The 56397-nt window shown below is 73.3% G+C and carries 50 protein-coding genes and 1 pseudogene (1 of these 51 only partly in view); 27 read left to right on the top strand and 24 right to left on the bottom strand.

Annotated elements, in window-relative coordinates:
- On the bottom strand, positions 1-58 hold the 5' portion of the coding sequence (locus QFZ71_RS01275) for a dipeptidase (protein WP_307666384.1). The gene continues 1307 nt to the left of window position 1, outside the view; 58 of the gene's 1365 nt are visible here — the first part of the coding sequence; its start codon is at positions 56-58; its stop codon lies off the left edge, out of view.
- Between the two features lie 195 nt (positions 59-253).
- On the opposite strand from QFZ71_RS01275, the gene QFZ71_RS01270 reads away from it, so the two are divergent.
- Positions 254-1468 carry a geranylgeranyl reductase family protein gene (locus QFZ71_RS01270; RefSeq protein WP_307666383.1) on the top strand — a complete coding sequence of 405 codons (1215 nt, stop codon included), beginning with the start codon at positions 254-256 and terminating at the stop codon, positions 1466-1468.
- 53 nt (positions 1469-1521) lie between these two features.
- Here the strand turns inward: QFZ71_RS01270 and QFZ71_RS01265 are convergent, their stop codons facing one another.
- Positions 1522-1977 (bottom strand): nitroreductase/quinone reductase family protein, encoded by a 456-nt coding sequence (locus QFZ71_RS01265; RefSeq protein WP_307666382.1) that lies wholly within the window; start codon positions 1975-1977, stop codon positions 1522-1524.
- Between the two features lie 169 nt (positions 1978-2146).
- On the opposite strand from QFZ71_RS01265, the gene QFZ71_RS01260 reads away from it, so the two are divergent.
- Complete coding sequence (locus tag QFZ71_RS01260) at positions 2147-2848, top strand: TetR/AcrR family transcriptional regulator (RefSeq protein ID WP_307666381.1); 702 nt, start codon at positions 2147-2149, stop codon at positions 2846-2848.
- 244 nt (positions 2849-3092) lie between these two features.
- Here the strand turns inward: QFZ71_RS01260 and QFZ71_RS01255 are convergent, their stop codons facing one another.
- Positions 3093-4223: an MFS transporter gene (locus QFZ71_RS01255; protein ID WP_307666380.1), complete on the bottom strand. Its 1131-nt coding sequence runs from the start codon at positions 4221-4223 to the stop codon at positions 3093-3095.
- A gap of 317 nt (positions 4224-4540) precedes the next feature.
- Here QFZ71_RS01255 and QFZ71_RS01250 point away from each other — a divergent pair, with 317 nt between their 5' ends.
- A complete protein-coding gene (locus tag QFZ71_RS01250; protein WP_307666379.1) occupies positions 4541-5755 on the top strand; it encodes an ROK family protein in 1215 nt (404 codons plus the stop codon).
- 85 nt (positions 5756-5840) lie between these two features.
- On the opposite strand, the gene QFZ71_RS01245 is transcribed toward QFZ71_RS01250, so the two are convergent.
- Together QFZ71_RS01245 and QFZ71_RS01240 are read right to left on the bottom strand one after the other, a co-directional pair.
- Positions 5841-6359, bottom strand: coding sequence for an ATP-binding protein (locus QFZ71_RS01245; protein WP_307666378.1), 519 nt, complete (start codon positions 6357-6359; stop codon positions 5841-5843).
- Between the two features lie 252 nt (positions 6360-6611).
- Positions 6612-6929: a hypothetical protein gene (locus QFZ71_RS01240; protein WP_307671309.1), complete on the bottom strand. Its 318-nt coding sequence runs from the start codon at positions 6927-6929 to the stop codon at positions 6612-6614.
- A gap of 266 nt (positions 6930-7195) precedes the next feature.
- On the opposite strand from QFZ71_RS01240, the gene QFZ71_RS01235 reads away from it, so the two are divergent.
- Positions 7196-8329, top strand: a complete 1134-nt coding sequence (locus QFZ71_RS01235) for a PLP-dependent cysteine synthase family protein (protein WP_307666377.1) — start codon at positions 7196-7198, stop codon at positions 8327-8329.
- Between the two features lie 146 nt (positions 8330-8475).
- On the opposite strand, the gene QFZ71_RS01230 is transcribed toward QFZ71_RS01235, so the two are convergent.
- From QFZ71_RS01230 to QFZ71_RS01220, 3 genes are all read right to left on the bottom strand, one after another.
- The gene (locus QFZ71_RS01230) at positions 8476-10068 is read right to left on the bottom strand and encodes an SDR family oxidoreductase (RefSeq protein ID WP_307666376.1); all 1593 of its coding nucleotides are present in this window, start codon (positions 10066-10068) and stop codon (positions 8476-8478) included.
- A gap of 187 nt (positions 10069-10255) precedes the next feature.
- Entirely contained in the window at positions 10256-10708 is a 453-nt protein-coding gene (locus tag QFZ71_RS01225) for an SRPBCC family protein (RefSeq protein WP_307666375.1), read from the bottom strand.
- Positions 10709-10780: 72 nt separating this feature from the next.
- A complete protein-coding gene (locus QFZ71_RS01220; protein WP_307666374.1) occupies positions 10781-11641 on the bottom strand; it encodes a DeoR/GlpR family DNA-binding transcription regulator in 861 nt (286 codons plus the stop codon).
- 254 nt (positions 11642-11895) lie between these two features.
- Here QFZ71_RS01220 and QFZ71_RS01215 point away from each other — a divergent pair, with 254 nt between their 5' ends.
- Positions 11896-14343 carry a hypothetical protein gene (locus QFZ71_RS01215; RefSeq protein ID WP_307666373.1) on the top strand — a complete coding sequence of 816 codons (2448 nt, stop codon included), beginning with the start codon at positions 11896-11898 and terminating at the stop codon, positions 14341-14343.
- Here QFZ71_RS01215 and QFZ71_RS01210 read toward each other — a convergent pair.
- From QFZ71_RS01210 to QFZ71_RS01200, 3 genes are all read right to left on the bottom strand, one after another.
- Positions 14310-16739, bottom strand: a complete 2430-nt coding sequence (locus tag QFZ71_RS01210) for a right-handed parallel beta-helix repeat-containing protein (RefSeq protein ID WP_307666372.1) — start codon at positions 16737-16739, stop codon at positions 14310-14312. The two genes, QFZ71_RS01215 and QFZ71_RS01210, sit on opposite strands and share 34 nt — an antisense overlap.
- A 154-nt stretch (positions 16740-16893) precedes the next feature.
- Positions 16894-17484, bottom strand: coding sequence for a hypothetical protein (locus QFZ71_RS01205; RefSeq protein ID WP_307671308.1), 591 nt, complete (start codon positions 17482-17484; stop codon positions 16894-16896).
- A 161-nt stretch (positions 17485-17645) separates the two neighbouring features.
- Entirely contained in the window at positions 17646-18131 is a 486-nt protein-coding gene (locus QFZ71_RS01200; protein WP_307666371.1) for a DUF6643 family protein, read from the bottom strand.
- Positions 18132-18435: 304 nt separating this feature from the next.
- On the opposite strand from QFZ71_RS01200, the gene QFZ71_RS01195 reads away from it, so the two are divergent.
- The 3 genes from QFZ71_RS01195 (at position 18436) to QFZ71_RS01185 (ending at position 22910) form a co-directional block, all read left to right on the top strand.
- The gene (locus QFZ71_RS01195; RefSeq protein WP_307666370.1) at positions 18436-19584 is read left to right on the top strand and encodes an SGNH/GDSL hydrolase family protein; all 1149 of its coding nucleotides are present in this window, start codon (positions 18436-18438) and stop codon (positions 19582-19584) included.
- Between the two features lie 244 nt (positions 19585-19828).
- A complete protein-coding gene (locus QFZ71_RS01190) occupies positions 19829-21466 on the top strand; it encodes a phosphodiester glycosidase family protein (RefSeq protein WP_307671307.1) in 1638 nt (545 codons plus the stop codon).
- Positions 21467-21632: 166 nt separating this feature from the next.
- Positions 21633-22910: a TerD family protein gene (locus tag QFZ71_RS01185; RefSeq protein WP_307666369.1), complete on the top strand. Its 1278-nt coding sequence runs from the start codon at positions 21633-21635 to the stop codon at positions 22908-22910.
- 39 nt (positions 22911-22949) lie between these two features.
- Here QFZ71_RS01185 and QFZ71_RS01180 read toward each other — a convergent pair whose 3' ends face one another.
- Complete coding sequence (locus QFZ71_RS01180; RefSeq protein ID WP_307666368.1) at positions 22950-24131, bottom strand: glycosyltransferase; 1182 nt, start codon at positions 24129-24131, stop codon at positions 22950-22952.
- A 58-nt stretch (positions 24132-24189) separates the two neighbouring features.
- On the opposite strand from QFZ71_RS01180, the gene QFZ71_RS01175 reads away from it, so the two are divergent.
- From QFZ71_RS01175 to QFZ71_RS01160, 4 genes are all read left to right on the top strand, one after another.
- Complete coding sequence (locus tag QFZ71_RS01175) at positions 24190-24975, top strand: glutamate racemase (protein ID WP_307666367.1); 786 nt, start codon at positions 24190-24192, stop codon at positions 24973-24975.
- Positions 24976-25057: 82 nt separating this feature from the next.
- Positions 25058-25621: a hypothetical protein gene (locus tag QFZ71_RS01170; protein ID WP_307666366.1), complete on the top strand. Its 564-nt coding sequence runs from the start codon at positions 25058-25060 to the stop codon at positions 25619-25621.
- A 126-nt stretch (positions 25622-25747) separates the two neighbouring features.
- On the top strand, positions 25748-27340 hold the full coding sequence (lnt, locus tag QFZ71_RS01165) for an apolipoprotein N-acyltransferase (RefSeq protein WP_307671306.1): 1593 nt from the start codon (positions 25748-25750) through the stop codon (positions 27338-27340).
- 29 nt (positions 27341-27369) lie between these two features.
- The gene (locus QFZ71_RS01160) at positions 27370-27852 is read left to right on the top strand and encodes an NUDIX domain-containing protein (protein ID WP_307666365.1); all 483 of its coding nucleotides are present in this window, start codon (positions 27370-27372) and stop codon (positions 27850-27852) included.
- 12 nt (positions 27853-27864) lie between these two features.
- Here the strand turns inward: QFZ71_RS01160 and QFZ71_RS01155 are convergent, their stop codons facing one another.
- The gene (locus QFZ71_RS01155) at positions 27865-28248 is read right to left on the bottom strand and encodes an ATP-binding protein (RefSeq protein WP_307666364.1); all 384 of its coding nucleotides are present in this window, start codon (positions 28246-28248) and stop codon (positions 27865-27867) included.
- Positions 28249-28425: 177 nt separating this feature from the next.
- A complete protein-coding gene (locus QFZ71_RS01150) occupies positions 28426-28815 on the bottom strand; it encodes an STAS domain-containing protein (protein ID WP_307666363.1) in 390 nt (129 codons plus the stop codon).
- 306 nt (positions 28816-29121) lie between these two features.
- On the opposite strand from QFZ71_RS01150, the gene QFZ71_RS01145 reads away from it, so the two are divergent.
- The 5 genes from QFZ71_RS01145 (at position 29122) to QFZ71_RS01125 (ending at position 35652) form a co-directional block, all read left to right on the top strand.
- Positions 29122-33345, top strand: a complete 4224-nt coding sequence (locus QFZ71_RS01145; RefSeq protein ID WP_307666362.1) for a SpoIIE family protein phosphatase — start codon at positions 29122-29124, stop codon at positions 33343-33345.
- The gene (locus QFZ71_RS01140) at positions 33342-33491 is read left to right on the top strand and encodes a hypothetical protein (RefSeq protein WP_307666361.1); all 150 of its coding nucleotides are present in this window, start codon (positions 33342-33344) and stop codon (positions 33489-33491) included. The genes QFZ71_RS01145 and QFZ71_RS01140 overlap by 4 nt, the downstream gene beginning before the upstream one ends.
- 435 nt (positions 33492-33926) lie before the next feature.
- On the top strand, positions 33927-34220 hold the full coding sequence (locus tag QFZ71_RS01135; protein WP_307666360.1) for an STAS domain-containing protein: 294 nt from the start codon (positions 33927-33929) through the stop codon (positions 34218-34220).
- Positions 34221-34547: 327 nt separating this feature from the next.
- The gene (locus QFZ71_RS01130; RefSeq protein ID WP_307671632.1) at positions 34548-34718 is read left to right on the top strand and encodes a hypothetical protein; all 171 of its coding nucleotides are present in this window, start codon (positions 34548-34550) and stop codon (positions 34716-34718) included.
- A gap of 53 nt (positions 34719-34771) precedes the next feature.
- Positions 34772-35652 (top strand): IS5 family transposase gene (locus QFZ71_RS01125; RefSeq protein WP_307666359.1). Its coding sequence is split into 2 segments (ribosomal slippage): positions 34772-35132 and positions 35132-35652, totalling 882 coding nucleotides; the frame shifts between segments, so codons are not numbered across the junction.
- A 271-nt stretch (positions 35653-35923) separates the two neighbouring features.
- Here the strand turns inward: QFZ71_RS01125 and QFZ71_RS01120 are convergent.
- The 4 genes and pseudogenes from QFZ71_RS01120 to QFZ71_RS01105 all read right to left on the bottom strand — a co-directional run bounded on the left by QFZ71_RS01120 (position 35924) and on the right by QFZ71_RS01105 (position 42042).
- Positions 35924-36361, bottom strand: coding sequence for an ATP-binding protein (locus QFZ71_RS01120; protein WP_307666358.1), 438 nt, complete (start codon positions 36359-36361; stop codon positions 35924-35926).
- Between the two features lie 145 nt (positions 36362-36506).
- Positions 36507-38567 carry a neutral/alkaline ceramidase gene (locus tag QFZ71_RS01115; RefSeq protein ID WP_307666357.1) on the bottom strand — a complete coding sequence of 687 codons (2061 nt, stop codon included), beginning with the start codon at positions 38565-38567 and terminating at the stop codon, positions 36507-36509.
- A 291-nt stretch (positions 38568-38858) separates the two neighbouring features.
- Positions 38859-40370, bottom strand: a pseudogene (gene proP / locus QFZ71_RS01110) (glycine betaine/L-proline transporter ProP).
- A 196-nt stretch (positions 40371-40566) separates the two neighbouring features.
- The gene (locus QFZ71_RS01105; protein WP_307666356.1) at positions 40567-42042 is read right to left on the bottom strand and encodes a dienelactone hydrolase family protein; all 1476 of its coding nucleotides are present in this window, start codon (positions 42040-42042) and stop codon (positions 40567-40569) included.
- A 195-nt stretch (positions 42043-42237) separates the two neighbouring features.
- Between QFZ71_RS01105 and QFZ71_RS01100 the strand changes: the two genes are divergently transcribed.
- Both QFZ71_RS01100 and QFZ71_RS01095 read left to right on the top strand, forming a co-directional pair.
- Positions 42238-42393 (top strand): hypothetical protein, encoded by a 156-nt coding sequence (locus QFZ71_RS01100; RefSeq protein ID WP_307666355.1) that lies wholly within the window; start codon positions 42238-42240, stop codon positions 42391-42393.
- A 127-nt stretch (positions 42394-42520) separates the two neighbouring features.
- Positions 42521-43306: an SAM-dependent methyltransferase gene (locus tag QFZ71_RS01095; protein ID WP_307666354.1), complete on the top strand. Its 786-nt coding sequence runs from the start codon at positions 42521-42523 to the stop codon at positions 43304-43306.
- Positions 43307-43384: 78 nt separating this feature from the next.
- On the opposite strand, the gene QFZ71_RS01090 is transcribed toward QFZ71_RS01095, so the two are convergent.
- Positions 43385-44068, bottom strand: coding sequence for an HSP18 transcriptional regulator (locus QFZ71_RS01090; RefSeq protein WP_307666353.1), 684 nt, complete (start codon positions 44066-44068; stop codon positions 43385-43387).
- 138 nt (positions 44069-44206) lie between these two features.
- On the opposite strand from QFZ71_RS01090, the gene QFZ71_RS01085 reads away from it, so the two are divergent.
- A complete protein-coding gene (locus QFZ71_RS01085) occupies positions 44207-44638 on the top strand; it encodes an Hsp20/alpha crystallin family protein (protein WP_307666352.1) in 432 nt (143 codons plus the stop codon).
- 179 nt (positions 44639-44817) lie between these two features.
- Positions 44818-45255 carry a DUF2267 domain-containing protein gene (locus QFZ71_RS01080; protein ID WP_307666351.1) on the top strand — a complete coding sequence of 146 codons (438 nt, stop codon included), beginning with the start codon at positions 44818-44820 and terminating at the stop codon, positions 45253-45255.
- Between the two features lie 277 nt (positions 45256-45532).
- Here the strand turns inward: QFZ71_RS01080 and QFZ71_RS01075 are convergent, their stop codons facing one another.
- The 3 genes from QFZ71_RS01075 to QFZ71_RS01065 form a co-directional block, all read right to left on the bottom strand.
- The gene (locus tag QFZ71_RS01075) at positions 45533-47014 is read right to left on the bottom strand and encodes a SulP family inorganic anion transporter (RefSeq protein WP_307666349.1); all 1482 of its coding nucleotides are present in this window, start codon (positions 47012-47014) and stop codon (positions 45533-45535) included.
- Positions 47015-47086: 72 nt separating this feature from the next.
- Positions 47087-47677: a carbonic anhydrase gene (locus QFZ71_RS01070; RefSeq protein ID WP_307666348.1), complete on the bottom strand. Its 591-nt coding sequence runs from the start codon at positions 47675-47677 to the stop codon at positions 47087-47089.
- Positions 47678-48090: 413 nt separating this feature from the next.
- The gene (locus QFZ71_RS01065) at positions 48091-48780 is read right to left on the bottom strand and encodes a bifunctional 2-polyprenyl-6-hydroxyphenol methylase/3-demethylubiquinol 3-O-methyltransferase UbiG (protein ID WP_307666347.1); all 690 of its coding nucleotides are present in this window, start codon (positions 48778-48780) and stop codon (positions 48091-48093) included.
- 153 nt (positions 48781-48933) lie between these two features.
- Between QFZ71_RS01065 and QFZ71_RS01060 the strand changes: the two genes are divergently transcribed.
- Positions 48934-49203, top strand: a complete 270-nt coding sequence (locus QFZ71_RS01060) for a hypothetical protein (protein ID WP_307666346.1) — start codon at positions 48934-48936, stop codon at positions 49201-49203.
- A gap of 48 nt (positions 49204-49251) precedes the next feature.
- Here QFZ71_RS01060 and QFZ71_RS01055 read toward each other — a convergent pair whose 3' ends face one another.
- On the bottom strand, positions 49252-51150 hold the full coding sequence (locus QFZ71_RS01055; RefSeq protein ID WP_307666345.1) for an ABC transporter ATP-binding protein: 1899 nt from the start codon (positions 51148-51150) through the stop codon (positions 49252-49254).
- Between the two features lie 328 nt (positions 51151-51478).
- Between QFZ71_RS01055 and QFZ71_RS01050 the strand changes: the two genes are divergently transcribed.
- A complete protein-coding gene (locus tag QFZ71_RS01050; protein WP_307666344.1) occupies positions 51479-52183 on the top strand; it encodes a ribonuclease H in 705 nt (234 codons plus the stop codon).
- An 82-nt stretch (positions 52184-52265) separates the two neighbouring features.
- Here the strand turns inward: QFZ71_RS01050 and QFZ71_RS01045 are convergent, their stop codons facing one another.
- Positions 52266-52676, bottom strand: coding sequence for an ATP-binding protein (locus QFZ71_RS01045; protein WP_307671305.1), 411 nt, complete (start codon positions 52674-52676; stop codon positions 52266-52268).
- A gap of 177 nt (positions 52677-52853) precedes the next feature.
- On the opposite strand from QFZ71_RS01045, the gene QFZ71_RS01040 reads away from it, so the two are divergent.
- The 4 genes from QFZ71_RS01040 (at position 52854) to QFZ71_RS01025 (ending at position 56231) form a co-directional block, all read left to right on the top strand.
- Entirely contained in the window at positions 52854-53687 is an 834-nt protein-coding gene (locus QFZ71_RS01040) for a Scr1 family TA system antitoxin-like transcriptional regulator (RefSeq protein WP_307666343.1), read from the top strand.
- A 92-nt stretch (positions 53688-53779) separates the two neighbouring features.
- Positions 53780-54877, top strand: a complete 1098-nt coding sequence (locus QFZ71_RS01035) for a PP2C family protein-serine/threonine phosphatase (protein WP_307666342.1) — start codon at positions 53780-53782, stop codon at positions 54875-54877.
- Between the two features lie 608 nt (positions 54878-55485).
- Positions 55486-55752: a WhiB family transcriptional regulator gene (locus QFZ71_RS01030; protein ID WP_307666341.1), complete on the top strand. Its 267-nt coding sequence runs from the start codon at positions 55486-55488 to the stop codon at positions 55750-55752.
- 137 nt (positions 55753-55889) lie between these two features.
- A complete protein-coding gene (locus tag QFZ71_RS01025) occupies positions 55890-56231 on the top strand; it encodes a YkvA family protein (protein WP_307666340.1) in 342 nt (113 codons plus the stop codon).
- Positions 56232-56397: the final 166 nt, after the last annotated feature.

Below are 56397 nucleotides of genomic sequence, written 5' to 3'. Positions count from 1 at the left end.
CCTCCCGGGCGCGGGGCATCAGCGAGGCGACGGTCTCGTGGATCGGACGGGCGGTCATGGGCACGCTCCTCGTGGGTGCGACGTTAGGAGTAGGGCGCGGTGAGTACGCGTCCGGGTGCGGCGCCGTCCTGGCGGCGACGCGTGTACGACGAAATCATGGCCGATCCTCCCACAGGAGGGCCGGGCCGGAACGCGCCGTAGGATGCCGTGAGCAGCTTGGGGCCACTGGTCGGATCAGGAGCAGAAGCACATCGTGAGCAGCGAGAACGCAGACGCCGGACGTGAGCCGGAAGAGTCGACCGTGTGGGATGTCGTCGTCGTCGGCGCCGGACCGGCCGGCGCATCGGCGGCGTACGCGGCAGCCGTGGCGGGCCGAAGGGTTCTGCTGCTGGAGAAGGCGGAACTGCCGCGCTACAAGACCTGCGGCGGGGGGATCATCGGATTCTCGCGGGATTCCCTGCCGCCGGGGTTCGAACTGCCCCTGAAGGACCGCATCCACGCGGTCACCTTCTCGCTCAACGGCAGGCTGGCGCGCACCCGCCGCTCCCGGCGCATGCTCTTCGGCCTCATCAACCGTCCGGAGTTCGACGCCGGTCTGGTCGAGGAGGCGCAGAAGGCCGGGGCCGAACTGCGCACCGGGGCGTCGGTGGTACGTGTCGAGCAGCACGGCCCCGCCGTCCCCGACCGGCGAACGGTCGCCGTGGTGCTGGCCGGTGGCGAGACCGTGCTCGCGCGGGCGGTCGTCGGCGCGGACGGCAGCGCGGGCCGGATAGGAGCGCATGTCGGGGTGAAGCTCGACCAGGTCGACCTCGGCCTGGAGGCCGAGATCCCGGTGCCCGCCACCGTCGCGGAGGACTGGGCGGGCCGGGTGCTCATCGACTGGGGTCCGATGCCGGGGAGTTACGGCTGGGTCTTCCCCAAGGGGGACACCCTCACCGTCGGCGTCATCTCGGCGCGCGGCGACGGCGCGGGCACCAAGCGGTATCTGGAGGACTTCATCGCCCGCCTCGGCCTCGCCGGGTTCGAGCCCGCCGTCTCCTCCGGCCACCTCACCCGCTGCCGCAGCGACGACTCCCCGCTCTCCCGCGGCCGGGTCGTGGTCTGCGGGGACGCCGCCGGACTGCTGGAGCCGTGGACCCGCGAGGGCATCTCCTTCGCGCTGCGCTCCGGCCGGCTCGCGGGCGAATGGGCGGTCAGGATCGCGGAGTCGCACGACGCGGTGGACGCCCGCCGCCAGGCGCTCAACTACGCCTTCGCCATCAAGGCCGGTCTCGGCGTGGAGATGGGCGTGGGCCGCCGCATGCTCAAGCTGTTCGAGCGCCGCCCCGGTGTGCTGCACGCGGTGCTGACCGGCTTCCGCCCGGCCTGGAAGGCGTTCGCCGGGGTCACGCGGGGGACGACGTCGCTGGCGGAGCTGGTCCGTACGCACCCGCTGGCGCAGCGAGCACTGCACGCGATGGACCGCTAGGCCCTCTCGTCACGATCGCGCCCCCTCGCCTGTTCACGGGCACGGGGGCGCGATCAGGCGGTTTCGGTGATGCGGAAGACCGGGTGGTCCGGGCAGGCGGCCAGCAGCTCGGCGTCCGTGGACTTCGCCGTGACCCCCTGGAAGTACTGGTCGACCTCCCAGCCCCACCGCTCCAGATAGGCCCGGACTATCCGGGCCTTCGCCGCGTCGTCGGCGATCTCCACAGCCGTGAAGCGGCTGACCTTGCGCCCCAGCCGCAGTTCTCCGCCGCCCGCGACGCGCATGTTGCGCACCCACTGGGAATGGCCCCGTGCGGAGACGAGGTACCGCTCGCCCTCGAAGGCGTGAGTGTTGACCGGGACGCGCTGCAGTTGCCCGCTCCTGCGTCCGCGCACCGACAGCTCGGCGGACCCCATCAGGCTGAGCCCGTGCCGGGCCAGCCGGCCGACGATCTTGTTCAGCCACCGGGCGGAGGAGCTTGCCCGGAGGTAGTACGCCTGCTGCGTCATGGTGACTCCCGCGTGTGAGCGCTGCTGTCGAGTGAAGAAGATCGAGAGCGGTGCTCTCGCTTGAGATCAGTGTGTACGGAAGGCGACCCCAAAGCAAGAGCACTGATCTCGCTGATGACTGGTGTTCTCGTTCCTGGTCGGTGCTCCGTGCGCATGGCAGACTGATCGCATGAGCACCATCCGAGGAGCCAGGGAACGCGCCCGCGTCGAAGTGACGGCCGCCATCAAGGACGAGGCCAGGAAGCAGCTCGTCGAGGAGGGTGCGGCCAAGCTCTCGCTCCGGGCCGTGGCCCGCGAGCTCGGCATGGTCTCCTCCGCCCTCTACCGCTACTTCCCCAGCCGCGACGACCTGCTCACCGCCTTGATCGTCGACGCGTACGACGCGATCGGGGCAGCCGCGGAGGAGGCGGCCGAGCGGGCGGAAGCCGTACCGCCCACCGGACGCTGGATCGCCGTGGCCTGCGCCGTACGCGGATGGGCGCTCGCCCACCCCCATGAGTACGCCCTGATCTTCGGCTCGCCCGTTCCCGGCTACACCGCCCCGATGGACACCGTGGGGCCCGCCTCCCGCGTGGGCCTGGTCTTCATCGACATCGTCCGCGCCGCGTGCCGCGCGGACGATGTCGCCGTGCCCTTGCTCGCGCCGGAGCTGCGTTCCGACGCGGAGAGGATGGCCGCGGAATTCGCCCCGGACGTACCCCCGGCCGCCGTAGCGGCTCTGGTCGCGGCCTGGGCCCAGATCTTCGGCCTGATCTCCTTCGAACTGTTCGGCCAGTTCAACCGGGTCGTGGAAGCGCGCGAGCCGTTGTTCCGCCAGGCCGTCGGCGAACTGGCCCGCTCGGTCGGCCTGCCCGCCGTCGAGACGGGCTGACGGCGAGCCCGCACCGGCCCCCGGCGGTCGCTCCGCAGTGGTGCGGGAACGGCGGGAGCCCGCCGGACGTGCGTCGCGGCGGGCCCTCGCCGGTGTCCGGGTGTCGGACGCCCCGGACGGTCGTTCCATGACGTGCTTCCTCGGTCGGCCGGGCTCCTGTCGGGTGCTCGGGGCGCGGGCTTCCACCCGGGTGCGGCTACTCGATGGGCCGGGCGTACGGGTGCCCGGCCGGGCGTGCTGGTGGTCAGGTGCGCGCGTCCGACGTGGCGTTGCGGGCCCCGTAGCCCAGGGCCGCCGCTGCGGCCGCCAGCAGGGCGACCGTCGTCAGGGCCGTCGGCAGGGAGAACCGGTCGGCGAGGAACCCGATCGCGGGCGGACCGAGCAGCATGCCGCCGTAGCCGAGGGTGGACGCCGCCGCGACGCCGTTCGGGCCGGCCAGTTCGCCCGCACGTCCCACCGCGACGGGGAAGATGTTGGCGAGGCCGAGTCCGGTGACCGCGAAACCGGCCAGCGCCGCCCAGGTGGTCGGAGCCAGTGAGCCCAGGAGCATCCCGGCCGCGGCCGTCGCCCCGCCGAGGACCAGGGTGCGGGTCTGGCCGAGCCGTTCCAGGAGCAGTGTCCCGGTCAGTCGGCCCGCCGTCATCGTCAGGGCGAACACCGCGTACCCGGCGGCGGCGACCCCCGGGTGCGCGCCCAGGTCCTGTTCCAGGTGCAGCGCCCCCCAGTCGGCCAACGCCCCTTCTCCGTACGCCGTGCAGAGCGCGATCACGCCGAAGAGCGCGACGATCCTGCGGGCACGGGGCGACAGGCGCTGCCGGGGTGCCCGCGCGCCGACGGCCTCGCGGGTGGCGGGGGCCGGTCGGTTGCGCAGCAGCGAGGGGCCGGTGAAGACCGTGACGAGCAGGCCGATCCCGGCCAGCGCGAAGAGATGGGCGGAGGCGGACAGGCTGCCCGCGACCAGGCCGCCGAGCCCGGCGCCGACCATGCCGCCCAGGCTGAATGCCGCGTGGAAACTGGGCATCACCGGCCGGCGCAGGGCGGCGACCAGGTCGACGGCGGCGCTGTTCATCGCCACGTTCATCCCGCCGTACGCCGCACCGAACACGAGCAGGACGAGACCGAGGGAGAGTGCCGAGTGGGTCTGGGCGGGCAGTGCGATGCTCAGCGGGAGCAGGACGCCGCAGGCCACGGTGACGGCGTGACTGCCGAAGCGGCGGCAGAGCCGGCCGGTGAGCATCATGGTGATGACCGCTCCGGCGGACACACCGAGCAGCGCGAGGCCGAGGGTGGCGGCGGAGGCGCCGGTCTGCTGCTTGATGGCCGGGATGCGTACCACCCAGCCGGCGAAGAGGAACCCGTCGAGGGCGAAGAACACGGTCAGCGCGGTACGGAGGCGGGCCGACGAGGGTGGGGCGGTGTCTCCGCCAGGTCCCCCCGGTAGGGCCGTCCGCAGTTTGTTTAGTTGCGGCACAAACTCAGCATAGGGGTGCTCCGAGCGCGGACGCAACACCGCCGCACCCCTGCGGACCCCGGCCGAGGCCCGCAGGGCGGGGGCCGTTCGAGCGGGGGCGCAGGCCGCCCGGCAGGCGGTGCCGCGACGGCGGGCCGGAGCGTACGGCCGTGGCCGGAAGCGGCTCCCCGCACCGGGTCCGGGCGTCCGGGGGGTGTCCGGATCATGGGAGACTCACCCCCATGAACGGCAAGGCGACGACCACCCGGACGAAGTTGGAGAGGGGCCGCAGCGCGCTCGGGCCCGCGCTGGAACTGGTCCACACCGGCCGCGCCCCCACCCGTGCCGTCCTCACCTCCGAACTCGGCGTCACCCGGGCCACCGCCGGGGCGGTCGCCGCGGAGCTGGAGGCGCTCGGCCTGATCCGGGTCGACTCCAGCCCCGGTTCGGCGGCCGGCTCCCAGGGCCGCCCCTCGCACCGGCTTTCCGTCCTGGAGACCGGACCCGTCGTCCTCGCCGCCCAGGTGCACGCCGACGGCTTCCGGGCCGCGCTCGTCGGCCTCGGCGGCCGGATCGTCGCCACCACGCCGGGGTGCGTCGCGGTGATGGCCGACCCCGCCCAGGTGCTCGGCGAAGTCGTGGGCGCGGGAGCGGCCCTCCTGCGCGAGAGCGGTCTGCGCTGCGTCGGGGCCGGGCTCGCGGTGCCGTCCGCGGTCGCCGAACCGGAGGGGACCGCGCTCAACCCCCTCCACATCGCCTGGCCCGCCGGCTCTCCGGTCCGGGACATCTTCGCCGCCTGCGTACGCGAAGCGGGCATCACCGGTCCCGCGTTCACGGGCAACGACGTCAACCTCACCGCGCTGGCCGAGCACCGCCACGGCGCGGGCCGGGGCGCCCAGCACCTCCTGTGCGTGGCCACCGGCCACCGGGGCGTCGGCGGGGCGCTCGTGCTCGACGGCCGCCTGCACAGCGGGAGTTCCGGACTGGCGCTGGAGGTGGGCCACCTCACGGTGAACCCCGAGGGCGGGCCCTGCCACTGCGGCGGGCGCGGCTGCCTCGACGTGGAGACCGACCCGCTGGCCTTCCTCACCACCGCCCGCCGCGAACCTGGCCCCGCGGAGTCCCTCCTCAAACAGGCCGGGAACCTGCTCCGCACGGAGTACGACGACCCCGCCGTGCGCCGGGCGGCCGAAGAACTGATCGACCGCCTCGGCCTGGGCCTCGCCGGGCTGGTCAACATCCTCAACCCGGACCGGATCATCCTCGGGGGACTCCACCGCGACCTGCTGGAGGCGGATCCGGAGCGGCTGCGCGCCGTCGTCGCCGACCGCAGCCTGTGGGGGCGCAGCGGCAGCGTACCGATCCTGTCGTGCACGCTGGCGCACAACAGTCTGGTGGGCGCGGCCGAACTGGCCTGGCAGCCGGTGCTCGACGACCCGCTCGGCGCCCTGGCCTGAGCGGCTGTCCCCCGAGCACCGTACGGGGAGGAGCGCGCCCCGCCGACCGCTCGGCCCGCCGCCGCGCCGTTCCCGTCCGCCCCGGTCAGCCGACGACGGCCGACCGGGCGGGCAGGGACGAGAGGTCGTCGGGAGCGATGGGGACGGACCCGAACGGCCCGTCGGTCATCGACCCGTAGACCGCGAGCGGCGGCAGCGTCGAGGCGCCGGTGGTCGCCGACAGGGTGAACCAGACGGCCTTCCCCGCCGTACCGACCGGCCGCACGCCCCAGCTCTCGCTGACGGCGGCGATCAGAGCCAGACCCCGGCCCGACGTGGCGAACGAATCCGCCTCGTTCACCGTGGGCAGTCGCGGATCGTGGTCGTGGACGGAGACCGTCAGCCGGTCGAGCAGCAGCTCGATGTCGACGGTGCATGACTTGTCCGGCTGTGCGTGCCGGTGGACATTGGTGAGAAGCTCGGTGACGCCCAGGGCCGCCTGGTCGATCAGAGGATCGAGATGCCAGTAGCGCAGTTGCGCCGAGATGATCCTGCGGACCTGACCGATCCGCGACGGCATGGCCTGGAGCGCCACCGTGCAGTGCCTGCTTGGCTCGCTGATCACGGCTGCGACTCCCCGAATTAGGTCCGGAAGAAGAGAGACGAACGGCGACGGCGGACGACCGACTGCCGAATCCGCTCTGCTCCTGTCGTATCTGCTCGTGTCGCGCGACCCGGTCCGCGGAGCGGATCGCCCTGTCACCGAGAGTGCACCTTCAGTGACATGGGACCAGCGTGGCCCAGGGGTTGCGGCTCCGCAACTCGCGGTGGAGCCCGGCGACCCGGCAACCGGCCCGCCGTCTCCGTACCGGCCGATTCAGTCCCGGCGGCCGCGCGCGCTGCGCAGTGCCTCCAGGAAGCGCCGCAGCGGAGCCGCGCCGTCCCGTCTGCGGCTGCGCTGCCCCATCGTCAACCGATAGCGCACCCCGTTCACCCGCGCGATGACGGAATCCGCCGCGATGAACCACCACTTCCGCGCGCTGACCGTACCCACCGGTGCACTGTCGATCTCACGCCCGCTGCTCGTGAGGAGCGACAGCCGCCCGTCCTTCACCACCACCTGACCAGCCCTGGTCAGCGATCTGGTGAACCGCTCGATCCTGACCCCCGACGCACTGAACTCGACATCCGCCATCGCGGATTCGCCCCCCTTCGTCACCTCTCCTGCTGTGCAGTGTGCACGGGCGGGAGCCGCACCGCCAGAGGGCCCGGAAGGGCGTCGGAACCCGTGCGCACCGCCCGTCGCAGCAGCACCCGGCGCGGTGCCCAAAGGCAGGGCTATGGGCCCTCCAAGTAATCGTTTGCGCAGGTGGCGCGCCTATCGTGGAAGCAGGATCCGGGACCGCCACACGCATGGTCCCGGAGCGACGACAGAGCAGTGCGACCCACAGGAGCGGGCCCATGGACACCACGGAAATCGCAGCCGGGCACAGGGCCAGGGCGACCGTCGACGTCGACCGCAGCGACCCGGAGTACCGGGCCTGGCTGAAGGAGGCCGTCCGCAAGGTCCAGGCCGACGCCAACCGCTCCGCCGACACCCACCTGCTGCGCTTCCCGCTGCCCGAGCGGTGGGGCATCGACCTCTACCTCAAGGACGAGTCGACGCACCCCACCGGCAGTCTGAAGCACCGTCTCGCCCGCTCCCTGTTCCTGTACGGGCTCTGCAACGGCTGGATCCGGCCGGGCAAGCCGGTCATCGAGGCGTCCAGCGGCTCGACCGCCGTGTCGGAGGCGTACTTCGCCAAGCTGATCGGCGTCCCGTTCATCGCCGTGATGCCGCGCACCACCAGCCCCGAGAAGTGCCGCCTCATCGAATTCCACGGTGGGCAGTGCCACTTCGTGGACGACTCGCGCACCATGTACGAGCAGTCCGCCGCGCTCGCCGCCGAGACCGGCGGACACTACATGGACCAGTTCACCTACGCGGAGCGCGCCACCGACTGGCGTGGCAACAACAACATCGCGGAGTCGATCTACCAGCAACTGCGCCTGGAACGCTTCCCGGAGCCCGCCTGGATCGTCGCCACCGCCGGGACCGGCGGCACCTCGGCGACCATCGCCCGCTACGTCCACTACCTCCAGCACGACACGCGCGTCTGCGTGCCCGACCCCGAGAACTCCTGTTTCTTCGACGGCTGGACCAACCACGACCCGCTCGCCGCCAGCGACCAGGGGTCGCGCATCGAGGGCATCGGCCGCCCGCGCATGGAGCCCAGCTTCGTGCCCGGCGCCATCGACCGCATGATGAAGGTTCCGGACGCCGCCAGCGTCGCCGCCGTCCGCGCCCTGGAGCAGGCCATCGGCCGCAAGGCGGGCGGCTCCACGGGCACCGGCCTGTGGAGTGCGTTCAAGCTGATCGCCGAGATGGTGGAGCAGGGGGAACAGGGCAGTGTCGTCACGCTGCTGTGCGACCCGGGCGACCGCTACCTGGACAAGTACTACTCCGACTCCTGGCTGGAGGAGCAGGGCCTCGACATCGCCCCGTACACCGCCGCCATCGACACGTTCCTCGCCACCGGCGCCTGGCCCTGCTGACCACAGGGAGCTGCCGCCGCCCCGTGGAGGACGGTCCGGAGCCGGATGCCCGTCGCGGACACCTCCGGCAGTCCGCGGCGTGTGGGCCGGGCACATCTCGGGGCTTGCCCGGCCGCACATCCCGGCCGCACATCCCGGCCGCACCGTCAGTCGTCCGTATCGCTGCCGGACGCCGGCCCCTGGCGCCTCTCCTCCTCCGCGGCCGCCTTGGCGATGTTGCGGGCCATGCCGCCGAACACCACCGAGTGGAAGGGCCATACGCTCCACCAGTAGGCGTGGCCGGACAGCCCGCGCGGATGGAACAGGGCGCGCTGTCCGTACACCGTCCGGCCCCGGTCGTCGCGGCGCACCGACAGCTCCAGCCAGGCGAGCCCCGGAACCCGCATCTCGGCCCGCAGCCGCAGCAGTTCGCCGGGAATGATCTCCTCCACCCGCCAGAAGTCCAGTGAATCGCCCACGCGCAGATGCTGGGCGTCCCGCCGGCCGCGCCGCAGCCCCACCCCGCCGACGAGCCGGTCGAGCCAGCCGCGCACCGCCCAGGCCAGCGGGAAGGAGTACCAGCCGTTCTCCCCGCCGATGCCCTCGATCACCTGCCACAACGCCTCAGGCCCGACCGGTACGGCCAGCTCCCGTTCGTCGCGGTAGAGGCTGCCGCCCGCCCAGTCCGGGTCGGTGGGCAGCGGGTCGCTCGGCGCACCCGGTACCGAGGCGTTGGACCAGCGGGTGTCGACCCGCGCCTCCTGGATCCGCTTCAGGGCCAGCCGCAGCGCCCGGTCGAAGCCGATGGTCCCGTCCGGCGGATCGGGGACGTACTCCTTGATGTCGTGCTCCTGGCAGACCACTTCGTGGCGCAACGACTCCGTGAGCGGCCGGGCGATGGAGCTGGGCACCGGGGTGACCAGGCCGACCCAGCGGCTGGAGAGTGTCGGGGTGAGTACCGGCACCGGCAGGATCAGCCGCCGCCGCAGCCCCGCCACCCGCGCGTAGCGCTGCATCATGTCCCGGTACGTCATGACGTCCGGTCCTCCGATGTCGAACGCCCGGTTCACCTCGGCCGGCAGCGCCGCGCATCCCACGAGGTACCGGATGACGTCCCGGACCGCCACCGGCTGGATGCGGGTCCGCACCCAGCTGGGGGTGATCATCAGCGGCAGCCGCTCGGTGAGGTACCGCAGCATCTCGAACGAGGCGGAACCCGAGCCGATCACGATCGCCGCGCGCAGCACCGCCGTCGGCACACCGGAGTCCAGCAGGAGGTGCCCCACCTCGGCCCGCGAGCGCAGATGCGGGGACAGATCCCTCTCCGGCACTCCGGACGGGGTCAGCCCGCCCAGGTACACGATCCGGCGCACCCCGGCGGCCCGCGCCCGCTCCCCGAAGTTCCGGGCCGCCCGGCGGTCGGTCTCCTCGAAGTCCGCACCGGAACCGAGCGCGTGCACCAGGTAGTACGCCACGTCGACGTCCCGCATCGCCTCGGTCAGGGAGTCGGCGTCGGTGACATCGCCGCGCACCACCTCGACCCGGTCGGCCCAGGGGTAGTCGCGCAGCTTCTGCGGTGTTCTCGCCAGGGCGCGCACCTGGTACCCGGATTCGAGCAGGGCGGGCACCAGCCGTCCGCCGATGTAACCGGTCGCCCCGGTCACCAGGCAGCGCGGGACCGATCCGTCGGACCGCACCGGAGCGTCGGGAAGCCTCAGGTGGCCGGAGTTGTCGTCAGAGCCGTCGTCACGATCCGTCATCTGTCCGAGTCTGGCACCGGTCGGCGCGCGCGACCGCCGGGGCACTCCGTACGGCGGCATCGGAGTCATCGGTACGGGGGCACCGACGCCGCCGTACGGGGAGGGCCGACAGGCCCCGCCCGTGCGGGCCGCCCCGCGCTCGGAGATGCCCCGCGGAGCCGGTCAGGATCGACCGGACCTCCCCGTGTCACCCGAGGGTGTCGCCGGGGGAGGCGAGAAGGGCGTCCAGAACCCTGCCGAACATCCGTCGCCCGGCCGAGGCGAGCAGCGGGTCGCCGAGCCGGGGCACCAGCCGCACCCGCAGCTCCTCGACCCAGACCACGTGGGAACCGGAACCCGTGGGCAGTACGTCGATCGAGGCCCGGCCGAGCACCGCGGCCCCCCGCTTCTCCAGTCGGCAGACCCCGGCCCGGCCCCCGGCGGGCGGCGTCCACCGCACCACTTCCATCGGATCGTCGAACGCCAGCGGGCCCACTCCCGTACGGGCGACGAAGACGGTGCCGAGCCGTGAGGGAAGCCCGGTCGGGACCGAGATCGAGGTCAACGGCACCTGCGCGGCATGGCGTTCCCAGTCGGTCACCCGACGCCACGCCTCGGCGGCGGGGAGAGGGGAGAAGCGCTCGATCCGGAAGACGGCCACTCCGCGATCCTAGCCGGACACTCCTCAGGGCCTGGCCCCCCGGCGCGCGGACCGGAACCCGCGTGGTCCGCGTCAGACCTCCGGCGCGGGCGGGAGGCCGGCCGGCCCGGCGGAGGAGTCGCCCGCCACCAGCAGCCCCGGCAGATGCTCGCCGATCTCCGCGCGCAGCTCAGGAGCCAGGCCCGCGTCCGTGACGAACGTGTCGACCTCCTCCAGCGCGGCGAAGGAACTCAGGCCCACCTTGCCCCACTTGGTGTGATCGGCCACGACCACGATCCGGCGTGCCGCCCGCACCAGGCGGCGGTTGGTCTCCGCCTCCGCGAGATTCGGCGTGGAGAGTCCGGCCTCGGCCGAGATCCCGTGCACGCCGAGGAAGAGCACATCGAAGTGGAGGGAGCCGATGGCCCGGTCCGCGACCGGCCCCACCAGCGAGTCCGACGGCGTACGCACCCCGCCCGTCAGCACCACCGTCGCCGCCCCTGGACGCGCGCCGCCGCCCCCGGCCGGACGCTGCGCGTCGTGGAACACGTCGGCCACCCGCACCGAGTTGGTCACCACCGTCAGGTCCGGCACGTCCACCAGCCGCCGGGCCAGTGCGAACGTCGTCGTCCCGCCCGAGAGCGCGATGGCGCTGCCCGGAGCCACCAGCGCCGCCGCCGCCCCCGCGATCTCCTCCTTGGCGCCCGGCTCCAGCGCCGACTTCGCCTCGAAACCGGGCTCGTGCGTACTCGCCTCGACGACCGGGACCGCGCCGCCGTGGACCTTCTCGATGACACCCTGACGGGCCAGCGCGTCCAGATCCCGGCGGATCGTCATGTCGGAGACATTCAGCTTGCGGGTCAGTTCGTTGACCCGGACCCCGCCACGCCTGCGCACCTCGTCGAGAATGAGCGCACGCCGCTGCTCCGCGAGCAGGTTCTGATTCTCGCTCAACGCGGGGCCCGGTCCTTCCCTCTGCTGTACGGTCCGCAGCGGTCTGCGCGACACGCTCATCCTGCCACGCACGCATGTCCGACGTATCACCCGGGGAGATTCCGTGAGACCGCTCACGCACCCGCGCCGCACCCGGAATCCTGGGTCCGGACCGCCGGCGGGGCGCAGGCCCGGAGCCCCGCCCCGCGTCCACCGCTCCTGTGCACCTCCTCGTCGGCCGGTGAGGCCGACACGCCCGAGAAAGAGTTCTCCCCTTGGCTTCTGCCGCCCCGCCTCCGCCCCCGTCCCCGTCTCCGACCTTCCCGTCCCCGCAGCACACCGGGACCGCACTGGAACTGCTCGTCCACGGCGTCGGCGGCACCACCCCGCAGGAGATGCTGGACGACCCCCGCACGGTCCGGGTCACCGGTGACGGGACCGCCGCCGTGTACCGGCGCTCCGAGGACGTCGACGGGGAGAAGCACCCCGAGCGCTACCGGGACGAGCCGGTGGCCGAGGCGTACTGCTGGTCCGGCCTCACCTCCGGCAACAGCTCCCGTGCGCTGTGGCTCCTGCTCCTGCCGTTCATGGTGGTCAACCTCGCCCACTGGATGCGCCCCGCCGCCACCGGCCGCAGCCGCGCGGTCCGGCTGTACGGCGTCCTCGTGCGGCTTCTCGCGCTCAGCCTCACCGTGCTTCTCACGGCGGCCGCCTGCGAGGTCGCCCTGGACCTGGTGGCCTGGCAGTGCGCGGGCGCCGATGCCTGTGCCGGACGACGCTCCTGGCTCGGCTTCCTGTCGGAGCGTCAGGGCGGCTGGTGGTCCCAGCCCGGCCGCCGCCTCGCCGTCGCCGCCGTCGTGCCCGCCGCCCTGGTGGGCCTGCTGTGGTACCTCTCCAACCGGACCTGGAGCGCGTACGAGTCCCAACGCCCGCTGGACGAACAGGACTTCGACGAGAGCGACCCCTTCGGCTCGGAAGAGGCCCACGGTCCCGGCGCGCCCGAGCCGGATGCCGAGGGGTGCCCGCGCCCGACCGTACCGGTCCGCCCCGCGCTCGGCAGGCCCGGCTTCTGGTACGGCCGCCGGATCGTCGCCCGGCTCCGCGCCGCCCACACGGCCGCCGGGTTCCTGACCGTCGCCGCGGCCGTCGTCGGCGCCGCCGCCCGGCACGACCGGGGCGCCGACGGGCCGGTGCCGGCGTTCTTCGGCGCGGTCGTCGAGGCCGGCATCGCCGTGTGCGCGCTCGTCACGATCGCCGTCGTCTGCCGCCGGGGACGCAGCGAACGGATCCGGGACACCCGCCTGGACGCCGCCCTGATCACCTGTCTGCCCGGCTCCGCGCTGGCGCTGCTCGCCCTCGCCGTCGTGCACGCCTCCTGGTCGCGCCCCGACTGGCAGTCCTCGGGCAGCCTGCCCGGCGAGACCACCTTCCGGCTCCTGGCGCTCGGCCAGGGCCTTCTCGTCGTCGCGCTCGCCGTGGTGGCCCGCGTCCTCCACCGGCGCACCCCCGGCCCCCGCACGGTCCTGCGCGGACTCGGCGGTCCCACCGTGGCCATGCTCGCCTGCGCCCTCGCCGGTGTGATGACCGGCGGCGTGGCCCAGCGTGTCGCCGACTGGCTCGACGGGCCCGGCACTCCGGGCATGGGCCACGACACCGACATCCCCGGTCCGCCGGTCCTGCTCAGCTGGCAGGCGTCCGTCATCCCGGTGCTCCTGCTGCTCCTGCTCGTCCCGGTCGTGCTCCTGATCGTCCGCACCGCGCGCACCGCCCGCCGCCTCGGCCCGGTCGTCGAGGCGGAGTACGCCCCTGAACCGGCCGACGAGGGCCGGACCCGCCGCATCGCCCGGATCCGCGCGGCCGCCGCCCTCACCGACTCCGCGCCCTGGATCGTCGGCGTGGTCTCCGCCGCCACCCTGCTGCTCGGGACGGGGGCGGTCGTCGGCTCCTGGCGCAGCGACGAGGTGCCGGGCCGGGCCGCGGACGGCGCCGGGCCGCTCCTCGAATCGCTGGCCGACGCCGCCCAGTCGACCGGTTCCTGGCTGATCGGCTTCGGCTTCATCCTGTTCGTCGCCGGCGGCCGACGCGCCTACAAGGACGCCTCGGCCCGCCGCACCATCGGCATCCTCTGGGACGTGGGCACCTTCTGGCCGCGCGCCGCCCACCCCTTCGCGCCCCCGTGCTACGCCGAGCGCGCCGTCCCCGACCTCGCCTCCCGGATGTCCGCCTGGACGGCGACCACCCCCCGCGGCCGGCTCGTCATCTCGGGCCACTCGCAGGGCAGCGTCCTCGCCGCGTCCGCCGTCTGGCAGCTGCCCGACGCGACCCGCCGCCGAGTCGCGCTGCTCACCTACGGCTCGCCCCTGGAGCGGCTGTACGGACGGTGGTTCCCGGCCTATTTCGGCCCCGAGCCGCTGCTCGGTCTGCACCGCTCGGTGCACTGCTGGCGCAACCTGTGGCGGGCGACCGACCCGATCGGCGGACCCGTCCGCATCTGCGCCGACCCGGACCCGGGCGTCGACCGGGGCCCCCTGAAGGACCCGCAGGGGTACGGGCGGACCACGAAGCTCCCGCTGCCCGAGCCGATACTCGGCCACTCCGACTACCAGGCGGACCCCGCTTTCGCCGAGGCACGGGCCGATCTCCTCGACGCACTGGGGCCGCTGGTGCCCCGGCAGGCCGAGTCCCGGCTTCAGAAGGGAAGTTCGGGGAGGTCCTCCGGGTAGAGCAGGGTCAGGTCGTCCGTGCTCGTCTCGGCGAACTGGGCGACCCGGCCCGCGTGCCGCTCCACCATCGACTCGAACGTCTGCCGGGCGGTGCGTCCGTTGCCGAAGGCGGGCCCCTTGGGGAGCTCCGTGAAGTACTTCAGCAGAGCCTCCCCGGTGCCCGCCGCCAGGCTGTACTCGTGCTCCTCCGCCTGCTGTTCGACGATCCGCAGCAACTCCTCGGGGAGGTAGTCGCCGAAGGTGATGGTCCGGGAGAACCGCGAGGCCACTCCGGGGTTGACGGTGAGGAACCGCTCCATCTCGAGGGTGTAGCCCGCGACGATCACGACCACCGCGTCCCGGTGGTCCTCCATCAGCTTCACCAGCGTGTCGATGGCCTCCCGCCCGAAGTCGCGGCCGGAGTCCTCGGGGGAGAGGGCGTACGCCTCGTCGACGAACAGCACCCCGCCGCGCGCCCGGTCGAACGCCTCCTGGGTGCGGATCGCCGTCGAGCCGATGTGCTCGCCGACCAGGTCCACCCGCGAGACCTCGACCAGATGGCCCCGCTCCAGTACGCCGAGCGACGCCAGGATCTCCCCGTACAGCCGGGCGACCGTGGTCTTGCCCGTGCCGGGGGAGCCGGTGAAGACGAGGTGGCGGCGGACGGAGGCGGCCTTGAGCCCGGCCTCCTGGCGGCGGCGGCCCACCTCGATCATGTCGGTGAGCGCCCGCACCTCGCGCTTGACGTTCTCCAGGCCCACCAGCGCGTCCAGTTCGCCGAGGACCGCCGAGGGGTCCCGCGCCGGTTCCGCCGGGGCGGCCGGCTCCGGGGCGGGCCCGACCGGACGCCCACCGGGCGGCGAGCCCGGCGGACCGGGCGTCGTCCGGGTGGCCGTCAGCACCGCGGGCGCCGGGGCCGGGGCCGTCCGCAGTGCGCTCTCGTCGCTCGTGCAGTCCTCGACCACCGGGCCGGTTCCGGCGGCGCTGTCGCCCTCGGGGAACTCGTACCCGCCCCGCGCGCACCGCTCGGTACGGCAGCGGCTCAGGGTGGTGCGGCAGCCGTCCATGACGTGGAAGCCGTAGCCCTCGCTGCCCGTCACCCGGCAGCCGTCGAAGGTGCCCCGGCCCTCGGCCGAGACGTAGAAACCCGCCTCGGCCGGCGAGGTGACCGTACAGCGCTCGATGGTGGGGTCCGCTCCCTTGGTGACGATGACGCCCGTCTGCGCCGCGTCGATGGTGCAGTTGGCGAGCGTGCCGCCGCTGCCGTGGTCGCGGAACCAGGCGCCCGTCGACGCCTCCCTGATCCGGCAGTCGTCCAGCTGGGCGGTCGCCCCGTCGCTCACCGAGACGGCGGTGTTGCGGATCTGGGAGAGGTCGCTGTCCACGACGTCGGCGCGCGAGCCCCGGTCGAGGACGAAGAGCGCGTCGGGCACGTCGTGCACCCGGCAGGCGTCCAGTACCACCGTCGCGCCGTCGCTGACCCAGACCGCCGGGTAGTCGCCCGTACTGTCGTGTATCTCGCACTGGTTGGCGTCCACCCGCGTCCCCGGGTCCCAGACCGAGAGCCCGTTGCGGCCGAAGCGGCGGACCGTGGAGCGGGTCAGCGTGAGCACCGACCGCGACCGCAGATCGACGGCGTTCTCCGGGATGTCGTGGATGTCGCAGTCGGCGAGCGTCAGCACCGCGTCGGTGTCCAGCGTGACGCCGTCCGCCGACGTGCGGTGCACCGTGCAGTCGGTCAGGTGCGCCGAGGCGCGGGCGGTGACCTGGACGCCGCTGCCCTTGATCTCGTACACCTCGCAGCCGAACGCCTCCAGCCCGCTGCCCTCGCCGATGACGCCGATGCCCGCCCCGGACGCGTGGTGGATCCGGACGCGGTCGAGCCGCGGATGCCCGCCGTCGCGGACGGAGATCCCGGACTGGCCGGCCGAGACGATCTCGCACTCCTCGAACACGCCGCCCGCGCCGTCCAGCACGGCGATGCCCACCCCGGCCGGATTGTCGACCGTGCACCGCCGCACGGTGGGCCGGGCCGCCCCGCGCACCTCGATGCCCGCGGCGGACCGCGTCACGATGCGCAGGTCCCGCAGCTCCGCCGTGCCGTCCTCGATCAGAAGTGCCGGGGCCGCCGCGTCCTGGCCCTCGATGTGGAGGTCCTGGACGACGGCGGAGGCGCGCACCGTCAGCGGTACGCCGTCGGCCGGCGCGATCCGCACGGAGCCGACCGATCCCTCGGGGCCGCGCAGCGTCACCGCGCGGTGGACGACGAGGTTCTCCCGGTACGTTCCGGGCGCGACGGTGAGGACGTCGCCGTCGGCCGCGGCCTCCAGGGCCGCGGAGAGGGAGGCGTACTCGCCCGTGCGGCGGCGCCATCGCGATGTGCCGGTGTGCGTCACCTGGACCGTGCCCTGTGCCATGGCGTTGCTGTGCCCCCACCTCGTGCTGTGCGATGCCTCGGGCCCGTCCGTCCCCGGGGAGGCGGACGGGTCGGACCACCGTAGCGCGCGTGAGGGGAGGGAGTTGACGAGTCGGCCCCGCCGGGAGCCGCGGCTTTCGACGGGGCGGCCGTGGTCAGCCGCCCGTTCCGGTCCTGCCCCAGAGCGGAGCCGTCGCGGCCCACTCCCGGTCGAGCCGTTCGTGGCGCCGCCGCACCATGCGCCCCACGACCACCCGCCGGCCCGCCTCGACGCACCCGGCGGCGAGCAGGAAGGCGCCGACGCCGCCCAGCACCGCATGGGTCCGGGCGGTCCGGCCGTCCATCGGCGGCGGAACCGCCAGACCCGCCGCGTCCGTCCAGATCCGCAACGGGGACCCCGGTGGACCGGGACGCGACGCGGTGGCCACCTCCCCGGTGCGCGGGCTGCCGTCCGGCGCCTGCCAGGAAGCCGTCACCCGTGGGTGCGCGCTCCGTCGAACCCCGCCCTCGGGATCGCCGCCGAACCGTTCCCGCCGGGGCGCCGGGCCCACCACGACCGCCTCGACCGCGCGGCGCTCCGCGTGCTGGGCCCGTACCGACCGCTCCAGCGAGGCGTCGGCGACCGCACCGCCCGCCCACCCGGCGACCGGGGCCCCGACCAGGAGGAGCAGCAGCGCCCCGAGCGCCACCCACGCCTCGTGCCGGTCGGCGGCACCGCGCAGCGGATCACACCGCCCGCGCAGCATCTCCCACAGCACGCGCACCCCTGAGCCCCCGTCCCCCTCGATCGGCCACCGGCCGGGCGGGACCGGGGTGCGGCCGGGCATCGGAGGCACCCCCGTGTCCAGGGCGCGCGGGACGGCGGGTGCGCCCCCCGGCGCACAGTGCCGCACGACGGAATCGAGGTTCAGTATCCCCGGCCCTGGTACGGCCGGTTGTACGGGTCCTCGTACGGCGACTGCGCCGGGGCGGGCCGCGGCGAGGCCGGGCGCATCGCCTCGTACCCGGTGGCGGGCGCGGGGCGCGGCGGCTGGGGCTGCTGCGGATAGCCGCGCACGGCCGAGGGCTGCTGCGGGATGTACGGCGCGGGCGCGTGCTGCAGCTGGGCGGGCTGCATCGGCGCGTGCTGCGCCGGAGCCTGCTGGTACTGCGGCATCGGCTGCTGGTGCGGGTAGCCGTAGGAGCCGGTCTGCTGCGCCGGGGCGGCGGGCAGGGCCGGCAGCGCCGACGGCAGGGCCGGAAGGTAGCTGTTGCCCGTGTCGTAGGCGGCCGGGACCTGGATGGGGGCGATCTGAGGGGTTCCCCGCTCCGCGACCAAGGAGTCGTAGATCGGAGTGTCGGGGAACGACGCGGCGCGGTAGCCGCCGCCGAAGGTGGAGCGGGGGGACGTCATGCCACCTAAGTTAAGCCCACGATGTGCTGGATGGGGAGCCCCAATCTTCGGGTTATCCGATTTATTCCGGTTGTATCTGGCCGACATGCCTAAACATCGCTAAAGCCCCTGTTAATCGTCGGGCGTTCGCCGCGGAACCCACCCCTCCGGCTGCGGACGGGGGAGCCGGGCGACGACCCCGCCGAGGCCGGCTCCGCACGTGTCTTGACGAGTGGTCTCCACCACCAGCACCGTTGGCGGGTCCGGTCCACCCGGCGCGGGGGCGAGTGGCCGGCCTCGCCGACCGTGGAAGGAGAGGTACGCCTTGGAACGACGGGGACTCGACCGGAAGCAGGTTCTCGGCCTGGCGGCCCTGGGTGCCGGAGCCATGGTGCTCGGGCCGGGGACCGGCAGGGCGGAGGCCGACGCGGGCGCGGCCGCACCGGATGCCGGGGAGACGATCGACGAGGGCGTCACCTGGCGGGACGTGCGGCAGTGGGGCGTCGAGGGCAAGGGCTGGGAGGACACCGCGCTCTTCTACGACCGGCTGCCCGCGCGGGCGGAGGCTTCCGTGCGACCGGTGATCTGGCGGCTCAGCCGCAACTCCTCGGGCATGCAGGTGCGCTTCCGGACCGACTCCGCCGCCGTGTACGCCCGTTACGTCCTCACGTCGCCCAGCCTGGCGATGCCGCACATGCCCGCCACCGGGGTGAGCGGCCTCGACCTCTACGCGCAGGACTCCCGCGGCCGGGAGCGCTGGGCGGGGGTGGCCAGGCCGACCGCCCGTGCCGTGGAGGCACGCCTGGTGAGCGGCGTCGATCCGGGGATGCGCCGGTACACGGCGTATCTGCCGCTGTACAACGGCGTCGAGTCGCTGGAGATCGGAGTGGAGCCCGGCGCCTCGTTCCACCCGGTGGCGCCGCGGACCAGGGGAACGGTCCTCTTCTACGGATCGTCGATCGCGCAGGGCGCCTGCGCCTCGCGGCCCGGCATGGCCTTCCCCGCCATCCTGGGCCGACGCTTCGGGCGGCCGACCGTCAACCTCGGGTTCTCCGGCAACGCCTTCATGGAACCGGAGGTCGCCGATCTGCTCGCGGAGCTCGACCCCGCCGTGTACGTCATCGACTGTCTGCCCAACATGGGGCCGGAACTGGTGGCCGAGCGCGGCGAGCCGTTGATCCGCCGCCTCCGCGCGGCCCGCCCGCACACTCCGATCGTGATGGCCGAGGACCGGACGTACTCCCACGCGTGGCTGGTCGGGGCGCTCCGCGAACGGCACCACGGCAGCCGGGGCGCGTACCGCGAGGTCTATCGCAACCTCCGCAGGTCCGGGGTGCGAGGGCTCAGCTACCTCCGGGGCGAGGACATCCTCGGTGACGACGACGAGGCGACGACCGACGGTTCGCACCCCAGCGACCTCGGCATGGCGCGTTACGCCGACGCCTACGCGAAGGTGCTCCGGACCGTGCTGTGACGGTGGGTCCCGGAGCTTCGTCGTGCCCCACGGGCCCCCACCGCGCGGCCGACCCGGCCGGGCGGTCGTCCCGTCGTCGCCGGGCGGTCGCCCCGTTGTTCCCGGACCGTCGTCCCGGTGATCTCGAATCGGCGGGGAACGATCCGTTCCGCCATTCCGGATGAGGGAGAACCCGCCCGTCATGCAGACGTCACGAGTGCCAGAGGTGGAAGTGCCGGAAGGCCAGGAGGGAAGAGTGCCGGACATGCGGGTGTCCGGGGCGCGTACGAAGAGGAAACTGCTCGGCTCAGGCGTGGTGTTGTCCGTCCTGCTGGCGGCGAGCACGCTGCCCGGTCCCGCCACGGCGACGTCCGGCGGGCCGGGACCGGAACGCGTGCTGCCTCTCGGCGCACCCGGCCTGAGCGAGACGCGTACGACGACGACGCTCCAGGCCGGCGTCACCCTCACCCGCATCGTGCGCGGCGCGGATGCTCCGGCGCTGCCGTGGACGGTCGAGATGTCCATTCCCGCCGGTCGGACGTCACCGGACCCCGACGCGCCGCCGACCGCCCTGAAGGACCGGACGAGTGCCGAGGAACTGGTGGGCGTGCTGCGAGGCGGGGGCTTCGACGCCCGGACCGAGAAGGTGACCGCACAGGCCGTCGCCGACTACGCGGGTGGCACGCTCGGCTGGCGCGTCCGGGTGGGCGCCTTCGACTCGCAGTCCGCCGCGGACGCCGAACGGAGCCGGCTGAGGGCGGCGGGCCACGCCGGGGCGGCCACGTACACGGGCTGGGACGGGAACGCCGAGGACCGGGGTCCATGGCGGGTCGATGTCCTCACCATCGATCCGCGCCGGTTCCGGGGCAGCCTCGAAGCGTCGTACGGCGCCGATCTGGAACAGCGCGAGAAGACCAGCCGTCTGGCCGCGGACCGTGGTGCGACGGCCGCTGTCAACTCCGGCTTCTTCGTCCTCGACCCGCGCTCCGGAGCCCCCGGGGACCCGGCCGGAGTCGGTGTGTACGACGGCCGGACACTGAGCGAGCCGGTCAGCGGGCGTCCCGCTCTGATGACCGGCGAAGACGGCCGGAGCCGGATCGTCCGGACCACCTGGACGGGACACATCGCCGGCCGCGCCGGGAAGCTGCCGCTGGATGGGATCAACCGGGTACCGGGCCTCGTCAGGAACTGCGGCGGCACCGCGGACGACACCCCCACCTCACGGCCCCTGCACGATGTGACCTGCAACGACGAGGACGAACTCGTCGCCTTCACGGCGGACTTCGGAAAGCGGACTCCGGCGGGCGAGGGCGCCGAGGCCGTTCTCGACTCCCGCGGGCTGGTGGTGGAACTCCGGTCGCCGCGCGGCGGAGCACTCCCGGAGGGTGGCGGTTCCGTCCAGGCCACCGGCGACCGGGCCGAGGCGCTCGCGCGGCTGGCCCGGCCGGGGGAACGCCTGCGCGTGAGGACGGGGCTGCTCGACGGGCACGGCCGTCCGCTGTCCACGCCGCCCTCGACGAGCATCCTCAACGGCGGGCCCGAACTGGTCCGTGACGGCAGGGCCCATGTGACGGCGGCTGCCGACGGCATGGTGCACGCGGACAACCCGAGCTTCTTCTACGGCTGGACGCACAAGCGGAACCCGCGCACTCTGGCCGGGATCGACGCCACCGGACGGACCGTGCTGGTCACGGCGGAGGGGCGCGACACCGACGCGCTCGGGCTCAGCATTCCCGAGAGCGCGGCCGTCGCCCGGTCGCTGGGGCTGCGGGACGCGGTCAACTTCGACGGCGGCGGCTCGACGGCCATGGTCGTGAACGACCGCCTGCTGACCGACCCGTCCGACGCCGGCGGTGAACGGCCGGTCGGGGACGCGCTGTTGATCCTGGGTCGCCGCGACTGACGTCGATCGTCGCCCTCCTGGCCACACCGAGGAGCCTCGGAGACTCCTGGAACGCGACGGGGCGGCGGACGGCAACCGCCGGGGGAGTCCCGAGACCGGCGGGGGACGCTCCGTCGCGACGGGGCACTAGGTTGTGGGGACATGCCTGCGGGCAGCCGGATTCGCGATGGGGGCGACCATGACCATGCACAAGGGAAGCAACGTTCCGGTGCCGGCCGGCACCGTACGCGTCGAGGTGGGCCGACAGGCCGCGCCCGGCGCCCCGGACGTCGACGCCTCGGCCCTCCTGCTGGTGGCGGGCAAGGTCCGCGACGACGCGGACTTCATCTTCTACAACCAGCCCTCCCACGCCTCCGGCGCGGTCCGGCACGAGGGCAAGCAGACCGCCGGCGACCGTGTCACCGACACCCTCGTCGTCGATTTCGGGAGGATCGAACCCGCGATCGAGCGCGTCGTCATCGCGGCGTCGGCGGACGGCGGCGCCTTCGGCCGGGTGGCCGGGCTCCACGTGCGGATCACCGACGCGACCAGCGGCGCGGAGCTGGCCCGCTTCGACAGCACGGACGCCACGGTCGAGACCGCCTTCATCCTCGGCGAGCTGTATCTGCGCCAGGGAGCCTGGAAGTTCCGGGCGGTCGGGCAGGGGTACAGCAGCGGCCTCGAAGGACTGGCGACCGACTTCGGTATCTCCGTGGACGAACCGCAGCACGCACCGCCCGCCCCACAGGCCCCCGCCGCCGCTCCGTCGCAGCCCCGGCCCGCCGCACCGGCCCCGGTCGCCCCGGCTCCGCCCGCCCCCGCGCCCGTACGGCTGACCAAGGTCACGCTGACCAAGAGCGCCCCGTCCGTCTCGCTCACCAAGCAGGGCGGCACCTCCGGCGCCCTGCGCGTCAACCTCAACTGGGAGGTCCGCAAGCAGTTCAAGGGCTGGGGAGCGAAGCTCGGACGGGCCGTCGCCATGCATGCCGACCTCGATCTCGACCTCTGCGCCCTGTACGAACTCACCGACGGGCGCAAAGGCGTCGTCCAGGCACTCGGCAACGCCTTCGGCGCGCTGGACAGGCCGCCCTTCATCCACCTCGACGGCGACGACCGCACCGGCGCTCTCTCCACCGGCGAGAACATGACCATCAACCTCGACCACAAGAACCTGCTGCGGCGCGTCCTGATCTTCGTCACCGTCTACGAGGGCGCGCGGAGCTTCGCCGACCTGCACGCCACGGTCACGCTCCAGCCGCAGAACGGCGCGCCCGTCGACTTCTCCCTCGACGAGTGCACCGTGCCCTCCACCGTCTGCGCCCTCGCCCTCATCACCAACGACGGCGGCGACCTCACCGTGCAGCGCGAGGCCCGCTACCTCGTCCCGGACCGGGGTGTCAGCCCGCAGCGCACCATCGACGCCGCCTACGGCTGGGGCATGAACTGGACGCCCGGCCGCAAGTGACCCGCCGCCGTCCGGCCGGCCGGACGCGTCCCGGCGGCGTCACCGGTCGGGCGCGGCCTCCGGGCGTGCGTAGGTGCGGCCCTTCCAGGCGGCGCCCCGCCCCCGGTAGTGCTGCACCGCCGAGTCCACCGTCATCAGCAGGTACAGCACCGCCGTCACCGGCAGCAGCGGCCCCAGCCACGGCGACTGCCGGTAGTACGCCAGCATCGGCAGGTACGTCACCGTCATCACCGCCCACGCGGCCCCGCCCGCCCAGGCCGCCGCCGCGTCGCCCGTCAGCACGCCCGCCACCAGCGTCCCGGGCGGGGCCACGTAGACGAGCAGCAGCCCCGGCACCGTCCCCGCCAGCAGCAGCGGGCTGTGCCGCAACTGCGCGTACGCGCTGCGCGCGACCATCCGCCACAGATCCGCCAGCCGGGGGTACGGACGCACACTGTCCACCCGCTCCGCGAGCCCGAGCCAGATCCGGCCGCCCGCGCGCCGCACCTCACGGGCCAGCGACACGTCGTCGATCACCGCCTGCCGGATCGAGTCCGGAATCCGCGCACGCTCGGCGGCCCCGGTGCGCAGCAGGACGCAGCCCCCGGCCGCCGCCGCGGTCCGCGACCGGACCCGGTTCACCCGGCGGAACGGGTAGAGCTGCCCGAAGAAGTAGACGAAAGCGGGCACCACCAGCCGCTCCCAGAAGCTCTCCACGCGCAGCCGCGCCATCTGCGACACCAGGTCGAAACCGCCCTCGCCCTCGGGTCCGGCCGCGGCCACCAGATCGCGCAGGCTGTCCGGCTCATGGGCGATGTCCGCGTCGGTCAGCAACAGGAAGTCCGGCCTCCCGCGCCGGGCCACCGCGATCCCGTGCCGCAGCGCCCAGAGCTTGCCCGTCCAGCCCCGCTCCGGCTCCCCGGGCGTCACCACGGTCAGCGGCAGACCTCCGCACCGGGCGGCCAGGTCCCGGCCCAGCTGCCCGGTCCCGTCGCTGCTGCAGTCGTCGACGAGGATGATCCGGGCGTCCCCCGGATAGTCCTGGACCAGCAGCGACGGCAGACTCACCGGCAGCATCTCCGCCTCGTCGCGGGCCGGCACCACCACCGCCACCGACGGCCAGCGCACCGGGTCGCCGCGCCGGGGGAGCCGTTGGTCCGTCCGCCAGTAGAAGCCCTGCCCCAGCAGCAGCCACACCCACGCGATCAGTGAACCCACGGCGATCCAGGCAACGGCGCTCATCCGCCGAAGTCTGCCCCACCGAGCCGGGTCCGCAAGGGCTGTCGGCTAGGGTGACCGGGTGAAGATCGCGCTCATGGACTCCGGAATCGGCCTGCTGGCGGCAGCGGCCGCCGTGCGCCGCCTGCGGCCCGACGCCGAACTGGTGCTCTCCTCGGACCCCGGCTCGATGCCCTGGGGGCCGCGCACCCCCGAGGACCTGACCATCCTCGCCCTGGACGTCGCCCGCGCCGCGGCGGCCCGCCGCCCCGACGCGCTGATCATCGCCTGCAACACGGCCTCGGTCCACGCCCTGCCGGCGATCCGCGCCGAGCTGGAGCCCGCGCTGCCGGTCATCGGGACCGTCCCCGCGATCAAGCCCGCCGCGGCGGGCGGCGGCTCCGTCGCCATCTGGGCCACCCCGGCCACCACCGGCAGCCCCTACCAGCGCGGACTGATCGCGGAGTTCGGCGGCTCCGCCGAGGTAACCGAGGTCCCCTGCCCCGGTCTCGCCGACGCCGTCGAGCACGGCGACGAGTCGGGGATCGACCGGGCCGTCGCCGCGGCGGCCGCCCTGACCCCGCCCGACGTCCGGGCCGTCGTCCTCGGCTGCACCCACTACGAGCTGGTCGCCACCCGCATCCGCGACGCCGTCCAGCGCCCCGGCCGCCCGCCGCTCGCCCTGCACGGCTCCGCCGGAGCGGTCGCCGCCCAGGCGCTGCGCCGGATCGGGGCGGACCCCGCCCCGACGGCCGAACCCTCCGGCGTGCTCACCGTGCTCCAGGGCGGCCGCGTCGCCACCCTTCCCGACGCCGCGCTGACGTACGCGGAAGGCCGCGTCCTGGCCGCCGGAGCGCCCGTCCGCTGACCGGCCCGCTCAGCGGCCCGCGTAGCCCGATCGGCCCCCGCCGCCCCGGCCGGGCGGGTCCGACGCGGCTACGCTGCTGGATATGACGGACCGCCCCGAGCCTGCCGCCCACGGGTCCAGCCAGGCGCCGCCCCCGGAGTGGAACGGCCGCGCCACCAACCGGTTCCAGTGGCTGCCGGCCCTCGCGGGGGCGGGCTGCGTGGCGCTCGGCATCGAGCTGGCCGTGGACGGAGCCTGGACCTCCGGCATCGCCCCGCTGCTCATGTCGGTGATCGGCTGCCTCGCCGCCGGACTGCTGATCCTCTTCGGCACCCTCGCCTTCGTCCATGTGGCGGTCAGGGTGGACGGGGACAGCCTGGAGGTCCGCTGCGGCCACGCCGGGCTGCCGCGCCGCCGGATCCTGCTCAGCCATGTGACGGGCGCGGAGTTCGTCCCCTGGATCACCCCGCGCCAGTGGGGCGGCTGGGGCTACCGCTGGCGCCCCGAACAGGGCACCGCCGTCGTCGTCCGCAAGGGCGAGGGCATGGCCCTGCGACTCGGGGACGGCCACGTCTTCACCGTCACGGTCGACGACGCGGAAGCCGCCGTACGGTTCATCCGCGAACGCCTGCACCTGCCGGCCACGGGCCGACGGCCCCGCGACTGACCCGGCCGACGGCATCGCCCCGCTCCGCCGCCGTCGCCGGGCCCCGCCGCCCGCGTCCCGGCCCCGCTCAGGTCGACGCCGCCGCTCACAGCCGCCCACCGTAGACTCCGGCGGGTGAGCGCCACTATGACACCCGTCGACGATGCGCCGCCTTCGGCGGCGCCCCGGACCAACGGACTGCCGCGCCGGCTCCTCCGCCCGGCCGCCGCCGTACTCTGCGGGCTCCTGCTCTATGCGAGCTTCCCGCCCCGGCCCCTGTGGTGGCTCGTCCTGCCCGGGTTCGCGCTGCTGGGCTGGTTGCTGTACGGGCGCCGGCTCCGCGCCGCCTTCGGCCTCGGCCTCCTCACCGGGCTCGGCTTCATGCTGCCGCTGCTGCGCTGGACCGGCGAGGACGTCGGCCCGGTGCCGTGGCTGGCCCTGGCCACCGCCGAGGCGCTCTTCATCGCCGTGGGGTGCCTGGGCATCGCCGCGGTGACCCGCCTCGCCTACCGGCCTGTCTGGGCGGCGGCGGTCTGGACGCTGGACGAGGCGGTCCGCGCCCGCATCCCGTTCGACGGCTTCCCCTGGGGCAAGATCGCCTTCGGCCAGTCCGAGAGCGCCTTCCTGCCGCTCGCCGCGCTCGGCGGCACCCCGCTGCTCTCCTTCGCCGTCGTGCTCTGCGGCTTCGGCCTCCACGAGGCGGTACGCCAGGTCATGGCGTACCGGAGCACCGGGAAGGTCCCGCGCGCGGCCGTCGCCGGGGCCGCCGTGAGCGTCCTCGTCCCGGTGGCCGGAGCCCTCGCCGCGCTGCCGCTGGTCGACGACTCCGCGGAGAACGGCACCGCCACCGTCGCCGCCATCCAGGGCAACGTCCCGCGCCTGGGCCTCGACTTCAACGCCCAGCGACGCGCCGTCCTCGACAACCACGCCCGGCGTACCGCGCAGCTGGCCCGGGAGGTGAGGGCGGGCAAGGAGAAGCAGCCCGACTTCGTCCTGTGGCCGGAGAACTCCTCCGACCTCGACCCCTACCTCAACGCCGACGCCCGTGACGTCATCGACGACGCCGTCAAGGAGATCGGCGTCCCCACGGTCATCGGCTCAGTGGTGGAGAAGGGCCCCGACAGCCTCCGCAACACCCTGATCGAGTGGGACCCGGACAAGGGCCCGGTCGACACCTACGACAAGCGGCACATCCAGCCGTTCGGCGAGTACATGCCGATGCGCACGGTCGCCCGCTTCTTCAGCGAGGACGTCGACCGGGTACAGCGCGAGTTCGTGCCCGGCACCGAGGTGGGCGTCTTCGACCTCGCGGGGACGAAGGTGGGGCTCGTGACCTGTTACGAGGCCGCCTTCGACGACGCCGTACGCGACACCGTCACCCACGGCGGACAGATGATCGCCGTGCCGAGCAACAACGCGACGTTCGGCCGCAGCGAGATGACCTACCAGCAGTTGGCCATGAGCCAGGTGCGGGCCGTCGAGCACGGGCGGGCCGTCGTCGTCCCCGTCACCAGCGGGGTCAGCGCGGTGATCCGGCCGGACGGCACGATCGTCGAGAAGAGCGGGATGTTCACCCCCGACGCCCTCGTCGACGAGGTCCCGCTGCGCTCCTCGCTCACCCCCGCCACCCGCATGGGCCCCCTGCCCGAGGGCGTCATCGCCCTGCTGGCCGTGGCGGGCCTGGGCTGGGTGGGCGTCTCGGCGCTCCGGGCACGCCGGGCCGGGGGCACCACGCGGTAGCGCCCGGCCCGGCCCCGTAGGCTCGGCCCATGGCAACTCCCGACTTCATCCGTGAGATCCGTGCCACCGCCGGGCACCAACTGCTCCTGCTGCCCGGCGTGACGGCCGTCGTCCTCGACGACGAGGGCCGCGTGCTGCTGGGACGGCGCGCGGACACGGGGAAGTGGTCGGTCATCGGAGGGATCCCCGAACCGGGGGAGGAGCCGGCGGCGACGGCGGAACGCGAGGTGCTGGAGGAGACCGGGGTGCACTGCGTGGCCGAGCGGGTGGTGCTCACCCAGGCGCTGAAGCCCGTGCAGTACGCCAACGGCGACCGCTGCCAGTACCTGGACGTCACCTTCCGCTGCCGGGCCACGGGCGGCGAGGCACGGGTCAACGACGACGAGTCGCTGGAGGTGGGCTGGTTCCCGCTGGACGGGCTCCCGCCGCTCGGTGAGTTCGCCCTGTTCCGGATCAAGCAGGCCCACACCGAAGGCCCCGCCTGGTTCCAGCCAACCCCGCGCACTCCCTGAAGCTGAAGGGCCTCACCCCTCGGAGGCGTCCGCGCCCCGGAGCGCGAAGGTGATCTGGATCCGTTTGCCGCCGTTCGGCAGCGGGGCGATGACGGAGGTGTCGGCCAGCGCCAGGACCAGGGCCCAGCCGCGTCCTCCCGGAGCGGTCGGGTCGCGCAGGGCGAGCGGTTCGCCCACGGGCCGGCGCGGATCGGCGTCCTCGACGACGATCACCAGCCGGGTGCCGCAGGCGTCCAGATACGCGTCGAAGCCCGTCAGCCCACCGGCGTGGCGCGAGGCGTTGGAGACCAGTTCGGTCACCGCGAGCTGGGCGTCCATGAGCACCCCCGGCGTATGAAGGGGAGAAGCCGTGAGCAGCCCGGCCAGGGCTTCTCGTGCATCGGCCGCCGTCTTCACCGAGAGATGGTTCCGTCCCGCGCCGGGAACTTCCGGGAAAGGAGAGCAGACGTCGGCAGGGGACATGGGGGCGGGGCCTCTCATCGCTGGTGGCACGACAGGTGTTCAAGGGGCCGTTGCTGGGCCGTAAAGGGACATCTGCCCCACCACCGACCGAGCACGCCGGAATGCGGGGTACTACCGGTCCGGGTGGTCGCCCCGGGCCGCGCGGTGAGGCCGGGGAACCGTCATCGCGCGGGACAGGTCGTCGACGATCGTGAAGTGCTCGTCGGTCGCGGTGATCTCCAGCAGCCGCCGCAGCGGGGGCGCGATCGGGCCGACGAGGACCATCGCCCCCGACCTGTCGTCCATGTGCTGCTGCGTCTCCACGAGGGTGCGCAGCATGGATGAGTCGGCGAAGGTGACCGACGAGACGTCGACGGCCAGGACTCGCGGGTTCTCGGCGAGCGCTCCCCGCACCGCTTCGGACAGGCTCTTCGCGTCCTCGAAGTCGAGGTCGCCGCGGAGACGCAGCACCGTCATGCCGGGCGGGACCTCGGTGGGCTGCGACTGTCTGTCGTCCTTCATGCCGCTCATGCTAGAGCCTGTCGTCCCACCGCCGTCCGTCAGGGCGGCCCCCGTGACGTCTGCCGCTCGTCGCGCAGCCGCCCCCCGGGGCAGACGCGTGGCCGTACCCCCGGCCAGGGGCACCGGACCCCGAGCCGGAACAGGCAGGATGCCGAACCGCTGTCGTACGACGGGCCCGGGCCGGGTACAGCACCCCCGGCGGAACGCCGGCGGCCGGCGGGTGGCAGAGTCCGAGCGTGGCGAAGGCCGTGCGTCGCAGTCCCGCCGGGGCGGTGGCCGAGGACGCGGAGGGAGGGGCTCGGGGTGATGGGTGGCAAGGACGAGGTCCCGGTGGACGGACTGTTCGCCGCGGATCCCGAGATCGGCCGTGACCTGGCCCGAGTGGACTGGGCGGCGACCCCGCTCGGCGATCCGGCCTCCTGGCCACAGAGCCTCAGGACGACCGTCGACATTCTGCTCTCGTCCCGGTTCTCGATGTGGATGGCCTGGGGGCCGGAGCTCACGTTCTTCTGCAACAGCTCCTATCGCCGCGACACCCTGGGCCAGAAGTACCCGTGGGCGCTGGGCAGACCCATCCGCGAGGTGTGGCCGGAGATCTGGGACGACATCAGTCCCCGCGTCGACAGCGTCCTGGCCCACGGGGAGTCCACCTGGGACGAGGCGCTCCTGCTCCTGTTGCAGCGTTCGGGCTTCCGTGAGGAGAGCTACCACACCTTCTCCTACAGCCCGCTGCGGGACGACGCGGGCCGCCTGGTCGGTGTGCTGTGCGTGGTCATCGAGGAGACCCAGCGCATCATCGGCGAGCACCGGATGGCCGCCCTGCGCGATCTGGGGTCGGATCCCGCGGCGGTCCGCACGGAGGAGGAGTTCCTCGAATTCAGCGCCCGCCAGCTCGACCGGCACCCGTACGTCCTGCCCTTCACCCTGACCTACCTGTTCCAGGACGACGGACGGGCCCGGCTCGCCGCCACCTCCGGTATCCGGCCCTCCCACCCCGCCGCCCCGGTCGAACTCGCGGACAACGCCACCGCCCCCTGGCCGGCCGGTGCCGCGCTGCTCGGTGAAACCGAAGCGGTCGACCTCAGCGGCGCCCCGTTCGGCGGACTGCCGCACGGCCCATGGGACGAACCACCCGCGCAGGCGCTCGTCGTCCCCCTCGTCCAGCCCGGCGCGCCCCCCACCGGATTCCTGGTGGCGGGTCTGAACCGCTTCCGGGTGCTGGACGACGCCTACCGGGGCTTCGTCGATCTCGTCGCGGGGCACATCGCCGCCGGCCTCGCCAGCGCCCGCGCTCACGAGGCCCAACAGCGCAGGGCGGAGGAACTGGCCGAGCTGGACCGGACCAAGACGGCCTTCTTCTCCAACATCAGTCATGAATTCCGTACTCCGCTCACCCTGATCACGGGACCGGTCGAAACCCTGCGGCAGCAGTTGGCCGACGACCCCGTCTTCCGGGAGGATCTGGACGTCATCCACCGCAGCGGCCTGCGACTCGGCAAGCTCGTCACCGCCCTGCTGGACTTCTCCCGCATCGAGGCCGGGAGGATGCAGGCCGGCTTCGAGCCCGTCGACCTCACCGCGGTCACCGCCGAACTGGCCGGTGTCTTCCGCTCTGCGGTGGAACGGGCCTCCCTCAGGTACGAGTTCGTCCCCGCGACACTCGGCCGACCGGTCCTCATCGACCGGGGCCTGTGGGAGAAGGTCGTCTTCAACCTGCTCAGCAACGCCCTCAAGTTCACCTTCGAGGGGGTCATCCGCGTGAGCGTAGGGGAGTACGCGCACGGCGCCGAGGTCACCGTCGAGGACACCGGAACCGGCATCCCGGCCAGGGAGATGCCCCGGCTCTTCGAGCGCTTCCACCGGGTGGAGCACGTCCGGGCCCGCTCGCACGAGGGCAGCGGAATCGGCCTGGCCCTGGTCAAGGAGCTGGTCGAGCTGCACGGAGGTACGGTCTCCGTCAGCTCCGTCGAGGGCCGGGGCACGCGGTTCACCGTCCGACTGCCCTTCGGATCGGCCCACCTGCCGGCCGACGCGGTCCGCGAGCCCGGCCCGGACCATGCCGCCCCGGCCGCCGGCGTCACGGCCGAACCCTTTCTGGCGGAGGCCCTGCGCTGGCTTCCCGACCCTCCGGACGGGGACCTCACCGAGATCGGCGAGCCCGCCGCCGAGCGAGTACCCGTGCCGGCCGTGACCGGCGCCCCTCCGGGTCCGTCCACCCGGAACGCCCCCGCGCGGGTGCTCATCGCCGACGACAACGCCGACATGCGCGGCTATCTCACCCGGCTCCTGCGGGGCGCGGGCCATCAGGTGCTGGCGGTCGCCGACGGCCTGGAAGCGCTGGACCGGGTACGGGCGGACCTGCCCGAGCTGGTGATCAGCGACGTCATGATGCCGGGCCTGGACGGCCTGCGCCTCGTGACCGCGCTGCGGGAGGACCCCCGTACGGCAACGGTGCCGGTGCTGCTGCTCTCCGCCCGCGCCGGGCAGGAGGCGTCCATCGAGGGATTCGACGCGGGGGCCGACGACTACCTGGTGAAGCCCTTCGCCGCCACCGAGTTGCTGGCGCGGGTCCGCGCCGTCGTCGCCATGGCGCGGCTGCGCGGCCACCACACCCGGTGGCACGGGGCCCTCGTCGACTCGCTGCAGGACGCCTTCTTCGTCTGCGACGCGGACGGCACGGTGGTCGAGACCAACGCGGCCTTCACCCACATCCTCGGCTACGGCCCCGAGGGGCTGCCCTACCGCCCGCCTCACCCCTGGTGGCCCGACGCCGCCGCCGATCCGGAGGCCCACCGGCAGGCCACCCTCTCGCTGACCCGGATGACCACGCTCGACCACGGTGTCTTCAGCGCCCCGGTGACCCACCGCGACGGCCACCGCCTCTGGGTCCACGCCAGCTTCAACCGGGTCCAGGACCCGGACACCGGCCGTACGGCCATCGTCGGGACGCTCCGCGACGTGACGGCCGAGCACTACGCCATCCAGCGCGAGAGCGCGCTGGCCGCACTGGGAGAGCGACTCGCCGGGGCGGGCAGCGTCGAGGAGGCCCTCGCTCACGCCATCCACGTACTGCACGACCTCTGGCGCGCGCACAGCGTGGTGGCCGCCCGCTTCGATCGCGGCGACACCACCGCCCCGCGGCGCCTCACCACGACCACGGGCACCCGGGAGACGCCCGCCGAGCCCCCCGCGCCGCGATCCCCGGAATGGAGGGACCTCGACGAGGCGCGGCGCGCGGCCCTCTCCGGGCTCGCATCGGCCCCGACCCTCACACCCGTCCCCGGCCTCGGCGGAGCGGGCATCCGCATCGACCATCCGGACGGGCCTCTCGCCCTCTGGATCGAGCTGGGGGAGCACCGCTTCTTCACCGACGAGGACGAACTCCTGCTCTCGCTGCTGGCCGGCCGCCTCACCCAGGGGCTGGCCCGTGCCCGCCGGATCGACCAGCAGCGGGAGACCGCCATCGCCCTGCAGCGAGCGATCCTCGGACCCTCGAACCTCCCCGACGGATTCGCCGTCCGCTACGAGCCGGCCGGCCGGCCGTTGGAGGTGGGCGGCGACTGGTACGACACCTTCGCCCTGCCCGACGGCCGAATCGGCATCGTGGTCGGGGACTGCGTCGGCCGAGGGCTGGAGGCCGCCGCCGTCATGGGGCAGCTGCGCAGCGCCTGCCGGGCGCTGCTGATCCAGGACCTCGGCCCGGCCCGCGCGCTCATGGCTCTGGACAGCTTCGCCGCGACCGTTCCCGGAGCGATGTGCACCACCGTCTTCTGCGGGGTTCTCGATCCCTCGACGGGGGAACTGCGGTACTCCAGCGCCGGGCATCCGCCCGGCATCCTCCGCGGCGCCGACGGCTCGTCCCTTCTCCTCGAAGGGGGACGAGCGCTTCCCCTGGCCGTGCGGCCCGGCCGGACGCGTCCCGAGGCCGCCGCGGTCATCCCCGGCCGCTCCGTCCTGCTCCTGTGCACCGATGGGCTGGTGGAGCGCCGGGGCCTCTCCCTCACCGACGGCTTCGACCAGGCCGACCTGGTTCTGCGACAGGGTATGCATCTTCCGCCCGACCAGTTGGCGGACCACCTCATGTCCCGGCTCGCCCCCGCCGGCGGATACACCGACGACGTGGCGCTCATGCTCTACCGCCACCCCGCCCGCCTGGAGACGTCCTTCGCCGCCGACCGGGACCGGCTCGCGGCCGTCCGGGACGAGCTGCGACGCTGGCTGGCAGCGTGCCACGTCCCCGGACCCACCGCCCGGGGCGCGCTGGCAGCCGCCGGCGAGGCGGTCGCGAACGCTGTGGAGCACGCCTACGCGGACGGTACCGACGGCACCGTCCGTCTCACCGCCCGCGCGACGGGCGACCGGTTGCACATCGAGGTCGCCGACGCCGGCAGCTGGCGGGAGCCCGACCCGCGATGTGCGACCGTACGCGGACGCGGCATCCCCCTGATGCGTAGGCTCATGGACCACATCACCCTGACCCCCGGTCCCGGAGGCACCACCGTCGGCATGGATACGAGGATCGTCCCGTGAGCACCTCCCCGACCCTGACCTCCCGCCGACACCCCGATGGTGGGGTCGGCCTCGCGGTGACCGGGGAGATCGACCTGAGCAACAGCCATCTGCCGGCAGCGGCCCTGGACGAAGTCTCCGGTCCGGTCCGGTGCGGCTCGACCTGACCGGTGTCACCTGCCTCGACAGCGCAGGTCTGAGCGTGCTCCTCACCCACGCGAGCGAATCGAGGTGCCGGCCACCCATCTGTTAGCGCCGGTGCCCAGCGTGTCCGGCCTCACCGATCTCTTCTCCGGCCCTTCTGAGGGCTCAGGGAAGGGCGCTCCGGCTTCTTCCTGAGCGATTCCGGTTTCCGCCCCGCCTCGCCCCGCGCCGCCTCCCGCGGCAGGGCGGCCGTGTCGAGCGCCGTATCCCGTCCGGGGAGTACACCGAGTTGAGGACGGCCGGGCGGGCCGGGTCGTGGGCGGCGTCTGCGGAGGGCCCCGTCCGCAGGTGTGTTGCGGTCGGTGCCGCCATCCCTGTAATGATTGCCTGATGGCAACTATCGTAGGTCCGCCGCCCGGCGGCTCGATCACGTCGGAGCTGATCCAGGACCCCGCCGTATGGCTGGTGCGCATCACCGGGAGATCGACGTCGACCATGTCGAGCCCCTGCGCCTCGCCCTGTCCGCGGCGATCCGCACGGGCTCGCCGGTGGTGGTGGACTGCTCCGGCATCGGCTTCGCGGACTCCTCGTTCCTCAACACCGTCATCGTCGGGGCGTGTTCGGTGCCCATCCACCTGGCGGGCGTGCCGGACGGACTCGCCAGGTTGTTCCAGGTCACGGGGACCACGTCGCTCTTCCCCCACCACCCCGACATCCCGTCCGCGCTGAGGCGATGCGCGGAGCGGGCGTAGGGCCGCGCGGCGCACAGGGCGGTCCTGGAGGGCCGCGGCGCTTCTCGTGTCCATCACGGGCGTGCTCGCCGCATTCACCCCCGCTCCACCTCTTCCCCGGTCCGGACCCTCTTGACGATTGGTCCAGGCCTTCCTGGGGTCGCGGCGACACTGCGAGGGTGCCGAGGAGAGAGCTACGCGCTCATGGCCGCGCAAGGTTGACGGGCCAGGGATTCCCCTGTCCCCCTGGAGCCACTCATGGGGCTGCCTTGAGTACAGAAACACGATGACGCCGTACCGGACCCTCACGGAGCGCCTCCCTCGGCAAGCGGTCCAGGGTCATGGCGGGTGCCACGGCGCTTCTCGTGCCGCTGGCCGCCGTGGTGGCCAGCGGCGACCGTCGGCACCAAGACGGCGTGGGCCAGGAGCCAGGGCCTGGGCGGCGCGTTCTTCTGGGAGTTCAACGGTGACACAGCCGACGGCGAGCTCGTGACGGCCATCGACAGCGGTCTCACCTAGGTTCTGTCCGGCGGATCATGTGACCTTCCGACTGGTCGCTCGTTGGTCCGGTCATGGGTCGGGGGGATTTGACGAATCGCGAGTGGTCGTTACTGGAACCGCATCTGCCACCTCTGGGTGGCCGGGGCGGTCGGTGGAACGACCACCGCACCGTGGTCAACGGGATGCTGTTCCGGATCCGAACCGGTGTCCCGTGGCGTGACCTGCCGGAACGCTACGGCTCGTGGAAAACCGTTTACGAACGGCATCGCCGCTGGTCGGCGGACGGCACCTGGGACCGGATCCTGCATTCGGTCCAGGCCGACGCCGACCTGGCGGGGCGTGTCGACTGGTCGATGGTCGGCGTCGACTCGACGTCCTGCCGGGCCCATCAGCACGCGGCCGGCGCACGCAGGACCCGGCCGCGGGTCCCGAAAAAAGGACGACGCCCCGGCACCACCGCCCCGACGAGGGACTCGGACGGTCCCGGGGCGGCCTGACCTGCAAGATCCACCTCGCCGGCGAAGGCGGCTGCCGCCCCATGGCCCTCCTGCTCACGCCGGGACAGTGGGGCGACGCACCGCAGATGATCGAGGTCCTGGACCGGATCCGAGTTCCGCGGCCGCTTGGCGGAAGGCCCCGGACCCGGCCGGACCACGTCAGCGGCGACAAGGCATACAGTTCCCGCCGAAACCGCCGCTACCTGCGAAGACGCGACATCCGGCACACGATCCCAGAACCGAAGGACCAGCGGGCCAACCGCCGCCGCAGGGGCAGCAACGGGGGCAGGCCCGCCGGCTTCGACCCCGACCACTACCGGCGCCGCAACGAGGTCGAGCGGACCATCAACCGGCTCAAGAACTCCCGCGCGGTCGCCACCCGTTACGACAAGAGGGCCTACGTCTTCCACGGCACTGTCACCGCCGCAGCGATCCGACTCTGGCTCCGTCAGTGATCCGCCGGACAGAACCTAGGGGGTGTCCGGCGGATCTTGACCGGGTCCGCGGTGTCTGGCACGGCACCTCGCGGCGTTGCCGAAACACCCGAATCGCTCCGCGATGAGGGCATTCCAGCGCCTTGCGATGCACCGCACCAGACACCGCGGCCTGTCCGGCCCTGATCCGCCGGACACCCCCTAGCCCCCTGCGCTGCCACGTGCCCGCCCGCCCCGAGCAGGGGCGGGCGGGCACGCGCGTTCCGGCAGGTCGAAGGTGAAGTCCCTCGTCTCACTCGGTGTTGCGGACGTGGTCCGGGGCGGCGTAGCCGGGCGGAACGAAGCAGGCGGTCACGGTCTTGCCCTCTCGTTGCGGATGGTGTTCCCAGCTGTCGGACAGTGCCTCGACGATCGTGAGGCCCCGGCCACCGGTCGCGTCGGGGCCCCGGTCGGACGGGGTCGGCGGATGCGGGCTGGAGTCGTGAACGCTCACGTGCAGGCAGGCGCTGTCCCAGGTCAGGACGAGTTGCGCATCGCTATGAGCATGTCTGTGCGCGTTGGTGATGAGCTCGGTCACCGTCAGAAGCACCGAATCCACCAGATCGGGTGCGCTCCGAGCCCATTCCAGCGAGTCCAGATGTGCGCGCGCCCAGAGACGCCCGGCCCGCACCCCTTGGGACATGGGGAAGGACTGCGCCCAACCCACCGCCCTCATCTCGGAATCGGCCACGCCGGCCCCTCTCTCATTCGGTCATCGAGGATGTCAGGATCGCTCGTCGTCTTCCGCCATCCCTCCTACCCGCCCGTGCCGATATGACGTCCGGCCGGCCGCGGGCCACATCCAGGCGCCAGGGTCCGACCCGGCCGGACATCCCCTAGCTCACCGTGAACGCCTCCGTCGCCCCCGTGAACGGAGTGATCCTTCCGAGCAGGCTCTTCGCGTCACCGTGGTGCACGATCCGGTAGGAGCCGGGGGCGGTGTCCGGGGCGATCTTCCAGGTGATCGTCGCCTTCGAGGTGCCGGTGAGGCCGTCGAGCCGGGTCCAGCGGTAGGTGGTCTCCCAGTCGCCGTCGTCCAGCACCCGCTTCCACGTGCCGTTCTCCAGCCGCTGGACCTCCAGGAAGGTGGAGCCCCGGCGGACGTTGTTCTTCGGGTGGCCCGTGGCGAACTCGGCGGTCGCGGTGGAGCCGCGCGCGTACGAGCGCTCCGGAGCCTTCAGGACCGCGCCGAACGCCCTGCCCGAGGGCGGGTTGTCGTACACGACACCGGTCTGGAAGGTGAATTGCCGTCCCGACTCGTCCGGCGGCGCCACGCCCCGTTCCAGTGCGGTGCCCGCGCGCAGGGAATCCGCGATCCTGGCGTACTCCTGCTGGTAGGCGGGCAGGGTGTAGCGGCCGTACAGCGTGGAGCCGCCCTCGTAGTTCTGGGTGTCGTACTCCTCCGGCGTCGTGACGTACTGGCTGTAGGCGTTGGCGTACCCCTGGAGCAGGACGCGGTCCAGCGGGACACCCAGCCGCCCGGCCACCGTGCGGCGTACGCGGAGGCCGGAGGCGATCGTGAACTCGCCCGGCGCGGCCACCAGGTGCAGCTCGCCGATCTTCATGATCTGGAGCGGGAGGGTCTTCGGGGTGACCGGGTGGACCTTGCTCAGCAGACCGGTGGGGATCAGGCTCGCCTTCGGGTACTGACAGGTCTGGAGCCACGAGGGGGTGTCGACGCGCAGCGCGTCGATGATGCTCGCCACCGGCGTGCGCGCGCCCTCCTCGAAGCCGGGGATCGCCGGGCCGTCCTCGACGCTGCCCGCGAGCGTGGACGCGCCCACGACGGCGGGGCAGGTGCGGTGCTCCTGGCCGTCCGAGGTGTACGCGCCGCCCACGGTCACGTTCTCCATGTCGACGTGGGTGAGCCGGGAGTCGACCCCTCCGGCGACGGGCCGCGCGTCCCGGTAGATCTCGCGGGCCTTGTCGAGCTGGCGCTCACCGATGATCCGCGCGTTCTCGAACTCGTCCTCGGTGGGCCCGGAGCCGGGCTTCAGGTTGAGGTTCGGGGACATGTCGCCGGCGTTGGTGTTCGGGAAGGCGGCGACGAAACCGGGGGTGTCGTCGAGGTAGCGCACGCCCTCGTGATCGTGCTCCCAGGCGTAGGAGGCGTAGCCCTTGTTGTCAGGGCTGATCAGCGTGTTCCTGTTGGTGATCGAGGTGTTGTGGGTGGCGAACCAGCTGACCGCGCCCACATCCTTCTCACCCTGCTTGAAGCGCAGCACGGTCATCGCCGGGTCGATCGCGTCGGGGAAGGCGGCCCGGTCGGCGGCCGGGTTGCGGTCGAACGCCGCGCGGGAGCGGTTGACGCTGGCGTTGGTGAGGGTCCCGGTGCCCAGGCTCATGGTGCCGGGCGCGAGGTCCTGATGCGCCTTGGCGACGGAGTCGGTGATGCCGTCGACGATCGCCCGGTAGGTCTCCTTCTGGAAGCCGAGGACGGAGAGGTTGTAGGCGACGTTGTGGGAGTACCCGCCGGGCCCCGAGTGGGTGTGGGTGGCCGACAGCAGGACGTTCGCCTCGTCGTACAGGCTGCCGTAACGCTCCTTCAGCCGGGCCAGGACGCCCTGGCGGACGGACTGGAAGATCATCGCCAGGTCGGCGTTGACGTACACCACCCGCTTGCCGCTCGCCCGGTCCACGACGACGAAGGCGCGCGACCGCTGGCGCTGGTGGATGCCCGAGGTCTTCTGGCCGAAGCTGGAGTACCCCATCATCCCGGTCTCGGCGGCCTCCCCCGTGACGTCGGAGATGCCGCGCCCGACGAGGTAGGCCGCCTCGGCGGCGGAGTCCGACGCCGCGGCGGGCGAGGGACCGCCGAGGGTGACCGCTCCGAGGGCGATGGCGAGTACCGCGACGGGGAGCCTGCGCCGTGAGCGGCGGATGCTGGGGGGTGGCATGGGACCTCCTGGGGCGCGAGCCGGGACGCCCGGACCCCGGGGGCGGCGGCTCACCGTCCGGGAAGGGTCGGGGCAGTGCCCCGACCGTAGGGCAGTGTGACCTACGTCGCATAGATGTCTACCGGCCAGTAAAGCCACGTGCTCCGACGGCTGTCCGCAGCCGCGCGGCCCCCGCCCGCCGCCCGGCCCGTACAGGAGCGGCTGTACGGCGGTGCGAGGGGCGGGGCGCGACGGCAGGGGACTGGGCGCGGCACGGGGGCGTCCCACCGCGTGCCGGACCGCCGCGCGCCCTCAGTGCGGCGGGCCCCGCCACAGGTTCCGCACCCGCAGCCACACGTCGCGCGCCTGGCGGCCCGCCGCCGTCCGGCTCCTCGCCACCAGCTCACGGGCCTGTTGGGGCGTCTCCACCATCGGTCCCGAGCCGCGCAGCGGACGCCCCGCCGTCTCGTGCAGGAAGAAGGTGGACACCAGCCCGATGACTCCGGCGGCCATCAGGTAGTACGCGGGCACCATCTCGTTCCCCGTGGCCTCCACCAGACCCGAGGCGAACAAGGGGGTCGTACCGCCGAAGAGCGACACCGAGATGTTGAAGGCGATCGACAGCGCGCCGTACCGCAACCGGGTCGGGAACAGCGCGGGCAGCGTCGAGGCCGCCGTACCCGCGAAGCAGACCAGCAGCAGGCCGAGCACCCCGCACCCCAGCGCCGGCAACAGGATGCCGCCCTGCCGGATCAGCAGGAAGGCGGGCGCGGACAGCGCGATCAGGGCCAGGCTGCCCGCCATGAACACCGGTCTGCGGCCCCACCGGTCGGAGGTCCGCCCCACGGTGGTGATCAGCAGCACCACCAGCAGCATCGTGCCGAGGACCAGCAGCTGCGAGGTGGTCTCCGGCTCGCCCAGGGTGGAGGACATGTACGTGGGCAGATAGGACGTCACCATGTAGTTGGTGACGTTGTACAGCAGCACCAGGCCCATGCAGATGAGCACGGCCTCCCAGTAGTCGGTGAAGATCTCCTTCAGCCGCCCCTTGCCCGACTGCCGGGCCTCCTCCACCGGATCGTCCCCGCCGCCGGGACGTGCCTCGGCGGCGCTCCGGTACGCCTCCTCCTGCTGGAACGCGGGCGTCTCCTCCAGCTTGAGCCGCATGTACAGCCCGATGATGCCCATCGGACCCGCGACGAAGAACGGGATGCGCCACCCCCAGTCCGTCATCCCGTCCGTGCCGAGGACGGCGGTGAGCACGGTGACCAGACCGGAGCCCAGCGAGTAGCCCACGAACGTGCCGAAGTCGAGTCAGCTGCCCAGGAACCCGCGCCGCTTGTCGGGGGCGTACTCCGCGATGTACGTGGTGGCGCCCGCGTACTCCCCGCCGGTGGAGAAGCCCTGCACCAGCCGGCAGACCAGGAGCAGCAACGGAGCCGCGAAGCCGACCGCCGCGTACGTGGGCAGGAAGCCGACGGCGAACGTGCTCGCCGCCATCATGATCATCGTGAGCGCCAGGACCTTCTGCCGCCCCACCCGGTCGCCCAGCGGTCCGAAGACCAGCCCGCCCAGCGGACGCACCAGGAAGGCCGCGGCGAAGGTCGCGAACGTGGACACCACCTGGGTGCCCGGCGAGCTGGCGGGGAAGAAGACCTTGCCGAGCGTTCCGGCGAGATAGGCGTAGACCCCGAAGTCGAACCATTCCATCGTGTTGCCGAGGGCCGCCGCCGTCACCGCGCGCCGGACCTTCGGCGGATCGGTGACGGTGACGTCCCCCTCGCGGAACGACTTCTTGCGCCGGCGGATGAGCGTGCGGACCATGCGCTCCACGGCCACGTTGTCGTTTCCGCGCCGGGGGGTACGCCCCCGCCGTGCCGGTCCGGCCATCGTCCGCCCTCTCCGCCCGCGAGGACCACCGTCGTGGTGGGGCACGGGGCGTCCCGGAGCTCAGCGCCTCCGATTCTGGCCCCGTCGCCCGGACCCGGCCTCCCAGGCGGCGCGCACGGGTGAGGAGGGCTCAGCGGGCGGCGGCGGGCGGGTGGACCGTCACCTCCCCGTGGGCGGAGAGCGCGGCGGGCAGGTCGACGGGGGCGCCGCGCAGGACGGCGTCGAGGAACGACCGGGTGGCCCCGGCGGTGATCCGGGTGCTCTCCGCACGCCCCGGGGAGCCGACGACGCCGGGGACCGGCGGCAGGTGGAGCGGGGCGTCGGTGAAGGTGAGGTGTGCGGCGCCGGGCACGGTCAGCCGGTAGTTCGTCGCCCCGCCCCGCTCCAGCACTCGCGTGAGCCGGGGCAGGTAGTCCGGGTCGGTGTCCGGCCCGATCTCCTGGGTCAGCGCCAGCATCGGCTGCTCGAAGCGGCCGCCGACGGGCCCGCGCGGGAAGCCGTCCAGATCGACGACCGCGTCGAACCGGGCGTCCTGTCGGGCCGCGAGGAGCGCTGCCGCGCCCCCGATCAAGTGCCCGGTCGCCGCGACCCTGGCGGTGTCGAGCCGCCCGGTCAACGGACCCTCGACCGCACCGCTCTCCAGCCGCTCCAGCCGGGTGAGCACCGCTCGCAGATCCGCCGGCCGTGCCCGCGTCCGCCCTTCCGCCAGCGCCTCGTCCTTCGCGGGGTCGCCGGTGGCGGTGACCCGCGTACGGAGGGTCCGGCCGTCCGACAGGACCACGGCCGCGGAGTCGTACGGGTGGTCCACGGCGGCCACGACGTAACCGTGGGAGGCGAGTTCCTCGGCACAGGCGGTGTTCTGGGTGCGCACGCCGCCGAGGCCGGGGGAGAACAGCACCACGGGGAAGCGGCCGCCGTCGTCCGCGACCGGTGCGCCGGGCACCGCGTGGCTCCGGGCACGCGGCAGCCCGTCGAGGAGGAACGCGGGGACGCCCGAGTAGTCGGCCAGCGCCGCCGAGACCGTACGCGCCTCCGCCTCGGTCCGCCCGAGGTACGGCGCGCGTCGGGCGTCCGGCGCGGTGTGCCCCGCCGGGTACCAGAGCTGCGCCACGAGCGGCCGCGGCTCCGTCCTCCGCCTTGCTCCCGCCGGGAGCGGCTCCCCCTTCCGGCCCGCCCGGTCCGCCCGCTCGGACCACTCCAGCGTCTGGGCGCCCACCGGGAACCGTCCCGACGGCTCGGGGAAGTCCGGCACCGGAAACGCCCAGGCGGCCACCGGCCCCGCGACCACGAGCGCCACGCCCACCACCGACCCCGGCAGGGCAAGCCACCACCGGGCCCGGCGCGGCGTCCGTCCGGAGCGCCGCGCCGGCCACGGGGCGAGCGCGAACGCCCCCGCGACGGCCGCCGCACCCACCACCGGCGCCAGCTGCCAGCGCGGTCCCGCCACGGCGAGAACGGCCACCGACCCCGCGAGCAGTGCTCCCGAGGCGAGCGCGGCCGGGCCGCGCCACCGCTCGGGAAGCCAGCGGGCCAGGACGAGGACGAGGGCGCCGAGCACCGTCAGGGCTTCGGGCGCGGACAACGGCAGCCCGGTCGATTCGGTCATGCGGCCATCGTCGGATCCGGGGGCCGCCCGGCGCATCGCGCTCACGTCGTGACCGTGTGCGACCTGAGGCGCGGACGCGGGACCCGTCCGTCATCCTGTACGGGTACACGGCGTGGCTGGTCGAAGCGGCGATGGACGTGGGACAGTACCTTCCTGCGGAACCGGGGGGTTCCGCGCACGGGGGGAAGGTGGGACATGGATCTGTTCGACGCCGAGATGGGCGGACGGGACGATCAGGGGCTGGATGCCGGCGGCGGCTGGTCGTGGTGCGGTGTCATCACCGTCGGGGTCCTCGTCCTGCTCGTGGTGCTGGTCAGCTGGCTCCTCGGGCTCGTGGGCCGGATCCTCTGAGCGCGCCTCTCCCCGGCCCGTCCCCGCTGCGTGCCGCCGGGCGGCGCGGTACCGTCGCCGACAGAGGCCCGGCGGCCGGTGCGCCCCCGGCCGACCGCCGTGTACGGACAGTCGGCAGAGGAGAGTCATGAGCGTCGTCGACGACGATTTCCGCCGCAGGATCCGGTCCGACGTCCCGCACTCGGCGCGCGTCTGGAACGCCTGGCTGGGCGGCAAGGACCACTACCCGGTGGACCGGGAGCTCGCCGACGCGGTGAGCGCCGCCTACCCGCAGATCGCCGACATCGCCCGCGCCTCCCGCGCCTTCCAGATCCGGGCGATCCACCACCTCGTCTCGGAAGGGGTACGTCAGTTCCTCGACGTCGGCACCGGGCTCCCGGTGGCGAACAGCACGCACGAGGTGGCGCAGAGCGTCGCGCCGGAGTCGCGGATCGTCTACGTGGACAACGACCCGATCGTCCTCGCCCACGCGGAGGCGTTGCTGACCGGCGCGCCCGAGGGCCGCACGGCCTATGTGGAGGCCGATCTCTCCGACGTGGACGCCGTGGTGGACGAGGCGGCGCACACCCTCGACCTGTCCCGGCCCGTCGCCGTGCTCCTGCTCTCGACCCTGGGACACCTCGTTCCGGCCGAGGGCGTCGACGTCGTGCGGCGGTACCTGGCGCGGATGCCGTCGGGGAGTTTCCTGGTGCTCTGCGACACGGTGAAGACCCCGCAGACGCTGGCGGCACAGGAGGCGTACGCGTCGGGCGACAACCCGCCCTACCTCGTCCGGGAACCGGAGGAGATCACCGGCTGCGCCGAGGGCCTTGACCCGGTCGATCCCGGTTTCGTCCCGATCGACCGCTGGCGGCCCGAGGAGGACGACGCGGTCCCGGTCGACCAGTGGGGCCTCGTCGCCCGCAAGCCGTAACCCCTCGGCGGGCGCGGCGCGGTCCGGGCCGCCCCGAGGACGGCGGGTCCGGGGGAGTCGGGCGCCGCCGTCGTCCGGTCAGTCGCCGCGGCGCCGGGCGGCGGTGTCCTCGCGCAGTCGGCCGGTGTGGTGGGTGAGGGAGTCCACGCGGTCCGCCAGCTCCCGGTGCGCCGGGGTGAGGTGGGGGTGGAGAGCGGTGAGCGGGGTGACCAGGGCAGCGGCGTCGTCGTCGCCGAGCGCCTCGCGGAGCCGGTCCAGCGAGGGGTCCGCCGCGGTGGGTAGGTCGGCCAGCGCCGTGATCTGCCCGGCGAGCGACCGCAGGTCCGCCGCGTTCCGCCGGGCCCACGCGGTGATCGACCGGTCTCCCGCCCGGCGGTCGCGGGTCGCCCGCACCCGCTGCTCCCCGGTGCTGCCCTCGGGGCCGGGGCGGAGCCGCAGATAGCGCCGCTCGGCGGCCTGGCGGCTGGCCACGCCCAGCGGATCGGCCAGGTCGGCCCAGCTCGCCCCGGCAGCGCGGGCCGTCTCGATCAGGCCGGTCTCCCAGCCCGCCAGCTGTTCCCGCACCTCGCGCAGGAGCTGGAGCGAGGCCAGGGCCTGGGCGCGCTCCGTGGCCGGGGGCGGGCCTGACGCCGCTTCCTCGGTGTCCACCCGCGCCTCGCGGACCGCCTCGTCGATGGTCCGGAGGGCCGCCCACGCGGCCAGGAAGGAAACGGCGTCCGGGGCGGGGTCTCGGGGCGGGTCGGGCTGGGCCGGTGTGGACATGGGGGCTCCTCGGGCGCTCGACAGTTTCGTCATCGGTCCGGCGACATGCCATGTTGTCATCGAATGGATGACATGCTACAACGAGGGCAGGTGAAAAGCGCGGGCTGTCCGCCCGAACGACCGGAGGTGTTTCCCGTCATGCTGATGCGTACCGACCCCTTCCGTGAACTCGACCGGATCACCGAGCAACTCCTGCGCCCCGGCACCTGGTCGCGCCCTTCGGCGATGCCGATGGACGCGTACCGGGAGGGCGACGAGTACGTGGTGGCCTTCGATCTCCCCGGCGTCCCCCCGGAGGCGATCGACATCGACGTGGAGCGGAACATGCTGACCGTCAAGGCCGAGCGCAGGCCCGCGGTCAACGCCGACCACGTCCAGATGGAGCTGTCCGAGCGGCCGTTGGGGGTCTTTTCCCGCCAGATCGTCCTCGCGGACACGCTCGACACCGAGCGGATCGACGCCGACTACGACGCGGGGGTGCTGACCCTGCGTATCCCCATCGCGGAGCGCGCCAAGCCCCGCAAGATCGCCATCGGCGGGGAGTCCCGGCGCAAGCAGCTCAAGAGCTGATCCCGGTCATCCTGATTCCTCCCCCGGCGGTCAGGTGTGACCCGCGTCCCGGCGGGCATGCGGTGAGCACCTGACTTCGCACCACCTCGCTGCCCGCCCCCGCGCCGCCTCGACGACGAGCCGCGGGGGTGTGCGGCGCATCGACACGAGCAGTACGGACGAGAAGGGCTGCCGCCACGATGATCCACGAGTCCCGGAACACCGGCGCACCGCTGGACGCGACCTTTGACCTGCTGTTGGAGAAGATCCGGTACGAGGGCGCCTATCCCACGCGCGAACGTGCCGAGGAGAGCCTGCGTGCGGTGCTGGGCGCGCTGGGCCGGCAGATCACCGGCGACGAACGGGTCGCGCTGGCTGCCGCCCTGCCCGAGGAGGCCGCCCGCGTGTTCACCGCGGAGGTCCCGGCCGTGCAACAGCTCCCCGGAGCCGCCTTCGTCCGTGAACTCGCCGAGCGGACCGGAGGCACCCCGGCGACCGCCCGGTGGGACGCCGGCGTGGTCCTCAGCCAGATCGCCGCGCTGGTGGGCGACGAACTCGTCGCCGATGTCGTCAGCTGCCTGCCGCCCGGTTACGCGCTCCTCTTCGGCCGCGCGGAACTCCTCGCCCAGGCGGCCTGATCCGAGGACTTCGGGGCGGTCCGGACGCCGGACCGCCCCTCGGTCGTGGGGGCGCACCGGTCGCGGACCGACGGAGCCCGGCCGGGAGCCGGAGGATCCGCACCGTCCCGGCGGAAGGCCCGCAGCGGCTCGCCGCCGACGCCAGGTGAGCACGGTCCGCGCCCGGACGGGATCGTCTCCACGAACGGCCGCATCACGCGCTGCGGCACTGTCGCGGTGAGACGCCGGGCGCTCATGTCCAGCGCCCGGCGTCCCGTGCGGCCGCGTAGCCGGTCGGTCAGGGGGAGGGCTGCCGGCGGATCGTCACCGGCTCGGTCTCCGCATGGTGGTGGCGGCGCGCCCAGTTCTCCAGGGCGATCCGACAGGCGTGGTCGAGGTGGCGCACCCCGGTCAGGTCGAGCTCGATGGGCCGGTCCTGCGGGAGTCCCTCCAGTTGTTCCAGGATGCGGGGCAGCCGCAGGAAGGTGGCGTTCCCGGTGAGGGCCACCACCACCCGGCCGCCGGTCAGCTCATGGGTGGTGAGCTGGATGTGCGAGGTCTCCCAGGCCGACTTGACCACCGCGAGCAGCAGCCCGAGGACGACCCCTTCGAAGAGGTTGGTCACCACGATGGCGATCGCGGTGACCGCCAGCAGCAGGGCTTCCCCCCGGTGTTCGCGCCAGAGCGGCCCGAACTCCCTGGCGGGCACCAGCTTGCACCCGGCGTGCACGAGGATTCCGGCGAGCGAGGCCAGCGGGATGATCCCCACAGCGGCGGGCAGGAGCGCGGCGAACAGCAGCAGCCACAGGCCGTGGGCGACACGGGAGAGCGCGGTGGTCGCCCCGGCCTGGACGTTGGCGGCGCTGCGCACGATGACCGCGGTCATCGGCAGTGCCCCGAGCGCCCCGCAGAGGGTGTTGCCGACGCCCTGGGCCACCAGTTCCTTGTCGTAGTCGGTACGGGGGCCGTCATGCATGCGGTCTACGGCCGCCGCGCTGAACAGGCTCTCCGCCGAGGCGATCAGGGCGAAGGCCAGCACGGTGCCGATGACCGCCACGTCGGCGAGCCGGGTGAACTCCGCCCCGCCGGGGAGGTCGATGGCGTGGAGGAGCCCGTTCACATCGGCCACCGCCGGCCGCAGCCCGGCCAGGGAGGCGACCGCGGTGGCCAGGGCGACCGCGGCGAGGGGAGCGGGGACGATACGGACGGTGGCGGGGAGCTTCGGCCACAGCAGCAGCACGGCGATCGTGCCGGCGCCGAGGCCGAAGGCGGTCAGGGCCTCCTGGTTCGTGACGATGTCGACGGCGAGTCCGGGGAGTCCGGCCAGCTTGGCGGGGCCGCTGCCCGGTTGCTCGAGGTCGGCCATGGCGTACACCTGCCCGAGCACGATGATCAGGCCGATGCCGGCGAGCATGCCCTGCACCACGGAGACGGAGATGGCGCGGAACCAGCGGCCGAAGCGCGCCAGGCCCAGCACCACCTGGAGGAGGCCGGCGGCGAGCACGATCGGACCGAGCGTGCTGAGGCCGAACTCCTGGACCGCCTCGAAGACGAGGACGGTGAGTCCGGCGGCGGGGCCGCTGACCTGGAGCCTGCTGCCCGGCAGCAGGCCGACGACCAGTCCGCCGACGATGCCGGTGACCAGGCCCAGTTCGGCCGGGACGCCGGAGGCGACGGCGATGCCGACGCACAGCGGCAGCGCGACGAGGAAGACGACGAGGGACGCCAGCAGGTCCCGTCGTACGACGTGGGGGTTCTTGAGTTCCTTCGCGGTGATCACGGTGGTTTCCCTTACGGTTACGGTCGTGTCCGGCCGGGGCCGGGCGTGCGAGCGTGGGGGGAGGGGAAACCGTCAAAGGCGGGCGAACTCGGTCCCGCGCTCCGGCCGGTGGACGCTGACGGAGCCGGTGTGCACTTCGTAGTACCAGGCGTGCAGACCGAGCGAGCCGTCCGCGATCCGCTCACGCACCGCGGGGTAGCCGCGCAGGGTGTCGAGCTGGGCGACGGCGTGGGCCTGGACCGCGCCGGGCAGGTCCCCGGCGGGGGGCGTACGGCCGCCCGTGGAGTGCGTCAGCCAGTGACGGACGGCGGGCATGGCGGAGAGGTCCTCGCCGCGGAGGATCGCGCCCACCGCGCCGCAGTGGGAGTGCCCGCAGACGATGATGTCGCGCACCTGGAGCATGCGCAGCGCGTACTCGATGGTGGCGGCTTCGCCGGTGGGCCGGTCCTCCGCCGGGTAAGGGGGAACGATGTTGCCCGCGGTGCGGAGTTCGAAGAGCTGCCCCGGGCGGGCGCCGGTGATCAGCGAGGGCACGACACGTGAGTCCGAACACGTGACGAAAAGTGCTTCGGGGGTCTGGCCGTCCGCGAGGCGTTCGAATTCCTTTGCGTTCGCGGCGACATGCTCGGTGAATGTCCGGGCGTGTTCTACGAGGGCTTGCATGGTGGCCTGCCTCCTGCATCCGGCGGTGCCGGGGAGCGGTGTGGTCGGGTCATATCGGCGAATGGGCTGTGCGCATCCGTAAGGATGTTCGGCATGGGAAAGGTGTTTCACCTGGCAGTTCGCCGTAGGGGAAACCGTCACGGGAAACGCCCCGGCCGTTCCTCGCGGACGCGAACAAGGCTGAGCATATAGAAAAAAACTTTGCTATCGCATTACCTTCTCGTGAAGGATCGCGAATGCGCCACCCGAGTCATTCATTCGGCTTGATCTTTGTGATAGCCAATGGTTGGCGTGTGCCGTACGTGAAGACTGCGACGGCGGTGACGAGGACCGTGTGGAGGCCGGGCCGGGCGACGGTGCGGAGACCGATGGGGGCGGACGTACGGAGACCGGGCGCGGCGGCCGTACGGATGTCAGCCGCGACGTCCGTGCAGAAAGAGATGCGGTTCGGGTGCGCCCGCCGGGTGGTCCGGAGTGAACAGGGCGCTGTGCTCCCACTCCACGGAGACCCCTGCCCGCGCGACGAGGGCGGAGAACTCCTCGGCGCCGAAGCTGGAGACCCGCACCGGCTGTCCCATGAACACCGCCTCGACGCCCTCGGCGTCCACCGGCACCGTCGCGACGGCCAGCAGCCCGCCGGGCCGCAGTGACCGGACGAGCCGCTCCATCAGCCCGCTCTGCTCGTCGCGTTCCATCTGCAGGAGTGCGAAGTACACACAGATCGCGTCGAACCCGCCCTCGGGCAGAGGGAGATCGCGGATGTCCGCACACCGGAACTCGGCCTCCGGCACCTGCCGGGCCGCCAGGGAGGTCATCACCGGCGACACATCGACGCCCAGCACCCGGTGCCCCGCCTCCGCCAGGGTCTGCGCCGTGGGCCGGCCCGTCCCGCTGCCCACGTCGAGCACCCGGCTCCCCGGAGAGAGATCCGCCAGCAGTCGCTCCAGCGAACGACGGTGGGCCGCCGATCCGGCGAAGGCCCGCTCGTACTCCGCGCCCAGCGCGTCGAACACCGCGGCGGCCGCCCGGCCGCGCCTCTCGCCCGAAGGTCCCTGCTCCTCTCGGGACTTCCCGCCGTCACCACATACCTGGCTGTCACCCATCGAGGCGGTCCCTCCGTGCTCCGGCGGCCCGGCCGGCGTCCGCGTGCCCGGCCGCTGTGAGCGTCCCCGTACAGGCGTCTGAGTATGCCGGTCCCCGGCCCTTGAGTACGTTCTCCGATGTTCCGGCGCCACCGGCCGCGGTTCGATGACCGTATGAACTCCGAAGCGCCGCGCCGCGCAGGCCTCCAGCACGTCACCACCGCGGGTTCCGCCCTCGCCGTCACGCTGCTCCCGCTCGTGATCGGCGTCCTGCTGGCCAAGACGATGGCGGCGGACCCGATGACCTCGGTGAACGCGCTCGTCACCAACGGCGGCCACCGGCCTCGGGTGTCGCCGGGGGAGTGGCGCCGGTGCGGCGGCCACGCACTGCGGCGGCTGCGCACCGCCGAGCGCGTGTCCCGCACCCTCATCGGTACGCGCTGACGCCGTCCGGCCGGATCATCCGGCCGGACGGCGTCAGCGCGTACCGGGTCAGCGGACCGGTTGGACCGTCCGTTCCCCGTTCGGCGACGGCTGCTCGAACTGGGTGCGGTACAGCTCCGCGTACCTCCCACCGGCCGCCAGGAGTTCGGTATGGGTGCCGTCCTCGACGATCCGGCCCGCCTCCACGACCAGGATCCGGTCGGCCGCCCGTACGGTGGAGAGGCGGTGGGCGATCACCAGGGCGGTGCGGCCCGTCAGCGCCTCGGCCAGTGCCTCCTGGACGGCGGCCTCCGACGTGGTGTCCAGGTGCGCGGTCGCCTCGTCCAGAATCACGACCCGCTGACGGGCCAGCAGCAGCCGGGCGATGGTGAGCCGCTGGCGCTCCCCGCCGGAGAGCCGGTAGCCGCGCTCGCCCACCACCGTGTCGAGCCCGTCGGGCAGGGAGGCGATCAGGCCGTCGAGCCGGGAGCGGCGCAACGCGTCCCAGACGTCGTCCTCGGAGGCGTCGGGCCGGGCGATCAGCAGGTTGGCGCGCACCGATTCGTGGAAGAGGTGCCCGTCCTGGGTGACCATGCCGAGCGTGTCCCGGATCGATTCGGCGCTGAGGTCGCGTACATCGACGCCGTTCAGCCGTACCGAGCCGGAGTCCGCGTCGTACAGCCGGGGCAGCAGCTGCGCGATCGTCGACTTGCCCGCGCCGGAGGAGCCCACCAGCGCGATCATCTGGCCCGGTTCGGCGCGGAAGGAGACCTCGTGCAGAACGCGCGTGCCGCCCCGGTCGTCGAGCGTGGCGACCTCCTCCAGCGAAGCGAGGGAGACCTTGTCGGCGGAGGGGTAGCCGAAGGACACCTCGTCGAACTCCACGGAGACCGGGCCCTCGGGCACCGGGCGGGCGTCGGGCTTCTGCTCGATCAGCGGCTTCAGGTCGAGGATCTCGAAGACCCGCTCGAAGCTGACGAGCGCGCTCATCACCTCGACCCGCGCGCCGGCGAGGGCGGTGAGCGGGGCGTACAGCCGGGTCAGCAGCAGCGCCAGCGCCACCACGGCCCCCGGCTCCAGGCTGCCGCGCAGGGCGTAGAAGCCGCCGAGCCCGTAGACCAGGGCCAGCGCCAGGGCGGAGACCAGAGTGAGGGCGGTGATGAACGCCGACTGCGCCATGGCCGTACGGACGCCGATGTCGCGCACCCGGTCGGCGCGGGCGGCGAACTCGGCCGACTCGTCCGCGGGTCGCCCGAAGAGCTTGACGAGCGTCGCGCCGGGCGCGGAGAACCGCTCGGTCATCTGGGTGCCCATCGCCGCGTTGTGATCGGCCGCCTCCCGCTGGAGCCCCGCCATCCGGGCCCCCATCCGACGGGCCGGCACGACGAAGACCGGGAGCAGAACCAGGGCGAGGAGGGTGATCTGCCAGGAGATCGTCAGCATCACCGCGAGGGTCAGCACCAGGGTGACGACGTTGGAGACGACGCCGGAGAGCGTGTTGCTGAAGGCCCGCTGCGCGCCGATCACGTCGTTGTTGAGCCGGCTGACCAGGGCGCCGGTCCGGGTCCGGGTGAAGAAGGCGACCGGCATCTTCTGCACATGGTCGAAGACGGCGGTGCGCAGATCCAGGATCAGGCCCTCGCCCAGCGTCGACGACAGCCACCGGGTGAGCAGGCCGAGTCCGGCCTCGACGACGGCGATGAGCGCGATGAGGAGGGCGAGCCGGGTGACCGTGCCGGTGTCCTCCCCGTTCACGATCGCGTCGACGACCTTCCCGGCCAGCACCGGGGTGGCCACCGCGAGGAGGGCGGTGAGGACGCTCACCAGCAGGAAGCGGTAGATCCGTCGCCGGTGGGGCCGGGCGAAGGCCAGGATGCGGCCCAACGCCTTCCGCGAGAACGGCCTGCGGTCCTGCTGGGCGGTCATCGCGCTGTGCAGCGAATGCCACGCCGTGACTTCCATGTCCATGGGGCACTCCGAAGGGTGACGGCCCCCGGTTCCCCCGACGGCCTGCGGGTCCCGCATGCCGACCGGCCGCGGGCTCACTCGGAACGTTAGAACCTCAAGTTTGATTCAGGTCAAGGTCGCCGGGCGTCCGTGTGGCGGCCTTGCCGGGCCGACGGGGACGGTCCGGGCGAGCGGAGGGAGGGGCGGCGTGCGATCGGTCCGAGGGGGCAGGGACGCGCTGGGGACCGGATTCTCGCAGGGCACGGGCCTCGTCCTCGCCGCCGGACCGGCCCCGGCGGGTGCTCCTCGGCCGGTCGGAGCGGTCATACGGGGCTGGCATGATCGAGGGATGAACGAGAGCATCATCGCCGCGTGTGACGGGGCGTCGAAGGGAAATCCCGGACCGGCCGCCTGGGCGTGGGTCGTGGCGGACGCGCAGGGGAACCCGGTGCGGTGGGAGGCCGGCCCGCTCGGCGTCGCGACGAACAACGTCGCCGAGCTCACCGCCCTGGCGGAGCTGCTGGAAGCCGTCGACCCGGCGGCGCGCGTCGAGGTGCGGATGGACTCCCAGTACGCCATGAACGCGGTGACCAAGTGGCTGCCGGGCTGGAAGCGCAACGGCTGGAAGACCTCCGGCGGCAAGCCCGTCGCCAACCGTGAGCTGGTCACCCGGATCGATGCCCTGCTCGCCGACCGCTCGGTGACGTTCCGCCATGTGCCCGCCCATCAGGTGGACGGCGACCCGCTCAACGCGATCGCGGACCAGGCCGCCGACGAGGCGGCGGTCGCCCAGCTCGCGGCCGGTACGGCGCACGGCGCGACGGCTCCGCCGGTGCCCTCGCCCGCACGGGCCACGAAGGGGCGCGCGGGGGGCTCGGGCGGAGCCCCGGGGCGCAGCGCCGGGGGAGCGTCCCGCGGCGGACGGTCCACCGGCACGATCAAGGCGCGGTTCGCCGGACGATGTCACTGCGGACGGTCGTACGCGGCCAAGGAGCCGATCGCGAAGAACCCGAACGGCTGGGGCCACCCGGAGTGCCGCACCGCTCCCGCCTGAGCGCGCGCGGAAGGCCGGCAGACCCGGAAGGCGCCGGGGTCGGGAAGATCCGGAGGGGGCGGCCTCCGGGTGCGGAAGGGGCTCAGAGGATGGCCCAGACCAGCCGGCCCGCCGGCGCCGCGTGAGTGCCCCAGCGGGCCGCCAGCGCATCGACGAGCAGAAGGCCCCTGCCGTCCTCGGCGAGGCGGTCGAGCGCGGCGTCGTCTTCGAGATCGGACGCCGCAGGGACCTCTCCGACCGGAAGCCCGGCCGAGTCGGCAGGGGACGCCGGGGCCGGAATCAGGGCCCGGCCCCGGTTCCACACACAGATGCGTACGCCATCGGCGGAGCGCAGGAGGCGGCAGCGGATGCGCCGGGTGCTGGTGTGCTGCACGGCGTTGGTGACCAGCTCGGTCACTATCAGAGCCGCCGCCTCGACCCGCTCGGCCGGTTCGCCCCAGGCCCGCATGGCCTCCTGGGCCCGGCGCCGGGCTTCCGGTACACCTCCGGGCAGGCGGGGAACCCACCAGCTGAGTGCACCTCGGGCGCCGTGGACACCGCGGCCATCGGGGGCACGTTCCGCGCGTATGGCTATTTCCGACATGTATGCACTCTCGGCGCAAAACGCATACTTTGCAAGCGACAGAGTGTGTAGTGCCCCGCCCCGGGGCTCGACGGAGAAGGCCATCCCATGCGCGCCCGGTCCGGACCCACCGTGGAACACCGCGTCCTCGCGGTCCGCCTCCGCCGGCTGCGGGAACGCGCCGGAATCAGCCTGCGTGCCGCGGCGGAGGCGCTGGACGCCCACCCTGCCACCGTCCGGCGCATCGAACGCGCGGAGACCGGGCTCGACCCCCGGCAGGTCGGCGAACTGCTGCGCTGCTACGGCGTGCCGCCCGCCGTCGCCGAACCCATCATGGCCGGGCTCTCCACCGCGAACCTGCCCGGCTGGTGGCACCGGTGGCGGGACGAGATGGAGAGCTGGCAGCAGGAGATCATCGGCATGGAGTCCTCGGCCGGCCTCGTACGCACCTGGCACCCGGCCCTCGTCCCCGAACTGCTGCGCACCCCCGCCTACGCGGCCGCACTCCACCGCACGCGGTACCCGGACGACAGCCCCGCCCGCCGGGAGCGCCGCGTCGAACTGCTCCTGGAGCGCCGACGCCGCCTGCGCGCACGCGGAGCCGCCCTGTGGGCCCTGTTCCCGGCGGCGGCCCTCCATACGCGGGTCGGCGACCGGGAGACCATGGCCGGACAGCGGGCCGCCCTCGTCGAGGCGATGAAGGAGCAGCACGTCACCGTCCAGGTGGTGCCGCTGGACCATCCGCCGCACCCTCTGACGGGCGTACCGCCCCTCCACATCCTGCGGGTGCCCGTACCCGAGATCGGGGACCGGGCGGTGCTGGAGACGCCCGGCGTGCGGGTCGACCTCGTCGAGGACCCCGATGCCGTGATGGCCCACCGCATCCGGCTGGACGCCGCGTGCGCGGCCGCCCCCGGCCCGGGGACCCCGCTGCCGGAATGACCCGGTGCGGCGGGCCCGCCCCACCGGGCCGGGAAGTGCTGCGAGCCGCCCGCCGGGATGCGCCCCGGCCCGGCTCCGTACACCGTGGGGGAGTGGTGCAGCCGCGCAGAGCCAAGTGGATCCCGCTCGGGGTCGTCGTGCTGAGCGTCGTACTGGACCTGGTGACGCCGTCGGATGTCACCTCCGCACCCCTGCTGATGGCCGCTCCCGTCGCCGCCGCGCCCCTGCTCACCCTGCGCGGCATCATCGCGATCGGCGCGCTGGCCATGGCCGTCCACGCGGCCCTCGCCCGGTACGACGGCACCTTCGGCTGGCAACGGGGTGTCGCCAACCAGCTCACCCTTCTGGCCGTGACCGTGCTGGCCGTCCTGATCAACCGCGCCCTGGAGGGGCGGGACGCCCGGACCCGGCGGGCCCGGCACATCGCCGCCGTGGCCCAGAGCGCCGTCCTGCCCCGGCCTCCCTCGCGCCTCGGCGAGCTGCGGATCGCCGCCCGGTACGTGCCCGCCGAGGACGAGGCCACGATCGGCGGTGACCTGTACGTCGTCCAGGACACCCCGCACGGGGTCCGGATGATGGTCGGGGACGTGCGCGGCAAGGGCCTGGGCGCGGTGAGCGCGGTCTGCGCGGATCTGGGGGCGTTCCGGTACGCGGCGGACGAGGCGGAGGACCTGCCCGGCCTGGTGGCCGCGCTGGAGCGAGCGCTGCTGCGCGAGGGCGGCCGACGGGGCGGACAGGAGCAGGAGGAGGGGTTCACCACCGCGCTGATCGCCGAGTTCTCCGAGGACCTGGACACCGTACGGGTGGTCAACCGGGGCCACCCACCGCCGGTGCTGCTGGACGGGGAGGGGCGGGCCACCCTCCTCGAACCCTCCGAGGAGTCGCCCCCGCTCGGCATGAGTGCCCTGGTGACCCGTGCGTCGCCGGTGGACACGTTCGCCTTTCCGCCGGGTGCCACCCTCGTCTGCTACACGGACGGGGTCACCGAGGCCCGCGACGAGTCCGGGGTCTTCTACGACGCGCACGTCCGGCTGCCCTTCCTCGTCCACCCCCGCGCGCTGGTCGGCGACCCGGTGACTCCGGCGCAGATCCTCCGCCTGCTGATCGAGGACGTCGGGCGCCATACCGGCGGCAGGGTCCAGGACGACCAGGCGCTTCTCGCCCTGCACCGCCCGGCGCGGAGGGACTGAGGTCCCGACCGGCGGTATACGGATGGGTTCCCGACCGGCGGCATACGGGTGGGTACGGAGGAGCCGGGCCTTCGTGCCGGGTGGCGTACCGGCCGGGCAACACGGCACAGGGCCATGGTCGACGAGATCGCGCAGCGCGTCCTTCTGGCGGGCCGCGGTCTCGGGATCCCCGGCGCGGCTGTGCGCGGAAACGGTGACGGCGCCCCGCCCGTCCACGGTCGTCGCCGCCCGGACGGCGTATCCGAAACCGCTTCCGCCCTGGCCCGGACAGCCGCCACCGCAGGACAGCGGGGTGAAGAAACAGGCCCGGCCCGTCCCGCGTGCCCTCCGGGTGACCGCTGTCCGGCGGCACGGGCGCCATGGTCCGCATGGCGGCATCACCGGCTTCCCTCCCCGCCCGGAGCCCTGGCCGTCGGGCTGCCCGGCCTTCACCGTTCGCTGTCAGGGCGCCCGGCCGGGGGTCATGGACGCGCAAAGAACCACGGCTGTCCTGCGACCCGTACACCACTTCGTGTTTGAGGCTCCGATCGTCGGTCACCCGCACGGAAGACACATACGGCAACTGACCTACGACGTATCGACATCGGGAGTGAGCGGAGTTGAGCAGCATGGAGAACTGGCGCCTGCACGCCGCCTGCCGGGAGAAGGACCCGGACCTGTTCTTCCCCATCGGGAGCACGGGACCGGCCATCGTCCAGACCGAGGAGGCCAAGGCCGTCTGCCGGACCTGCCCGGTACAGGCCGCCTGCCTGGAGTGGGCCCTGGAGAACGGGCAGGACTCCGGTATCTGGGGCGGCCTGTCGGAGAACGAACGGCGCGCCCTGAAGCGCCGCAACCGCCGCCGGGCGGAGGCCCGCGGACACGGCGCGGCCTGACCCGCGCGCAAGGCGGGGCGCCGCACGGCGCGAAGCCCTCCGAGTCCGGAGAGGCGATGTCGAGCCCCCGGAGTCCGGAGAGGCGATATCGCCGGCACGGGTTCTGTATCCGGCGGCCGGTGGGTAGACGATGAGCCATGGACTCCACCGTTTGGCTCGTTCTCGCAGCCGTGGCCGCGCTGATCATGCTGGCCCTCGCCGTCGTGCTCCTCGTGCGGGTCGTCAGAGCCAGGAAGCTGCTGGCCGACGCCGGAATCCCCCTGCGCGACAAGGCGCTGGTGTGGGCCGCCATCATCTACACCGTGTCTCCGGTCGACCTGTTGCCCGACCCGGTCTACCTCGACGACATCGGGTTTCTGCTCGTCGCCCTGCGCTCCCTGCACGCGGCCGCTTCGGCGGCCGGAGTGCGTACGGGCGCGGGCGGTCGGGAGAGGAGTCGGCGGAGTGAGGTGGAAAGCCACCCGGACGCGGTGCACTGATGCCCGCGCGCCGACCGCGGCCGGTCCGGGTCGCCACCCGGCCCCGCGGGACCGGCACCGTCGCTCGGCTGCTGGGACCCGTTCGTCAACAGGGGCGACGTGTGGCTCCGCCGTTCCCCGTGGCAGTGGCCGGACGGCGCCGGAGCCGATGACGCGCCCCGGCTCG

The organism is Streptomyces sp. V2I9, assembly GCF_030817475.1.
GTDB lineage: Bacteria > Actinomycetota > Actinomycetes > Streptomycetales > Streptomycetaceae > Streptomyces.
This window is presented reverse-complemented; position numbering and strand designations above follow the sequence as displayed.

Excerpts from the sequence above, each read along its gene's own strand:
- QFZ71_RS01265 (WP_307666382.1), bottom strand. The coding sequence starts at position 1,977 with ATGACGCAGCAGGCGTACTACCTCCGGGCAAGCTCCTCCGCCCGGTGG.
- QFZ71_RS01260 (WP_307666381.1), top strand. The coding sequence starts at position 2,147 with ATGAGCACCATCCGAGGAGCCAGGGAACGCGCCCGCGTCGAAGTGACG.
- QFZ71_RS01250 (WP_307666379.1), top strand. The coding sequence starts at position 4,541 with ATGAACGGCAAGGCGACGACCACCCGGACGAAGTTGGAGAGGGGCCGC.
- QFZ71_RS01240 (WP_307671309.1), bottom strand. The coding sequence starts at position 6,929 with ATGGCGGATGTCGAGTTCAGTGCGTCGGGGGTCAGGATCGAGCGGTTC.
- QFZ71_RS01235 (WP_307666377.1), top strand. The coding sequence starts at position 7,196 with ATGGACACCACGGAAATCGCAGCCGGGCACAGGGCCAGGGCGACCGTC.
- QFZ71_RS01230 (WP_307666376.1), bottom strand. The coding sequence starts at position 10,068 with ATGACGGATCGTGACGACGGCTCTGACGACAACTCCGGCCACCTGAGG.
- QFZ71_RS01210 (WP_307666372.1), bottom strand. The coding sequence starts at position 16,739 with ATGGCACAGGGCACGGTCCAGGTGACGCACACCGGCACATCGCGATGG.
- QFZ71_RS01205 (WP_307671308.1), bottom strand. The coding sequence starts at position 17,484 with ATGCTGCGCGGGCGGTGTGATCCGCTGCGCGGTGCCGCCGACCGGCAC.
- QFZ71_RS01200 (WP_307666371.1), bottom strand. The coding sequence starts at position 18,131 with ATGACGTCCCCCCGCTCCACCTTCGGCGGCGGCTACCGCGCCGCGTCG.
- QFZ71_RS01190 (WP_307671307.1), top strand. The coding sequence starts at position 19,829 with ATGCGGGTGTCCGGGGCGCGTACGAAGAGGAAACTGCTCGGCTCAGGC.
- QFZ71_RS01185 (WP_307666369.1), top strand. The coding sequence starts at position 21,633 with ATGGGGGCGACCATGACCATGCACAAGGGAAGCAACGTTCCGGTGCCG.
- QFZ71_RS01180 (WP_307666368.1), bottom strand. The coding sequence starts at position 24,131 with ATGAGCGCCGTTGCCTGGATCGCCGTGGGTTCACTGATCGCGTGGGTG.
- QFZ71_RS01170 (WP_307666366.1), top strand. The coding sequence starts at position 25,058 with ATGACGGACCGCCCCGAGCCTGCCGCCCACGGGTCCAGCCAGGCGCCG.
- lnt (WP_307671306.1), top strand. The coding sequence starts at position 25,748 with ATGACACCCGTCGACGATGCGCCGCCTTCGGCGGCGCCCCGGACCAAC.
- QFZ71_RS01160 (WP_307666365.1), top strand. The coding sequence starts at position 27,370 with ATGGCAACTCCCGACTTCATCCGTGAGATCCGTGCCACCGCCGGGCAC.
- QFZ71_RS01150 (WP_307666363.1), bottom strand. The coding sequence starts at position 28,815 with ATGAAGGACGACAGACAGTCGCAGCCCACCGAGGTCCCGCCCGGCATG.
- QFZ71_RS01145 (WP_307666362.1), top strand. The coding sequence starts at position 29,122 with ATGGGTGGCAAGGACGAGGTCCCGGTGGACGGACTGTTCGCCGCGGAT.
- QFZ71_RS01135 (WP_307666360.1), top strand. The coding sequence starts at position 33,927 with ATGGCTGGTGCGCATCACCGGGAGATCGACGTCGACCATGTCGAGCCC.
- QFZ71_RS01115 (WP_307666357.1), bottom strand. The coding sequence starts at position 38,567 with ATGCCACCCCCCAGCATCCGCCGCTCACGGCGCAGGCTCCCCGTCGCG.
- QFZ71_RS01105 (WP_307666356.1), bottom strand. The coding sequence starts at position 42,042 with ATGACCGAATCGACCGGGCTGCCGTTGTCCGCGCCCGAAGCCCTGACG.
- QFZ71_RS01100 (WP_307666355.1), top strand. The coding sequence starts at position 42,238 with ATGGATCTGTTCGACGCCGAGATGGGCGGACGGGACGATCAGGGGCTG.
- QFZ71_RS01095 (WP_307666354.1), top strand. The coding sequence starts at position 42,521 with ATGAGCGTCGTCGACGACGATTTCCGCCGCAGGATCCGGTCCGACGTC.
- QFZ71_RS01090 (WP_307666353.1), bottom strand. The coding sequence starts at position 44,068 with ATGTCCACACCGGCCCAGCCCGACCCGCCCCGAGACCCCGCCCCGGAC.
- QFZ71_RS01085 (WP_307666352.1), top strand. The coding sequence starts at position 44,207 with ATGCTGATGCGTACCGACCCCTTCCGTGAACTCGACCGGATCACCGAG.
- QFZ71_RS01080 (WP_307666351.1), top strand. The coding sequence starts at position 44,818 with ATGATCCACGAGTCCCGGAACACCGGCGCACCGCTGGACGCGACCTTT.
- QFZ71_RS01070 (WP_307666348.1), bottom strand. The coding sequence starts at position 47,677 with ATGCAAGCCCTCGTAGAACACGCCCGGACATTCACCGAGCATGTCGCC.
- QFZ71_RS01065 (WP_307666347.1), bottom strand. The coding sequence starts at position 48,780 with ATGGGTGACAGCCAGGTATGTGGTGACGGCGGGAAGTCCCGAGAGGAG.
- QFZ71_RS01060 (WP_307666346.1), top strand. The coding sequence starts at position 48,934 with ATGAACTCCGAAGCGCCGCGCCGCGCAGGCCTCCAGCACGTCACCACC.
- QFZ71_RS01055 (WP_307666345.1), bottom strand. The coding sequence starts at position 51,150 with ATGGACATGGAAGTCACGGCGTGGCATTCGCTGCACAGCGCGATGACC.
- QFZ71_RS01050 (WP_307666344.1), top strand. The coding sequence starts at position 51,479 with ATGAACGAGAGCATCATCGCCGCGTGTGACGGGGCGTCGAAGGGAAAT.
- QFZ71_RS01040 (WP_307666343.1), top strand. The coding sequence starts at position 52,854 with ATGCGCGCCCGGTCCGGACCCACCGTGGAACACCGCGTCCTCGCGGTC.
- QFZ71_RS01030 (WP_307666341.1), top strand. The coding sequence starts at position 55,486 with ATGGAGAACTGGCGCCTGCACGCCGCCTGCCGGGAGAAGGACCCGGAC.
- QFZ71_RS01025 (WP_307666340.1), top strand. The coding sequence starts at position 55,890 with ATGGACTCCACCGTTTGGCTCGTTCTCGCAGCCGTGGCCGCGCTGATC.